Source organism: Microbacterium bovistercoris (assembly GCF_003387575.1).
GTDB classification, from domain to species: Bacteria; Actinomycetota; Actinomycetes; order Actinomycetales; family Microbacteriaceae; genus Microbacterium; species Microbacterium bovistercoris.
Window position 1 is genome coordinate 1 of sequence record NZ_QUAB01000038.1, and the last position, 54,707, is coordinate 54,707.

Annotated in this window: 58 protein-coding genes and 1 other RNA gene (1 of these 59 running past the window's edge); 17 read left to right on the plus strand and 42 right to left on the minus strand. The window is 69.4% G+C overall.

From position 1 onward, the window contains the following. Positions 1 to 37: 37 nt before the first annotated feature. A complete protein-coding gene (locus DY023_RS07125) occupies positions 38 to 232 on the minus strand; it encodes a hypothetical protein (protein WP_116241655.1) in 195 nt (64 codons plus the stop codon). Positions 233 to 335: 103 nt separating this feature from the next. Between DY023_RS07125 and DY023_RS07130 the strand changes: the two genes are divergently transcribed. Further along, positions 336 to 941, plus strand: a complete 606-nt coding sequence (locus tag DY023_RS07130; protein WP_116241656.1) for a TetR/AcrR family transcriptional regulator — start codon at positions 336 to 338, stop codon at positions 939 to 941. Here DY023_RS07130 and DY023_RS07135 read toward each other — a convergent pair. Genes DY023_RS07135 through paaA form a run of 10 tightly spaced genes read right to left on the minus strand, consistent with a single transcriptional unit; the run spans position 928 to position 8,657 of the window. Next, positions 928 to 1,710, minus strand: coding sequence for an enoyl-CoA hydratase/isomerase family protein (locus tag DY023_RS07135; protein ID WP_116241657.1), 783 nt, complete (start codon positions 1,708 to 1,710; stop codon positions 928 to 930). The two genes, DY023_RS07130 and DY023_RS07135, sit on opposite strands and share 14 nt — an antisense overlap. Beyond that, positions 1,707 to 2,144, minus strand: coding sequence for a hydroxyphenylacetyl-CoA thioesterase PaaI (paaI, locus tag DY023_RS07140; RefSeq protein ID WP_116241658.1), 438 nt, complete (start codon positions 2,142 to 2,144; stop codon positions 1,707 to 1,709). The genes DY023_RS07135 and paaI overlap by 4 nt, the downstream gene beginning before the upstream one ends. Positions 2,145 to 2,157: 13 nt before the next feature. After that, positions 2,158 to 2,982 (minus strand): 3-hydroxyacyl-CoA dehydrogenase family protein, encoded by an 825-nt coding sequence (locus DY023_RS07145; RefSeq protein ID WP_116241659.1) that lies wholly within the window; start codon positions 2,980 to 2,982, stop codon positions 2,158 to 2,160. Further along, complete coding sequence (locus tag DY023_RS07150) at positions 2,979 to 3,728, minus strand: enoyl-CoA hydratase/isomerase family protein (RefSeq protein WP_116241660.1); 750 nt, start codon at positions 3,726 to 3,728, stop codon at positions 2,979 to 2,981. The genes DY023_RS07145 and DY023_RS07150 overlap by 4 nt, the downstream gene beginning before the upstream one ends. Further along, complete coding sequence (locus tag DY023_RS07155; RefSeq protein ID WP_116241661.1) at positions 3,725 to 4,891, minus strand: thiolase family protein; 1,167 nt, start codon at positions 4,889 to 4,891, stop codon at positions 3,725 to 3,727. The genes DY023_RS07150 and DY023_RS07155 overlap by 4 nt, the downstream gene beginning before the upstream one ends. A gap of 9 nt (positions 4,892 to 4,900) precedes the next feature. Next, positions 4,901 to 5,974 (minus strand): 1,2-phenylacetyl-CoA epoxidase subunit PaaE, encoded by a 1,074-nt coding sequence (paaE, locus tag DY023_RS07160; RefSeq protein WP_116241662.1) that lies wholly within the window; start codon positions 5,972 to 5,974, stop codon positions 4,901 to 4,903. Between the two features lies 1 nt (position 5,975). Continuing rightward, the gene (gene paaD / locus DY023_RS07165) at positions 5,976 to 6,497 is read right to left on the minus strand and encodes a 1,2-phenylacetyl-CoA epoxidase subunit PaaD (protein WP_116241663.1); all 522 of its coding nucleotides are present in this window, start codon (positions 6,495 to 6,497) and stop codon (positions 5,976 to 5,978) included. 2 nt (positions 6,498 to 6,499) lie between these two features. Further along, positions 6,500 to 7,417 carry a 1,2-phenylacetyl-CoA epoxidase subunit PaaC gene (gene paaC / locus DY023_RS07170; RefSeq protein ID WP_116241730.1) on the minus strand — a complete coding sequence of 306 codons (918 nt, stop codon included), beginning with the start codon at positions 7,415 to 7,417 and terminating at the stop codon, positions 6,500 to 6,502. 11 nt (positions 7,418 to 7,428) lie between these two features. Then, positions 7,429 to 7,722: a 1,2-phenylacetyl-CoA epoxidase subunit PaaB gene (paaB, locus tag DY023_RS07175; protein ID WP_116241664.1), complete on the minus strand. Its 294-nt coding sequence runs from the start codon at positions 7,720 to 7,722 to the stop codon at positions 7,429 to 7,431. Beyond that, entirely contained in the window at positions 7,719 to 8,657 is a 939-nt protein-coding gene (paaA, locus tag DY023_RS07180; RefSeq protein ID WP_116241665.1) for a 1,2-phenylacetyl-CoA epoxidase subunit PaaA, read from the minus strand. The genes paaB and paaA overlap by 4 nt, the downstream gene beginning before the upstream one ends. A 123-nt stretch (positions 8,658 to 8,780) precedes the next feature. Here paaA and paaZ point away from each other — a divergent pair, with 123 nt between their 5' ends. Further along, positions 8,781 to 10,826, plus strand: a complete 2,046-nt coding sequence (paaZ, locus tag DY023_RS07185) for a phenylacetic acid degradation bifunctional protein PaaZ (RefSeq protein ID WP_116241666.1) — start codon at positions 8,781 to 8,783, stop codon at positions 10,824 to 10,826. A 55-nt stretch (positions 10,827 to 10,881) separates the two neighbouring features. Here the strand turns inward: paaZ and DY023_RS07190 are convergent, their stop codons facing one another. Continuing rightward, positions 10,882 to 12,339 (minus strand): DUF1254 domain-containing protein, encoded by a 1,458-nt coding sequence (locus tag DY023_RS07190; protein WP_116241667.1) that lies wholly within the window; start codon positions 12,337 to 12,339, stop codon positions 10,882 to 10,884. Positions 12,340 to 12,514: 175 nt separating this feature from the next. On the opposite strand from DY023_RS07190, the gene DY023_RS07195 reads away from it, so the two are divergent. After that, the gene (locus tag DY023_RS07195; protein ID WP_116241668.1) at positions 12,515 to 13,420 is read left to right on the plus strand and encodes a MerR family DNA-binding transcriptional regulator; all 906 of its coding nucleotides are present in this window, start codon (positions 12,515 to 12,517) and stop codon (positions 13,418 to 13,420) included. Positions 13,421 to 13,450: 30 nt separating this feature from the next. Here the strand turns inward: DY023_RS07195 and ssrA are convergent. Together ssrA and DY023_RS07205 are read right to left on the minus strand one after the other, a co-directional pair. Continuing rightward, positions 13,451 to 13,820, minus strand: a transfer-messenger RNA (tmRNA) gene (gene ssrA, locus DY023_RS07200). Positions 13,821 to 13,953: 133 nt separating this feature from the next. Next, a complete protein-coding gene (locus tag DY023_RS07205; protein WP_116241669.1) occupies positions 13,954 to 15,891 on the minus strand; it encodes an MSCRAMM family protein in 1,938 nt (645 codons plus the stop codon). Positions 15,892 to 15,984: 93 nt separating this feature from the next. On the opposite strand from DY023_RS07205, the gene DY023_RS07210 reads away from it, so the two are divergent. Then, positions 15,985 to 16,647, plus strand: a complete 663-nt coding sequence (locus tag DY023_RS07210) for an SIMPL domain-containing protein (protein ID WP_116241670.1) — start codon at positions 15,985 to 15,987, stop codon at positions 16,645 to 16,647. Here DY023_RS07210 and hflX read toward each other — a convergent pair. Next, positions 16,634 to 18,151, minus strand: coding sequence for a GTPase HflX (gene hflX / locus DY023_RS07215; protein ID WP_116241671.1), 1,518 nt, complete (start codon positions 18,149 to 18,151; stop codon positions 16,634 to 16,636). The two genes, DY023_RS07210 and hflX, sit on opposite strands and share 14 nt — an antisense overlap. Positions 18,152 to 18,221: 70 nt before the next feature. Here hflX and DY023_RS07220 point away from each other — a divergent pair, with 70 nt between their 5' ends. Next, positions 18,222 to 18,866, plus strand: coding sequence for a class I SAM-dependent methyltransferase (locus DY023_RS07220; protein WP_116241672.1), 645 nt, complete (start codon positions 18,222 to 18,224; stop codon positions 18,864 to 18,866). Positions 18,867 to 18,888: 22 nt separating this feature from the next. On the opposite strand, the gene dapF is transcribed toward DY023_RS07220, so the two are convergent. Genes dapF through DY023_RS07235 form a run of 3 tightly spaced genes read right to left on the minus strand, consistent with a single transcriptional unit; the run spans position 18,889 to position 20,785 of the window. Beyond that, a complete protein-coding gene (gene dapF, locus DY023_RS07225; RefSeq protein ID WP_116241673.1) occupies positions 18,889 to 19,767 on the minus strand; it encodes a diaminopimelate epimerase in 879 nt (292 codons plus the stop codon). A 29-nt stretch (positions 19,768 to 19,796) separates the two neighbouring features. Continuing rightward, the gene (locus tag DY023_RS07230; protein WP_116241674.1) at positions 19,797 to 20,240 is read right to left on the minus strand and encodes a GNAT family acetyltransferase; all 444 of its coding nucleotides are present in this window, start codon (positions 20,238 to 20,240) and stop codon (positions 19,797 to 19,799) included. Then, on the minus strand, positions 20,237 to 20,785 hold the full coding sequence (locus tag DY023_RS07235) for a dihydrofolate reductase family protein (protein WP_181905757.1): 549 nt from the start codon (positions 20,783 to 20,785) through the stop codon (positions 20,237 to 20,239). Before DY023_RS07235 ends, DY023_RS07230 begins: the two co-directional genes overlap by 4 nt. A gap of 74 nt (positions 20,786 to 20,859) precedes the next feature. Between DY023_RS07235 and DY023_RS07240 the strand changes: the two genes are divergently transcribed. Continuing rightward, complete coding sequence (locus DY023_RS07240) at positions 20,860 to 21,150, plus strand: PLDc N-terminal domain-containing protein (protein ID WP_116241676.1); 291 nt, start codon at positions 20,860 to 20,862, stop codon at positions 21,148 to 21,150. Here the strand turns inward: DY023_RS07240 and miaA are convergent. From miaA to DY023_RS07310, 14 genes are all read right to left on the minus strand, one after another. Continuing rightward, on the minus strand, positions 21,093 to 21,998 hold the full coding sequence (gene miaA, locus DY023_RS07245) for a tRNA (adenosine(37)-N6)-dimethylallyltransferase MiaA (RefSeq protein ID WP_116241677.1): 906 nt from the start codon (positions 21,996 to 21,998) through the stop codon (positions 21,093 to 21,095). The genes DY023_RS07240 and miaA overlap by 58 nt on opposite strands. A 31-nt stretch (positions 21,999 to 22,029) precedes the next feature. Continuing rightward, a complete protein-coding gene (miaB, locus tag DY023_RS07250) occupies positions 22,030 to 23,577 on the minus strand; it encodes a tRNA (N6-isopentenyl adenosine(37)-C2)-methylthiotransferase MiaB (protein ID WP_116241731.1) in 1,548 nt (515 codons plus the stop codon). Between the two features lie 54 nt (positions 23,578 to 23,631). Then, positions 23,632 to 24,483: a regulatory protein RecX gene (locus DY023_RS07255; RefSeq protein ID WP_245958626.1), complete on the minus strand. Its 852-nt coding sequence runs from the start codon at positions 24,481 to 24,483 to the stop codon at positions 23,632 to 23,634. A gap of 11 nt (positions 24,484 to 24,494) precedes the next feature. Beyond that, positions 24,495 to 25,547, minus strand: coding sequence for a recombinase RecA (recA, locus tag DY023_RS07260; RefSeq protein ID WP_116241679.1), 1,053 nt, complete (start codon positions 25,545 to 25,547; stop codon positions 24,495 to 24,497). A 256-nt stretch (positions 25,548 to 25,803) separates the two neighbouring features. Beyond that, positions 25,804 to 26,025 carry a DUF3046 domain-containing protein gene (locus DY023_RS07265; protein ID WP_116241680.1) on the minus strand — a complete coding sequence of 74 codons (222 nt, stop codon included), beginning with the start codon at positions 26,023 to 26,025 and terminating at the stop codon, positions 25,804 to 25,806. A gap of 6 nt (positions 26,026 to 26,031) precedes the next feature. Next, the gene (locus tag DY023_RS07270) at positions 26,032 to 26,340 is read right to left on the minus strand and encodes a helix-turn-helix domain-containing protein (RefSeq protein WP_116241681.1); all 309 of its coding nucleotides are present in this window, start codon (positions 26,338 to 26,340) and stop codon (positions 26,032 to 26,034) included. A gap of 159 nt (positions 26,341 to 26,499) precedes the next feature. Continuing rightward, entirely contained in the window at positions 26,500 to 26,982 is a 483-nt protein-coding gene (locus DY023_RS07275; RefSeq protein ID WP_116241682.1) for a CinA family protein, read from the minus strand. Further along, entirely contained in the window at positions 26,979 to 27,557 is a 579-nt protein-coding gene (gene pgsA / locus DY023_RS07280) for a CDP-diacylglycerol--glycerol-3-phosphate 3-phosphatidyltransferase (protein WP_116241683.1), read from the minus strand. The genes DY023_RS07275 and pgsA overlap by 4 nt, the downstream gene beginning before the upstream one ends. Beyond that, entirely contained in the window at positions 27,557 to 30,295 is a 2,739-nt protein-coding gene (locus DY023_RS07285) for an FtsK/SpoIIIE family DNA translocase (RefSeq protein WP_116241684.1), read from the minus strand. The genes pgsA and DY023_RS07285 overlap by 1 nt, the downstream gene beginning before the upstream one ends. A 105-nt stretch (positions 30,296 to 30,400) precedes the next feature. Next, positions 30,401 to 32,077, minus strand: coding sequence for a ribonuclease J (locus DY023_RS07290; RefSeq protein ID WP_116241685.1), 1,677 nt, complete (start codon positions 32,075 to 32,077; stop codon positions 30,401 to 30,403). Positions 32,078 to 32,157: 80 nt separating this feature from the next. Further along, entirely contained in the window at positions 32,158 to 33,135 is a 978-nt protein-coding gene (gene dapA / locus DY023_RS07295) for a 4-hydroxy-tetrahydrodipicolinate synthase (protein ID WP_116241686.1), read from the minus strand. Between the two features lie 47 nt (positions 33,136 to 33,182). Beyond that, positions 33,183 to 33,944, minus strand: a complete 762-nt coding sequence (locus DY023_RS07300) for an SDR family NAD(P)-dependent oxidoreductase (protein WP_116241687.1) — start codon at positions 33,942 to 33,944, stop codon at positions 33,183 to 33,185. Further along, a complete protein-coding gene (locus DY023_RS07305; protein WP_281271912.1) occupies positions 33,944 to 34,441 on the minus strand; it encodes a dihydrofolate reductase in 498 nt (165 codons plus the stop codon). The genes DY023_RS07300 and DY023_RS07305 overlap by 1 nt, the downstream gene beginning before the upstream one ends. Further along, positions 34,438 to 35,241: a thymidylate synthase gene (locus DY023_RS07310; protein WP_116241688.1), complete on the minus strand. Its 804-nt coding sequence runs from the start codon at positions 35,239 to 35,241 to the stop codon at positions 34,438 to 34,440. Before DY023_RS07310 ends, DY023_RS07305 begins: the two co-directional genes overlap by 4 nt. Positions 35,242 to 35,332: 91 nt before the next feature. Between DY023_RS07310 and DY023_RS07315 the strand changes: the two genes are divergently transcribed. The 3 genes from DY023_RS07315 (at position 35,333) to DY023_RS07325 (ending at position 36,828) form a co-directional block, all read left to right on the plus strand. After that, the gene (locus DY023_RS07315; RefSeq protein ID WP_116241733.1) at positions 35,333 to 35,758 is read left to right on the plus strand and encodes a TlpA family protein disulfide reductase; all 426 of its coding nucleotides are present in this window, start codon (positions 35,333 to 35,335) and stop codon (positions 35,756 to 35,758) included. Then, entirely contained in the window at positions 35,758 to 36,336 is a 579-nt protein-coding gene (locus DY023_RS07320; protein ID WP_116241689.1) for a DUF4395 domain-containing protein, read from the plus strand. Before DY023_RS07315 ends, DY023_RS07320 begins: the two co-directional genes overlap by 1 nt. 66 nt (positions 36,337 to 36,402) lie before the next feature. Beyond that, positions 36,403 to 36,828, plus strand: coding sequence for an OsmC family peroxiredoxin (locus tag DY023_RS07325; RefSeq protein WP_116241690.1), 426 nt, complete (start codon positions 36,403 to 36,405; stop codon positions 36,826 to 36,828). Between the two features lie 82 nt (positions 36,829 to 36,910). Here DY023_RS07325 and DY023_RS07330 read toward each other — a convergent pair whose 3' ends face one another. Then, the gene (locus tag DY023_RS07330; protein ID WP_116241691.1) at positions 36,911 to 37,354 is read right to left on the minus strand and encodes a hypothetical protein; all 444 of its coding nucleotides are present in this window, start codon (positions 37,352 to 37,354) and stop codon (positions 36,911 to 36,913) included. Positions 37,355 to 37,464: 110 nt separating this feature from the next. On the opposite strand from DY023_RS07330, the gene DY023_RS07335 reads away from it, so the two are divergent. After that, on the plus strand, positions 37,465 to 38,475 hold the full coding sequence (locus DY023_RS07335) for an ATP-binding cassette domain-containing protein (RefSeq protein ID WP_116241692.1): 1,011 nt from the start codon (positions 37,465 to 37,467) through the stop codon (positions 38,473 to 38,475). Beyond that, on the plus strand, positions 38,472 to 39,302 hold the full coding sequence (locus DY023_RS07340) for an ABC transporter permease (RefSeq protein WP_116241693.1): 831 nt from the start codon (positions 38,472 to 38,474) through the stop codon (positions 39,300 to 39,302). The genes DY023_RS07335 and DY023_RS07340 overlap by 4 nt, the downstream gene beginning before the upstream one ends. Before the next feature lie 58 nt (positions 39,303 to 39,360). Here the strand turns inward: DY023_RS07340 and DY023_RS07345 are convergent, their stop codons facing one another. Continuing rightward, positions 39,361 to 42,525, minus strand: coding sequence for an ATP-binding protein (locus DY023_RS07345; protein WP_116241694.1), 3,165 nt, complete (start codon positions 42,523 to 42,525; stop codon positions 39,361 to 39,363). Next, entirely contained in the window at positions 42,522 to 43,268 is a 747-nt protein-coding gene (gene dapB / locus DY023_RS07350; RefSeq protein ID WP_116241695.1) for a 4-hydroxy-tetrahydrodipicolinate reductase, read from the minus strand. Before dapB ends, DY023_RS07345 begins: the two co-directional genes overlap by 4 nt. A gap of 69 nt (positions 43,269 to 43,337) precedes the next feature. On the opposite strand from dapB, the gene DY023_RS07355 reads away from it, so the two are divergent. The 3 genes from DY023_RS07355 to DY023_RS07365 are packed head-to-tail and all read left to right on the plus strand — an operon-like array spanning position 43,338 to position 44,676. Then, positions 43,338 to 43,805: a GNAT family N-acetyltransferase gene (locus DY023_RS07355; protein ID WP_116241696.1), complete on the plus strand. Its 468-nt coding sequence runs from the start codon at positions 43,338 to 43,340 to the stop codon at positions 43,803 to 43,805. Further along, positions 43,805 to 44,167, plus strand: coding sequence for a hypothetical protein (locus DY023_RS07360; RefSeq protein WP_116241697.1), 363 nt, complete (start codon positions 43,805 to 43,807; stop codon positions 44,165 to 44,167). The genes DY023_RS07355 and DY023_RS07360 overlap by 1 nt, the downstream gene beginning before the upstream one ends. 44 nt (positions 44,168 to 44,211) lie before the next feature. Then, complete coding sequence (locus tag DY023_RS07365) at positions 44,212 to 44,676, plus strand: hypothetical protein (RefSeq protein WP_116241698.1); 465 nt, start codon at positions 44,212 to 44,214, stop codon at positions 44,674 to 44,676. Positions 44,677 to 44,716: 40 nt separating this feature from the next. Here DY023_RS07365 and DY023_RS07370 read toward each other — a convergent pair whose 3' ends face one another. After that, entirely contained in the window at positions 44,717 to 46,162 is a 1,446-nt protein-coding gene (locus DY023_RS07370; protein WP_116241699.1) for an HNH endonuclease signature motif containing protein, read from the minus strand. Between the two features lie 303 nt (positions 46,163 to 46,465). Here DY023_RS07370 and DY023_RS07375 point away from each other — a divergent pair, with 303 nt between their 5' ends. Further along, positions 46,466 to 46,939, plus strand: coding sequence for an NUDIX hydrolase (locus tag DY023_RS07375; protein ID WP_116241700.1), 474 nt, complete (start codon positions 46,466 to 46,468; stop codon positions 46,937 to 46,939). Here the strand turns inward: DY023_RS07375 and DY023_RS07380 are convergent. The 3 genes from DY023_RS07380 to DY023_RS07390 form a co-directional block, all read right to left on the minus strand. Beyond that, positions 46,936 to 47,538, minus strand: coding sequence for a histidine phosphatase family protein (locus DY023_RS07380; RefSeq protein ID WP_116241701.1), 603 nt, complete (start codon positions 47,536 to 47,538; stop codon positions 46,936 to 46,938). The two genes, DY023_RS07375 and DY023_RS07380, sit on opposite strands and share 4 nt — an antisense overlap. A gap of 70 nt (positions 47,539 to 47,608) precedes the next feature. Continuing rightward, a complete protein-coding gene (locus DY023_RS07385) occupies positions 47,609 to 48,634 on the minus strand; it encodes an aldo/keto reductase (RefSeq protein WP_116241702.1) in 1,026 nt (341 codons plus the stop codon). A gap of 202 nt (positions 48,635 to 48,836) precedes the next feature. After that, positions 48,837 to 51,107, minus strand: coding sequence for a polyribonucleotide nucleotidyltransferase (locus DY023_RS07390; protein ID WP_116241703.1), 2,271 nt, complete (start codon positions 51,105 to 51,107; stop codon positions 48,837 to 48,839). A gap of 296 nt (positions 51,108 to 51,403) precedes the next feature. Between DY023_RS07390 and DY023_RS17965 the strand changes: the two genes are divergently transcribed. Together DY023_RS17965 and DY023_RS17970 are read left to right on the plus strand one after the other, a co-directional pair. Then, entirely contained in the window at positions 51,404 to 51,580 is a 177-nt protein-coding gene (locus DY023_RS17965; protein WP_181905758.1) for a DUF5302 domain-containing protein, read from the plus strand. A 26-nt stretch (positions 51,581 to 51,606) separates the two neighbouring features. Then, complete coding sequence (locus DY023_RS17970; protein WP_181905759.1) at positions 51,607 to 51,759, plus strand: hypothetical protein; 153 nt, start codon at positions 51,607 to 51,609, stop codon at positions 51,757 to 51,759. Between the two features lie 27 nt (positions 51,760 to 51,786). Here DY023_RS17970 and DY023_RS07395 read toward each other — a convergent pair whose 3' ends face one another. The 3 genes in view from DY023_RS07395 to DY023_RS07405 are tightly spaced (at most 47 nt apart) and all read right to left on the minus strand, a layout consistent with a single transcriptional unit that may run on beyond the window. Then, a complete protein-coding gene (locus DY023_RS07395; RefSeq protein ID WP_116241704.1) occupies positions 51,787 to 53,037 on the minus strand; it encodes an MFS transporter in 1,251 nt (416 codons plus the stop codon). 47 nt (positions 53,038 to 53,084) lie between these two features. Further along, a complete protein-coding gene (locus tag DY023_RS07400; RefSeq protein ID WP_116241705.1) occupies positions 53,085 to 53,729 on the minus strand; it encodes an FMN reductase in 645 nt (214 codons plus the stop codon). Between the two features lies 1 nt (position 53,730). Continuing rightward, positions 53,731 to 54,707, minus strand: partial view of a CE1758 family FMN-dependent luciferase-like monooxygenase gene (locus tag DY023_RS07405; protein WP_181905762.1) — the 3' portion only. The gene runs 232 nt beyond the window's last position; 977 of the gene's 1,209 nt are visible here — the last part of the coding sequence; the start codon falls outside the window, past its right edge — the gene reads right to left on this strand; it ends in the stop codon at positions 53,731 to 53,733.

Here is a 54,707-nt window from a genome sequence, read left to right on the forward strand (position 1 = left end):
GACGGCCTGCGGCCGTCGCGCGTTCTTCGTATGCGGGTCAGCTGTCCTGCGACCAGTTGTTCGAACGTCGGGTCGCGGAACCGCCCTGACGCATGAGCAGGGCCAGCGCGATGCTGACGATCAGGATGCCGGCGACGAAGACCACACCCTGGAACGCCTCGAGACCGAACGACAGGCCGAGCAGGTAGATTCCGCCGACGAACATGATGATGAAGGCGATGAATGCGGCCATGACGGTCCTCTCGGATTCGAGCAGTTTCCCTCCAGCTTAGCGCCGACGGCCCGCTACGTTTGTTCCAGGATGCCGACGCGAGACGCGCAGGGAGGAGCCCGGGATGACCGCACCGCAGACCGCACGCCGCGGACGCCCAGGGTACAGCCGCGAGCAGGTGTTGCAGATCGCGGTGGCCCTGTTCAACGAACAGGGCTACGACGCGACCTCGGTCTCCGATCTCGCGACGCGGCTGGGGTTGACGAAGTCCGCGCTGTACCACCACTTCGACTCGAAGGAGCAGCTGCTCGAACTCGCATTGGACAGCGCACTCGGAGGCCTGGAGGGCGCGCTGGACGCGGCGATGGAGCATGATGCCGTCGCCGAGCAGCTCAATGAGGCCATCCGCGGCGCGGTGCGGGTGCTCACCGCTCAGCAGCCGCAGGTGACCCTGCTCCTTCGCCTGCGCGGGAACAGCCCCGTGGAGCTCGCCGCGCTGCAGCGTCGTCGCGCCTTCGACCAGCGGCTGTCGTCACTGGTGAGACGAGCGCAGCACGAGGGTCTGCTGCGCGACGACATCGGCGCCGGCACGATCACCCGACTGATCTTCGGCATGATCAACTCGATCGTCGAGTGGTATCGGGCCGACGGCGCGATCGATCCGCAGGGACTCGCCGACGACGTGCTCTCGGTGGCGATCGACGGGCTGCGACGGCCTACCGCCCGGTGAACATGGGCGGACGGCGGGCGAGGAACGCCTCCACCGCGTCGCGGTGGTCCTGCGTCGATCCGCTGCGCTCCTGCGACACCGCCTCCGCCTCCAGCGCGGCCTCCAGCGCCTCCACATCCACCAGGAGCCGCTTGCTCTCGCCGTAGGCCGTCGTCGGGCCCTGAGCGAGCAGTCCGGCGATCTCCCGCGCCCTGGCCCCCGGATCCTCGGCGATCTCGCCGGTGATCCCCCAGGCGATCGCCTCCTGCGGCCCGAACATGCGCGGCAGCAGGATCAGCTCGCGGGCACGCGCGTCGCCGATCGCTCGCGGCAGCGTGTACGACAGGCCGGTGTCGAAGGTCAGCCCGATCCCGGTGAAGGCCGTGCCGAGCTTCGCCCCGGCGCCGAACACACGCAGGTCGGCGGCGAGGGCCAGGCCCAGTCCCGCGCCGACGCCCGCGCCGTCCACGGCGGCGATCACCGGCTTGGGCATCGTCATCAGCCCGCGCACCAGCGGCGAGTAGTGATCGCGCACCGTGCTGATCGCCGCGGCGGCACCGCCGCCGCTCGCGAGCTGGGTCGCGTGCTCGGCGAGGTCTTGCCCCACGCAGAACGCCGGACCGTTCGCGGCGAGCACGACCGCGCGCACGCTCTCGTCCGCTCCGACCTCCCGCACCGCGGCGACCAGGGCCGTCTTGAGTGCGACGTTCAGCGCGTTGCGCCCCTCGGGACGGTTGAGTGTGATGACGGCGACGGCACCGTCGCGTTCGATCAGGACGGGGTCGGTCATGAATCCTCCACTACGGGACGGCCGAGAGAGCGGCTGCGCCCTCGGAACACGGCAACCACGGCCTCGTCGTTGCGCACCACCACATCGTAGATGCCCGATCTGCCCCGCAGCACGATCTCCCGCGCCTCGGCGACCAGCCTGTCGCCGAGCGCTGCCGGTGCGATGAAGTCCACCTCGAAACCGGCCGCGACGGTGACCGTCCCGCGGCTGTTGCATGCGAAGGCGAACGCGCTGTCCGCAAGCGACGAGATGAGTCCGCCGTGACAGATCCCGTGGCCGTTGACCATGTCGTCTCGCACCGTCATCGTGAGCGTCGCGCGGCCGGGGCCGATGCTCACGATGCTCATGCCGAGGGCCATGCTCGCGGCATCCTCCTGCCACATCCTCGCGGCGCACGCCTCGGCGAGCCGTTGGGGGTCCGATTCGCTCACCATTCGCAGCACCTCATCACCATTCGTAGAATCCGCGTCCCGACTTGCGACCGAGCTCCCCCGCGGCGACCTTGTCGCGCAGCACCTGCGGCGGCGCGAAGCGCGCGCCGAGCTCGCGCTCGAGGTGCTCGGCGATCGCAAGTCGCACGTCCAGACCGACGATGTCGGTCGTCCTCAGGGGACCTGTCGGATGCCGGTACCCGAGCGTCATCGCGGTGTCGATGTCGGCGGCGTCGGCGACCCCCTCCTCCAGCATCCGCATCGCCTCGAGGGCGAGCGCGACGCCCAGCCTGCTGCTCGCGAAGCCCGGTGCATCCCGCACCGTGATCGACGTCTTGCCGAGCCCGACGACCCAGCCGCGCGCCTCCTCGACCAGTGCCTCGGGCGTCCGCGCACCGACCACGATCTCGACGAGATCGCTGACCGGCACCGGATTGAAGAAGTGCAGTCCGATCAGACGGGACGGGTCGGGCAGTGCGTCGGCCAGCGCGTCGATCGAGAGCGAACTCGTGTTGGTGGCGATCGCTGCTCCCGGCGCGACGTGCGCGATGCGAGCGAGCACCTCGCCCTTCAGCTCGATGAGCTCGGGCACCGCCTCGATCACCAACACGCAGTCCCGCAGCGCCGCCGGATCGGTGACGACGGAGTGCGAACCCCGAAGCTCGGCGCCGTTCGCCTGCGCCTTCGCGAGGGTCGCCATGATCCGCTCGCGCGCCGCGGCTGCGGCATCCTCCCCGTTCTCGACGACCGTGACCGCGGAGCCCGCCAGCGCGAATGCGTGGGCGATGCCTGCGCCCATCCGGCCGCCGCCGTAGACACCGACATGTGCAGGCACTGTCATGGGTGCTCCTTCTTCGCGCGGCGCTCCAGGAACGCGGTCATCCGCTCGTCCTTCTCCTGCGTCTCGAACAGCACCGCCTGCGCGAGGTCGTCGATCAGCGGGTGCGCCTCCCGCGGGGCGTGGAACGCCGCCTTGGTGAGTCGCACCGCGAGGGGCGCCTGCGCGGCGATCCGGTCGGCGAGGCGGTGTCCGGCGTCCTCGAGCTGATCCGCCGGCACGACGTCACTGAGCAGGTGGGTGTCCCGTGCCTCGTCCGCGGTGAGGATGCGTCCCGCGAGCAGCACCTCCTTCGCGAGTGGCTCGCCGATCAGCTCCTTCAGACGCCATGACGCCCCGGCGGCGGCGAGGATGCCGAGGCCGGGCTCGGGATTGCCGATCCGGGCCTCCGGTGTGCCGATGCGGAAGTCGCAGGCGTAGGCCAGCTCTGCTCCCCCGCCGAGGGCGAATCCGTCGATGAGCGCGATCGTCGGCATCGGCAGGCGCTGGATGCGGCCGAACAGACCGGAGTTGATGCCGGCGAGCGCGTCGTCCCGGCGACGCTCGCGCAGTTCGCCGATGTCGGCGCCCGCGGCGAACGTGCCGCCCGCGCCGATGATCAGGGCGATGCGCGGCTCCTTCTCCAGCATCCGGCACGCCTCATGCAGCGCCTCGACCGTGGCGAGGTCGATCGCGTTGCGCACCTCGGGACGGTTCAGGCGCAGCACGACGCGGTCGGCGTGCTCCTCGACCAGCACCGGCGCGCTCACGCGCGCTCCAGCAGGAGTGCCGCGCCCTGGCCCACGCCGACGCACATCGTCGCGAGCCCGCGCTCGAGGTCGTCGTGTTCGAGCCTGTTCAACAGCGTCACGACGATGCGCGTGCCGGAGCAGCCGAGCGGATGCCCGAGGGCGATCGCTCCGCCCCAGGCGTTGACCTTCGCCTCGTCGAGTTCCAGTCCGCGCATGCACGCGAGCGACTGCGACGCGAACGCCTCGTTCAACTCGACGGCGTCGAGATCGGTGCCGTCCCAGCCCGCGCGATCCAGCGCCTTGCGCGTCGCCGGAATGGGTCCGATTCCCATGATCTCCGGGGGAACACCTGCGGCTGCACCGGCAGCGATTCGCGCCCGCGGCTGCAGGCCATGACGGTCGACGTAGCGCTCGCTGACGACGACCACCGCCGCCGCGCCGTCGTTCAGCGCGCTGGAGTTGCCCGCGGTGATCACCCCGCCCTCGCCGTGGATCGATGGCAGCGCTGCGAGTCGCTCCGCGCTGGTGTCGCGCCGCGGCCCCTCGTCGGCCGAGACCTCGCCGACCGGGACGATCTCGGTGTCGAAGAGACCGGCGTCCTGGGCGGCGAGCGCGCGCCGGTGCGAGCCGAGCGCGAAGTCGTCGAGCTCCGCCCTGGTCAGGGCGTACCGCTCGGCGACGCGCTCTGCCGTCTGCGGCATCGTGAGGGTGGTCTCGTCGTCGAACCGCGGGTTCGTGAACCGCCAGCCGATCGAGGTGTCCCAGCTGCGCCCGGGTCGCCCCCACGCCTTCGCGGGCTTCTCTGTCACCCAGGGTGCCCTGGTCATGGACTCCACTCCCCCGGCGATCACGACGTCGGCGTCACCGGCGGCGATCATCTGCCGCGCGGTCTGGATCGCGGTCATACCCGATGCGCAGAGCCGGTTCACGGTGTATCCCGGCACCGTGACGGGGAGACCTGCCAGAAGGGCCGCCATCCTGGCGACGTTGCGGTTGTCCTCCCCTGCCTGATTGGCGGCGCCGAGGGCCACCTCGTCGACATCTGCGGGGTCGATCCCCGTGCGCTCCACAAGCGTGCGGATCACCAGCGCGGCCAGATCGTCGGGTCGCTCTGCGGCGAGCGCGCCGCCGTACCGCCCGATCGGAGTGCGGATCGCGTCGAGGATGAAGGCGTCTGTCATGTCCGTTCCTCAGCTGTCGTAGTCGACCGTGACCTCGTCGCTCACCGGGAACGACTGGCAGGTGAGGATGAAACCGGCCTCGACCTCGGCGGGTTCGAGGGCGTAGTTGCGCACCATGTCGACCTCTCCTGCGCACAGCTTGGCACGGCAGGTGCCGCACACGCCGCCCTTGCAGGCGAACGGCAGATCGGTGCGGGTCTGCTGTGCGGAGTCCAGGATGCTGGTGCCGCGCGACATCGCCGCGGTCGTCCGGCGCCCGTCCAGCACGACGGTGACGTCGCTGGTGAGGCCTTCGACGACCGCATCCGGATGCCGCAGCTCGGGTGGCGGCTCGTCGACGTAGAACAGCTCGACGTGCACGCGGTCTGCCGGCACGCCCAGTTCGGCGAGCACGGTGCGCGCGTCGGTGAGCATGCCGAACGGCCCGCACAGCCAGACATGATCCATGTCGGCGATCGGCACGAGGGTCGTGAGCAGCGTGCGCAGTCGCTCGGCGTCGAGGCGCCCGGAGAACAGCTCCACATCGCGTGGCTCCCGCGAGAGCACGTGCACCAGGTCGAACTGACCGGCGTGCGTGTTCTTCAGGTCTGCGAGCTCCTCGGCGAACATCACCGAGGTCGTGGTGCGGTTGCCGTAGACAAGGGTCACGTCGGATGCCGGGTTCGTGAGCACTGTCGCGGCGATCGACAGCATCGGGGTGATGCCGGATCCGGCGGCGATGCACAGGTGGCGTCCGCCCAGCGACGCCTCGGCGCGGAAGCTTCCGCTCGGCGTCTGCACCTCGACCGTGTCGCCGGGGCGCACCTCATGGGCGAGCCAGGGCGAGAACAGCCCGTCGGGGATGACCCGCACGCCGATGCGCGGCGCGCTGCCCGCCGGCGAGCAGATCGAGTAGGTTCGACGCCCCTCCACCCCGTCGATGAACCGGCGCAGGGTCAGCGACTGTCCGGCGATGAAGTCGTACTCGTCGCGCAGCTCCTCGGGCACGGCGAAGGTCACGGCGACCGCGTCGTCGGTGAGGACGTCGATCGCGGTGACGGTGAGCGGGTGGAACGCTCCCCGGGTCGCAGTGGCTGCCGTCACGTCAGATCTCCTTCACGTGGTCGAACGGCTCCAGGCAGGAGCGGCACCGGTACATGGCCTTGCACGCCGTCGAGCCGAACTCGCTGGCGAGCACGACGTCGGCGCTGCCGCACTGCGGGCAGTGCACCGCGCGCTGAGTGGGGCCGAGCCGGATCGGGATGGGCCCGGAATGCGCGGGAACCACCCCGGGCGGCGAGATGCCCGCTGCGGCGAGCGCCTCCCTGCCGTGCGGGGTGATCCAGTCCGTCGTCCAGGCCGGATCGAGGGCGATTCTGATCCGGACGTCGGAGAAGCCGGTCTCCTGCAGCTCGCGCTGCAGGTCGTCGCGCATCGTCGCCATCGCGGGGCATCCGGAGTAGGTCGGCGTGAGCGCGGCGACCACCGTCCCGTCGTCGTCCACGGTGATGTACCGCAGCACGCCCAGATCGACGAGGGTGAGCATCGGCAACTCCGGGTCTACGACACGGGATGCCGCTTCCCACGCGCGGGCGAGGAGGTCGGTGCCGTTCAAGACGGCTGACATGCTCACCACCGCCCTTCCGGGTGGGCGCGGGCGACGACCTGCATCTCGCCGAGCAGGCGGCTGAGTGCCTCGGTATGGCTGCCGTCGCGGCCGCGGCGCCCCTGCACGCCGGCGAGCGGCGCCCGGTCCGGGCGTTCCATGTCTGCGGCCGCGAGCACCTGATCGAACACGGCTTCCGCCTCGTCCTGCACCTGGGCGGGGTCGACCCCGACACCGGCATCCGCAACCGCCCGTTCGATCGGATGCGTGTCGAACAGCTCGGCACGAAGCGGCCACAGCCCGTCGAGGGCCGCGAGGAGCCGGCGTCGCGACTCCTCGGTGCCCTGGGCGAGCGTGACGAACCAGCGGCCGGCGAAGTCGCGGTGATAGGCGAGCTCCTTCGCCCCCTTGGCTGCGACGGCGGCGAGCACGGCGTCACGGCTGCCGGACAGCCGCTGGAACAGCGCGTAGCGCCAGGTCGAGAAGAGCAGGATGCGGGCGATCGTCTCCGCGAAGTCGCCGTTCGGCACCTCGGCGAGACGGACGCTGAGGAATTCCCGGTCGTCACGGAAGTACGCGAGCCTGTCCTCGTCGGGTACCGGCGACCCGTCCGGCAGCTGTGGCACGATCCCGGGATCGGCAGCCGCCGCGCGTGCCAGCAGCAGCCTGGCCTGGCCGAGCAGGTCGAGCGCGATGTTCGCCAGCGCGATGTCCTCCTCGAGGTCGGGCGCGCGGCTGCACCACTCCGAGAGCCGCTGCGAGAGCACCAGGGCGTCGTCGCCCAGCATCAGGCAGTACGCGGCGAGCGCGTTCGGGTCGACACCGTCGGGGACGGCGGTGTCGACACCCGCGAGTGGATCCTCGAAGTCGGTGCCGAACGCCCAGTGCGCATCGTTCACCAGCAGGCCGGCGTACGCGTTGTCGTGGAACTCGTCTGTCATGTCGTCACCGCTCACATGTGGGGCACGTCGTCGGGGATCACGTAGAACGTCGGATGCCGGTACACCTTGTCGCCCGCGGGGGCGAACATCGGGTCCTTCTCGTCGGGGCTCGACGCGGTGATCTCGCTGGAGCGCACCACCCAGATGCTCACGCCCTCGTTGCGCCGGGTGTACACGTCGCGGGCGTGCCGCAGCGCCATCTGGTCGTCGGCGGCGTGCAGCGATCCGACGTGCACGTGGTTCAGTCCGCGCTTGCCGCGCACGAACACCTCGTAGAGCGGCCACTCCGCTTTGACGTCGGTCATGCCGTCTGCTCCTTCTCTGCGTACGCCATGGCCGCCTCGCGTACCCAGGCGCCGTCCTCCCACGCCCTGCGTCTGTGCTCGATGCGCTGGGTGTTGCACGGCCCGTTCCCTCCGACCACAGACCAGAACTCGTCCCAGTCCGGCGTGCCGAGGTCGTAGTGCCCTCGCTCCTCGTTCCAGACGAGATCCGGGTCGGGCAGGGTGACACCGAGTGCGTCGGCCTGCGGCACCGTCATGTCGACGAACTTCTGCCGCAGCTCGTCGTTGGTGTGCGTCTTGATGCCCCAGGCCATCGACTGCGCCGTGTTGGGCGAGGAGTCGTCGGGCGGGCCGAACATCATCAGTGCGGGCCACCAGAACCTGTTCACCGACTCCTGCACCATCTCGCGCTGGGCGTCGGTGCCGCGCATCATCGTCATGAGCAGTTCGTAGCCCTGCCGCTGGTGGAACGACTCCTCCTTGCAGATGCGGATCATCGCCCGCCCGTAGGGGCCGAAGGACGTGCGGCACAGCGGCACCTGGTTGCAGATCGCGGCGCCGTCGACCAACCACCCGATCGTTCCGACGTCCGTGTACGACAGCGTCGGGTAGTTGAAGATCGACGAGTACTTCTGCCGCCCCGAGATGAGGTTCTCGGTGAGCTCGTCGCGGGAGACACCGAGGGTCTCGGTCGCGGAGTACAGGTACAGCCCGTGCCCGGCCTCGTCCTGCACCTTGGCGAGCAGGATCGCCTTGCGCCGCAGCGAAGGCGCACGGCCGATCCAGTTGCCCTCGGGCTGCATGCCGATGATCTCGGAGTGCGCGTGCTGCGCCACCTGGCGGATCACCGTCTTGCGGTACGCCTCCGGCATCCAGTCGCGCGGCTCGATGCGATCGCGGCGCGCGACGATCCGCTCGAAGCGTTCTTCGAGACCCAGGTCGTCCTCGACCTTCATGCTGCACCTCCGTCGGAGCATCCGGCCTATTTACTGACCGACCGTTCTGTACTACTCTGACACACGGATGCGGACGGCGCAACGCTGTCTCGCGCCCTCGATGACGAGCGAAGGGATGCTCCCGTGACCACCCCACTTCTGGAGAGCTACGCCGCCGGCGCCTGGTTCCGCGCGGACGACGAGGGCACGCCCCTTCTCGACGCCGCCACCGGCGAGGAGATCGCCCGCATCTCGAGCGCAGGCCTCGACACCGCGGCGATGGTCGACTACGCACGGCGCGTCGGCGGTCCGGCGATCCGCCCGCTCACCTTCCACGAGCGCGCCACCACGCTCAAGGAACTGGCGCTCATGCTCGGACAGCACAAGGACGAGTTCTACGCGCTGTCCGCACGCACCGGCGCGACCAGGCGCGACTCGATGGTCGACATCGACGGCGGCATCGGCACGATGTTCTCGTACGCGAGCAAGGGCAAACGCGAGTTGCCGAACGACGTCGTGTACCTGGACGGCGCCGTGGAGCGACTCGGCAAGGGCGGCACGTTCCTGGGACAGCACGTCTACATGTCGAGGCCCGGGGTCGCGGTGCAGATCAACGCCTTCAACTTCCCGGTGTGGGGCATGCTCGAAAAGCTCGCGCCCGCGTTCCTCGCCGGACTGCCGACGATCGTGAAGCCGGCCAGCCAGACCGCGTACCTCACCGAGGCCGTCGTGCGCCGGATTGTCGGCTCCGGCATCCTGCCCGAAGGCGCGCTGCAGCTGATCTCCGGCGGCGTCGGCGACCTGCTCGCGATGCTCGACGCGCAGGATTCGGTGTCGTTCACCGGCTCCGCCGCAACCGCCGATCTGCTGCGCCGCGACCCGGCCGTGCAGGAGCGCGGCGTGCGGCTGCAGGTCGAGGCCGACTCGCTGAACGCCTCGGTGCTGGGCACGGACGTCACCGCCTCCGACCCCGAGTTCGACCTGTTCGTGAAGGGCGTCGTCGCCGAGATGACGGTCAAAGCCGGCCAGAAGTGCACGGCGATCCGCCGGGCGATCGTGCCGGAGGCGATGGCGGATGCCGTGATCGCGGCGATCTCGGATCGGCTCTCACGCATGGTGGTCGGCGATCCGACCGATGAGCAGGTGCGCATGGGCGCGCTCGCCAGCCTCGGCCAGCGCGAGGAGGTGCGGCGGGCCGTCGCGACTCTGCGCCGCAGCTCCGATCTGGTGTTCGGCGACCCGGACAGCGTCGAGGTCGTCGGGGCGGATGCCACGGCCGGAGCCTTCCTGTCACCGATCCTGCTCCGCGCCCATGACGGCGCCGAGGAGCCGCACGACGTGGAGCCGTTCGGCCCGGTCAGCACCGTCATCACCTACCGGACGGTGGACGAGGCGATCGCGCTGACCGCGCGCGGTCGGGGCAGCCTGGTGGCATCCGTCGTCACCCACGATCCGACGTTCGCCCGCGACATCGTACTGGGCCTCGCACCATGGCACGGCCGGGTGCTGGTACTCGATCGCGACGACGCGGCCGAGTCGACCGGGCATGGCAGCCCGCTGCCGATGCTCGTGCACGGCGGTCCGGGCCGCGCCGGCGGCGGCGAGGAGCTCGGCGGCATCCGCGGTGTGCTGCACCACATGCAGCGCACCGCTGTGCAGGCCTCCCCCGACATGATGACCGCGATCACCGGCCGGTGGACTGCCGGGTCGGTGCGCCGCGTGGAGGACGTGCACCCGTTCCGCAAGAGCCTGCGCGACCTGCGCATCGGCGACAGCATCGTCTCGGCGCCGCGCACCGTGACGCTCGCCGACATCGACCACTTCGCCGACTTCACCGGCGACCGGTTCTACGCGCACACCGACCCGGAGGCGGCCGCGAGGAACCCGCTGTTCGGCGGCATCGTCGCACACGGCTACCTCGTCGTCTCGCTCGCCGCCGGCCTGTTCGTAGACCCGGATCCGGGCCCCGTACTCGCGAACTTCGGCGTGGACGGACTGCGCTTCCTCACCCCGGTCAAGGCCGACGACACCATCCGGGTGACGCTGACGGTGAAGCAGATCACGCCGCGTTCATCGGCGGATTACGGCGAGGTGCGCTGGGACGCCCTCGTCGTGAACCAGGACGACGAGCCGGTCGCGACCTACGACGTGCTCACACTGGTGGCGAAGGAGTGGCCACCAGCGGAGTGACGCCCTGGCGGGGCGCCACTGCGCCCGCCAGGCGATCGAAGCGGTCGCCGCCCGGTCACAGCGGTTCGACGTCGCCCGGCTTCCAACTGCCGTCGAACCATGTCTCCAGCGGCCCGTACAGGCGCAGCAGCGCGAACCAGCCCTTGCCCGGCACCGTCTGGATCCAGTTGGTGGCCAGCGCGGCCGGCTCCTCGGGGCCGAACACGATGTCGGTCGATCCGTCGGCGTTCCGCGCGAGCGAGTCCCGTTTGTCGTTGCGGCTGGGCAGCGGCTGCCCTGTCTGCAGCTCGGAGCGGGTCTGCGGGTCGTACACGACGATCGACCAGAAGTCGGCCGCCGGCACCTCCGCCGGCAGCCGCAGCCGATAGGTCCGCGCGCCGTCGAGCGGGGCGCCGTCGGCGTCGACCATCGCCGCGGCGTACTGCGAGCCCTTGCCGACCATCTTCAGCGCCATGGCCGGAGTGTTCACGGTGGCCAGGTAGAAGAACGTCGTGCGGGCGTCCAGGAAACGGCCGCCCGCACCGCCGTCTCGCAGGAAGCGGTAGTCGCCACCCGGGAACGGATTGACCCACTGCCGGTCCTCGTAGAGGAAGAAGCTGCTCTCCCGCGACCGGAAGGACATCGACCGCGCGGTGCCGTTGCCGACCGCAGCCGCATCGACGAGGATCCCTCGCATGCGCTCATCCGGATCGAACGGGTGCCCCTTGGCGATGCCGATCGAGGCGAGCAGACCTCGCGTCTCGGCGTCGATGAGCCCGACCGGCTCCTTGGCGATGACCTGGGCCACCTCCTCGTAGAAGGTCACGTCGTTCGCGTGGACGGTGTTCATGACCTCTCCGGACAGCGAGGTCCACTCCATCGCCGGCGGATCGTTCCGCGACGAGAACGGGTAGATCCGCACGCCGGACTCGAACAGCTTCACCGCCGCGTCCGGCTTGCCGTCCACGAGGAAGCCCCGCAGGATCACGAGGTGGACGAAGCCGGGGCTCTCGGCGACGAACCAGCCGTCCGGGCGCTCGCCGTCGTACCCCGGTGGCACGATCAGGTAGGTGCCGCCCTGACCGCGGTCCGGCCCCGGTGCGCCGAGGTCGATGACGAAGCGGAACCAGGCGTCGTCCACCGTTCCGGGGCCGCATCCCGGCGGGACCTCGATCACGGTGGCACCATCGCGCTCGAGATCCAGCATCGCGATCGCATAGACGGTGTCGGTGTTGCCCGTGAGGAAGAGCGGGTTCGAATCCATCAGACGATCTGCGATCACTCCGCGATGACAGGAATCGCCGGCGAGCGCCGACACTCCGCGCCGGATCCCCTCCAGCGATGCCGCGGGTATGCAGTTCAGAAAGGCCTCGACGCCGCGGATGAAGTCGAGGTGGTCGAACAGCATCTGCGCCGTCTGCGGGGTCGGCACACCGTCGGCGAAACGCAGCTCGCCGAGACGGGAGGCGACCACGTCCGGTGTCGTCACCTGTGCCGGGATCGGCGTGTTGTATCCGGGTGCCTGCCGTTCCATGTGTTCCTCCACCTCCGACCTTCACGAGCACGCGACCGCGTGCCGCTGAGGCCAGTCGAGCATCGCTGTGCGAAGTGCACATCATGCTTTCTGGATGAACACCTCGGGCACCGCCCGCATCAGCGCAGCGCACATGACCTTGACACCGTGACAATCTCAGGGGTGGAATGTGGAGATGCTCATCGGCGAAGTCGCGGCGCAGACCGGCATCAGCACACGGATGCTGCGCCACTACGACAGCATCGGGCTGGTGTCCCCGAGCGAGCGCACCGCGGGCGGCTACCGCCGGTACACCGACAGCGACCTTCAGACGCTGCTGCATGTCGAGGCGCTCCGCGCTCTCGGCCTGGGGCTGCCCGAGGTCGCCGAAACGCTTGGCTCGCCCGACTTCTCCCCCGCAACCGTCGTCGATCGTCTCCTGGTGCACACCGCCGAGCTCATCGCGCGCGAGCAACAGCTGCTCCGCCGGCTGGAACGGATCCGGAGCAGCGAACAAGGAGCGGGCTCAGAGGCGCTGCACCTCATCGGTCTGATGCACGGCGTGGAACCGCACGAGCCGCCTCGACGACCAGGCGGCGCCGACGGCCCCGTCGGTGACGCTGCTGCAGCGACCGCAGAGGATGCGCCGGCCTCCGAAGCCGACCCGAACGCGGCCGGGGCGCTGGACTGGGCGCTCGCCCGGATCGGCGATCGCGCCGTCCCACTGCTGAAGGCGTCTCTGGCGTCCCCGGACGTGACGCAGCGCCGGAAAGCCGCAGTGACCCTGGAGAAGATCGGCAGCGCTCGGGCTCTGGCGGCCCTCGCCGGAGCACTCGAGGACTCCGATACCGTCGTGCGCGCCAGGGCGGCACTGATCCGCGGTCGCCGCGGCGATCTGGACGCCGTACCCGCCCTCGTCGACCTGATCGTGCAGGGCGTCGACGACGTCGAGGCGATCGAACTGCTCGCGGGCCTCGCTGTCTCGCCGCAGGCGGCATCGGAGATCATCGGCATGATCTCCGAGCGCATCCCGGCAGCGGATGCCGAGGCGCGCGCACGGCTGACCGGCGCGCTGGCGGAAATGGAGAAGCCCGCCTCCTGAGAGGCGGGCTTCTCCCGTACGACAGCGGTTCTGTGGAGCTGGGGGGAATCGAACCCCCGTCCGACGCTGAGTCTCCACGCCTTCTCCGGGCGCAGTCTGTGCAGACGTTCTGCTCGGCTCCGACCTTTGTCACAGACACCTAAGTCGACAAGCCCAGCCTGGGAAGAGTCCCGTGCGACGTCCAGACGCCGTCGCACAGCAAGATTCCTAGATGACGCCAGGATCCGTATCGGAATCACATACGGTCTGACGGACTATCGGGCTCGCTTACGCAGCGAGGGCGAAGTCAGTGCGCTTTGCATCGGCACTTATTGTTTTGCAGGGAGCGTTCACGAGATAACCCTGCATCCTCGGCCCGCTTCTCGTGGGTTCACAGGCGCCGTCGAAACCGATCAGCCCCGTGGACCTTCTTGCGAAGGAGCCGCTGTCGCACTGTTGATTTACCATCCCGCCCGCAATGCGGCCGAGCACTACAGACTACAACGGATGCGGCACCCGCGCCATTCCCGCGTCGGGATGACGCCTCACCGGTCTCAGGCCCGGCGACGACGCCCGACGATCAGAGTGATCGCGCCGAGCGCGAGCAATGCGGCCCCGGTGCCGACAGCCGGCCAGGGGTCCACTCCCGTCGTCGCCAGCCCGCCACCGGAACCGTCGGACGGCGCCTGCGGGGTGGGCTCCTGCGACTCGCTCGGATCCGGGGACGGGGTCGGCGTGACCACCACCGGGGAGAGGACGAAGTCCTGACCCTCGATCAGTTCACCGGCATCCGTGATCGTGATCGTGCGCGACGTCGGGGATGCCGAAGCGAAGCCGTCCGGCAGCACGATCTCGATCTCGTACACGCCCGGCGGGAGATCGCCGAGACCATAGCCGCCATCGGCATCCGTGGTCGCGGTCACCGTGCCCTGCGGGCCTGTGATCCGCAGCGTCGCGCCGGGCTGCGGATCACCGGCCGTGGTGGTCACCATGCCGGCGACAGAACCCAGGCGAGCCAGTGCGAAGTCGACGCCGGTGACATCGTCCGCATCCACGGCCTCCTCGCGGGCGGCGGGCCCCGACACGACATATCCGTCCGGCGTCTGGACCCGCACCGTGTAGTCGCCGGCCGCGAGCTCCGGGAACGAGTAGCTCCCGTCAGCGGCGGTGACGGTGCGCACCGTCCCGTCGGGACCCTCGGCCGTGATCACGACGCCTCCGACGCCTGCGCCCGCTGCGGTCACGATCCCGGACAGGGCCGGAAGCTCCCGGAGCACGAAGTCCTGATCCGTGATCGGGGTCTCGGAGTTCTCGGGCACCGTGAACGGCGGCGGCGATGAGATGACCGTGTATCCGTCGGGTGCCGTCACGGTGAGCGAGTGCTCGCCGACCGGGACCGTGTCGATGAGGTACGTGCCGTCCGGCTTCGTCCGCACCGTGGTCCCGTCGTCGAGAGCGACGACGGCTCCCGCGACCGGGTCTCCGTTCGCATCCCGGACCGTACCGGACACCGCGACGGGGACGATGTCGCGCACCGAGAAGTCGGCCACGCCGTCCTGCTCGGTCAGATCGACCGGGCGGCTGGGCTCATCACTCGTCTTCCCCGCCGGAGGCACGATCTCGACGGTGTAGCCGTCGGTCGCCACCGCGCTCGGGAACGAGTAGGTGCCGTCCGCGGCGGTGACGGTTTCCCCGATGACGGTGCCGTTCGCGTCGGTGATGCGCACAGGCACGCCGCTGATCGGCGCCCCGGCGGTCGTGTCCTGCACGACTCCGGTCACGCTGCGGGTGATCGCGGAGAACCAGGTCTGGTACACGGGGAAGCCCGCGCGGCGGGTGAACGTGAAGGTCAGTGACGAGATCGGAGCGGTCGGCTGGAACCAGGCGGCGGCACCCTGCGTGTCCAGGGCACCCGCGTTGCCGGTGAGCGTGCTGCTTCCCGCATCCCAGGTCGGGACATCGGCCGCATCGCCCGTGCAGGACGGCTTGCCCGCGACGCCGGGGGCGCAGTAATTGAATCCGCCCTCGAAGCCGAGCTGTGCCGCGGTGAGCTCGGTGCCGTCCGGCCCGATCGCGAGGATCTGCACAGCGTCGGCGTCGATGTCCCCGAGCGTGAACGCCCAGCCGGACGTCGGAGTCGCCCGCTCGAACGCATAGGTCGTGATCGACGGCGAGGACGCGTTGTCCGCCTTGGGACGGAGGTTCAGATACTGCTGGTTCCGGCTCGAGCCGTAGATCGCGCCGACCGGTGTGCCTTCGGAGAGCCAGGTGCTGGCCCCCGAGATCACTCCGACCGAACCGGAGCGCGAGGTGCTCGAGTAGGTGGCGTCGAGCTGGGGCGTCGCGGCGATCGACACCTCCCCGCTGTACGCCCCCGAGGCTCCGGTCATGGGCGCCCACAGCCCCCACGACCGTTCGGTCGCAGCGCTCGCGGTCATGGTCGTCGTCAGCACGGCGGCAACGGCCAGCAGGCCGATGACGCTCCCCCTCATCAGTCGCACACGCCATATCCTGGCATACCAGATCCCTGCTGCCCAGGATCGCGGCCGTTTCCGCCGATCGACGGTTGCCGTAGAGTCCCCGTTATGAGCGACGTCATCATCACCGTCCGCGGCGAGAACGAGGCCCGCATCGCACCCGAGCGCGCGGTCGTCCATCTCACGATCCGCGCCGAGGGCCCCGAGCGCGCCTCCGCGGTCGACCATGCCACGCGCCTCGCAGAGCCGATCCGGCAGAGCATCGTCGACCGCAAGGAGGCCGACGCGGTCGTGGAGTGGTCCAGCACCCGCATGACCGTGCATGCGGAACGGCCCTGGAACAACGAGGGCAAGAGGCTGGCGCCCGTGTATCACGCGGCGATCTCCTTCACAGCGACCTTCGCCGAGGCGTCCGAGCTCTCGCTCTGGGTCTCGGACGTGGCGGTGCGCGACGGTGTCGAGATCGGCGCAGTCGACTGGCAGCTCACACCACCGACCCGCGCGCGCACCGAACGGGATGTCGCGGCCGAGGCCGTATCCGTCGCGGTCGCCCGCGCCGAGGCCTACGCAGCGGCTCTCGGCCTGCACACCGTGCAGCCCGTGGAGATCGCCGACCTCGGCCTGATCTCCCGCCAGGAGTCGGCCGCCCCACCGCAGGGCAAGATGCGGATGAGAGCTGCCGCCTTCGACTCCGCCGCGCCGGGGATGGTCTACGAGGCCGAGGACATCGTGGTGTCCGCCACCGTGGAGGCCCGGTTCAGCGCGAGCTGACCGTGAACGGCGCGAGCTCGGCCGCCAGTCGCTCGGAGACGTGCGCGTGGATGGCGGTGCCGTTCTCCTCGTGCTCTGCGGAGATCAGCACGCCGCTCTCGTGCACGGCCGAGACCAGGTCGCCGCGGTCGTAGGGCACGAGCGCCCGCACCTCGACGGCCGGCATCGGCAGGGTAGCCTCGATCGCCGCGCGCAGCTCCTCGATGCCCTCTCCCGTGCGAGAGGACGCGAAGTGCGCTCCCGGCACGAGACCGCGCAGCACCAGCCGCTCATCGTCGGAGAGAAGGTCCGCCTTGTTGAAGACGACGATCTCGGGGATGTCGCGCGCGCCCAGGTCGCCCATCACGTCACGGACGGTCTGCAACTGCGCCGACGGATCCGGGTGCGAGCCGTCGACGACGTGCACGATGACGTCCGACTCGGCGACCTCCTCCAGCGTGGAGCGGAACGCCTCCACGAGCTGGTGTGGCAGGTTGCGCACGAAGCCGACCGTGTCGGTGAGCGTGTAGATGCGGCCGTCGGCGGTCTCAGCGCGCCGCACCGTCGCATCCAGAGTCGCGAACAGCGCGTTCTCCACCAGCACGCCCGCGCTGGTGAGGGCGTTGAGCAGACTGGACTTGCCGGCGTTCGTGTACCCGGCGATCGCGACCGAAGGGATCGCGTTGCGGTGCCGCTCGGCCCGCTTGGCCTCGCGCGCCGGCGCGAAGTCGCGGATCTGCTTGCGCAGGAGCGCCATCTTGGTGCGGATGCGGCGGCGGTCCAGCTCGATCTTGGTCTCACCGGGTCCACGCGAGCCCATGCCCGCTCCACCGGCGCCGACCTGGCCGCCGGCCTGACGGCTCATCGACTCGCCCCAGCCGCGCAGACGAGGCAGCAGGTACTCGAGCTGCGCCAGTTCGACCTGTGCCTTGCCCTCTCGGCTCTTGGCGTGCTGGCTGAAGATGTCGAGGATGACGGTGGTGCGGTCGATCACCTTGACCTTGACCACATCCTCCAGGGCGCGCCGCTGGCTGGCCGCGAGCTCGGTGTCGGCGATGACCGTGTCCGCGCCGACGGCGCGCACGATGTCACGCAGTTCCTCGGCCTTGCCGCGGCCGAGGTAGGTGGCGGGATCCGGATGCGGGCGACGCTGGAGCAGCCCGTCGAGCACGACGGCACCCGCCGTCTCGGAGAGGGCGGCCAGCTCCCGCAGCGAGTTCTCCGCATCGTCCTGCGCACCCTGCGGGTACACGCCGACGAGAACGACGTTCTCGAGCCGCAGCTGGCGGTACTCGACCTCGGTGACGTCCTCGAGCTCGGTCGACAGCCCGCCCACGCGCCGCAGCGCATGCCTGTCCTCGAGGTCCCACTGGTCGCCGTCGGCGGAGCCGTACCCCGCGGTCGCGGCATCCTGCAGCGCCTGCGCGCCGCCGAAGACGATCGGCTCGATGCGCGGCTCGGCGTTCGCGAGCACCCGGTCCAGGGCGTCCTGCGTGTTGTCGTCTTTGTTGTTGGAGTTCGTCATCCGGTCCGGATTCCTGCTTTCTCAATAGAGCGTCTTAACCCTAGCCCGCCGTGTCCGCTACGCTCGCGGTATGGGGTCCGACCATTACTTCACCGCGACCCCGGCCAGTGCGGAGAACCTGCGAAGCATTCGCGTCACCCTCGCCGGTCGTGACCTCGAGGTCACGACCGCGGGCGGTGTCTTCAGTCCCGACCGCCTTGATGCCGGAACCGCTGTGCTGTTCGCCAACATGCCGCCGCTGCCGCCGAGCGGGGATTTCCTCGACCTCGGATGCGGGTGGGGGCCGATCAGCCTGACCATGGCGCTTTCCGCCCCTCACGCCACCGTGTGGGCGGTCGACGTCAACGAGCGCGCCCTCGATCTGACGCGCCGCAACGCCAAGGCTCTCGGCCTCGCCAATGTCAACGCTGTGCTGCCCGACGATGTTCCCGACGACGTCATGTTCCGCACCATCCGTTCGAATCCGCCGATCCGCGTGGGCAAGAACGAACTGCACGGCATGCTCGAGCGCTGGATCCCCCGGCTCGACGAACGCAGCGACGCCTGGCTGGTCGTGCAGCGCAACCTCGGCGCCGATTCGCTGCAGCGCTGGATCGACGCGACGTTCGACCCGGGGTACAGCGTGTTCCGCGCCGCCACGGGCAAGGGCTATCGGGTGCTGAAGGTGCGCAGGCACGGCACTCCGCCGACCGAGCCGGTGGCGATCCCGACCTGAGCGGTCCCGCCCCTCCCTGAACTCAGGCCAGGTCGATCTCGCCGGTGTAGACGAGCTGTGCAGGTCCCGACAGCGCCACGTGCTCGCCGTCCTCGGCCGGGAACATGCGCACCCCGAGCTTCCCGCCGGGCACCTCGACGCGCCAGTCGCTCGGAGCCTTCTCCCCCGCCCAGTACCGCACCGCGAGCGCCGTCGCCGCAACACCGGTGCCGCAGCTGAGCGTCTCGCCGACACCGCGCTCGTGCACGCGCATACGGACGTGGCCGATGCCGTCGCGCACGAGCGGCTCACCGGGGACGACGAACTCGACGTTCGCGCCATGCGCGGGCGCGGGGTCGAGGACGGGCCCGACGTGCAGGTCGAGCTCGTCGAGCTCCTGCTCGGATGCGAGCGCCACCACGACGTGGGGGTTGCCGACGTCGATGCCGGTGCCGGGTCGCGGCACCGCCAGCCCGCGGGCCTTCACGAGAGGATCTCCGTCGAGCAGCTTCCAGAGTCCGAGATCGACCTGATAGCCGGTCTCGCTGCGCATCACGTCGCGCACGCCGGCTCGGGTGCCGATCGGCAGGGTCGAGCCGGGGTCGAGAGTCGCGAGTCCCGAGCGCACCAGATAGTGCGCGAAGACCCTGATGCCGTTGCCGCACATCTCGGCGATCGAGCCGTCGGCGTTGCGGTAGTCCATGAACCACTCCGCATTCGGCTCCTCCGCGAGAGCGGCCGCGCCGTCGGCGATGGCAGCTGACCGCACGACGCGCAGCACCCCGTCGGCGCCGATGCCGAAGTTGCGGTCGCACAGGACGGCGACCTGCTCAGCACTCAGGTCCAGTTCGCCGTCGGGGTCGGCGATGATGACGAAGTCGTTGCCGGTGCCGTGTCCCTTGGTGAATGCGACCATGCCCACAGTCTATTCGGCGGCCGGCGGACGCCCGTTCAGACGACGGTCTCCGCCGGGGCATCGACGATGAGCCGCTTCCCCGTCATCCCGATGTCGAAGCGCTCGTAGCCGACCTGGTCGTAGAAAGCGAAGACGATCTCGTTGCCGGGGCGCACCATGAGCTGCACCTTCGGGCACCCCAGGGCGATCAGGCGGCGCTCCGACTCCTCCACCAGCATCCGGCCGATGCCCTCACCACGGCGGTCGGCCGCACTGGCGAGGTAGTAGATCCATCCGCGGTGGCCGTCATATCCCGCCATGACTGTGCCGACGATCCGTCCGTCATCTTCGGCGACGATGATCAGATCCGGCCAGACCGCGAGCATGCGCTCGATGTCGGCGCGGGGGTCGTTCCACGGGCGCGTCAGCCCGGCCTCCTCCCACAGCGCGACGACGGCGTCCTCGTCGGAGGGGACAAAGGTCCGGATCTGCACGCTCATGCGTTCCCTTCGGCCTGTGCACTCTTCAGCACACGATAGCGCGTGCATGCGAACGCCCTGTTGCGCGCGACGTCGATGAGTTCCAGATCGAGCCTGCGAGGAAGCAGCGGCGCGCCGGATCCCAGAGTCACCGGGGCGAACTGCACCCAGACCTCGTCGAGCAGGCCGGCATCCGCGAACTGCCCGGCGAGGTCTCCCCCGCCGACGATCCACAGGTCCTTTCCCTCTGCCGCCCTGACCATCTCGTCGTGCACCGCCCGCACATCCCCCTGCACCAGGCGCACGTCTCCCACCTCCGGCGGCGCCAGCCTGCGATGGCTGAAGACCCAGGTCGGCTGAGCGTACGTCCACCGTCCCTGCTCGTGCCGCATCACCCACTCATAGGTGGATGCCCCCATCGCCAGCGCGCCGACGTCGGCGATGAACGCACCGTACGACATGGCGCCGTCGGGATCGATGTCCTGGCTGAGCAGCCAGTCCAGCGAGTGTTCGGTGGTCGCGATGAAGCCGTCCAGCGAGGAGGCAGTGTAGAAGTGGGTGGCCATGATCCCATGGTGCCCGCGGCCACGGACACTCGATACCCCTCGCTCCTCGTGTCGAAGTGCGCCAGACTCGAGGCATGGGATGCGACGAGAAGTCCGAGAAGAAGCAGCTCAGCGCCGGCGGAAAGGTGCTCCTCACAGTCCTGGGCATCGTGCAGATCGCGTTCGCGGCGCTGGCGTTCTGGGATCTCGCATCTCGCGACGCCCGGCAGGTGCGCGGTCCGAAGCCCGCTTGGATCCCCGTGATCCTGGTGAACTGGATCGGGCCGGCTAGTTACTTCGCGTTTTCGGCGTCAAGCCCGACGAACTCTCAGTCAAGGACTGATCCGGCTCCCGCGCCCGGCTCGGACCATCGGATCCCGGGGTAACGCTTGAACCACGACACCTGGCGGCGCGCGTAGCGCCTGGTCAGCGCCTGGGTCTCGGCGATCGCCTCCGCCTGCGACATCCGCCCGTCGAGCTCGGCGAGTGCCTGTGCGTAGCCGATCGCCCGGCGTGCCGTCACCCCGTCTTCGAGACCGTGCTCGCGCAGCCCTCGCACCTCGTCGACGAGGCCGTCCGCCCACATCCGCTCCACGCGGCGATCCAGCCGCTCCACCAGCTCGGGACGCTCGACGTGCAGGCCGATGATGCGGGTGTCCGGGTGCCAGAGCAACGGTGCATCCGGCAAGGCGGCACCATGCGTCGCAGCCCCCTGCGCGAGCACTTCGAGTGCGCGCACGATGCGGCGTCCGTTCTTGGGGTCGACCTTCGCGGCGGTGACCGGATCGAGCGACTGCAGGCGCGCGAAGAGCGCCCCCGCGCCGCGCTCCTCGAGCTCCGCCTCGAGTTCCGCGCGCAACGCGGCATCCCGTGGCGGGAACCGGAAGTCGAAGATCACGCTCGATACGTACAGCCCGGAACCGCCGACGAGGATCGCATCGCCGCCACGGGCGTGGACACCGGCGATCGCCGCACGGGCGAGCGGCTGGTACCAGGCGACCGCGGCCTCCTCCGTGACCTCGCGCACGTCGAACAGATGGTGTGGGATGCCGCGGCGCTCGCCCTCACTCAGCTTCGCCGTACCGATGTCCATACCGCGGTACAGCTGCATGGCGTCGGCGTTGACGATCTCGGCAGGATTGCCCTGCGCGCGCAGCGACTCAGCGAGATCCAGCGCGAGGTCGCTCTTCCCCGTGCCGGTCGCGCCGACGATCGCCCAGAGGCGCCGGGTCATGGCATCCGTCCGTTCAGGCGTCGGATGCCGGTCACACGCCCACGCGCAGCGTGGGCAGCCCGAGGCGAACCGTACCCGCCGAACCGGAGGCGCCGGGCTCGGGCAGGGCGCAGCTCTCGGCCTGCGCGCGATCCCAGGCGTCGCCGCCGCGGGTGCGGCGGATGCGCAGCGGGGCACCGGTCGGGTCGTCGGCGAGCAGGTGGAACGGCGCACCGTGAGTCACCGTCACGGTCACGACATCGCCGGGACGGGGCAGGTCGGAACCGGGCGTGACCTCGAAGTGCACCAGGCGGTTGTCCTCGGCGCGTCCGGTGAGGCGGTGCGTCTCGGCATCCTTCTTGCCCTCGCCCACCGAGACCAGCACCTCGACCTCGCGGCCGACCTGCTTCTGGTTCTCCTCGAGCGAGATGCGCTCCTGCAGGGCGATCAGGCGGTCGTAGCGCTCCTGCACGACCTCCTTCGGCACCTGGTGCTCCATCGTCGCGGCGGGCGTGCCCTCGCGGATGGAGTACTGGAAGGTGAAGGCGCCGGAGAATCGGGCCTGCTCGACGACGCGCATGGTGTCTTCGAAGTCCTCATCGGTCTCACCGGGGAACCCGACGATGATGTCCGTGGTGATCGCCGCGTTCGGGATCTTCGCACGCACGCGATCGAGAATGCCGAGGAACTTCTCGCTGCGGTACGAGCGGCGCATGGCGCGCAGGATGCGATCGCTGCCGGACTGCAGCGGCATGTGCAGCTGCGGCATGACGGCGGGGGTCTCGGCCATCGCATCGATGACGTCGTCGGTGAACGCCGCCGGATGCGGGCTGGTGAACCGGATGCGCTCGATGCCCGGGATCTCGCCGGCCGCGCGCAGCAATTTGCCGAAGGCCTGGCGGTCGCCGAACTCGACGCCGTAGGAGTTCACGTTCTGGCCGAGCAGCGTGACCTCGATCGCGCCGTCGTCGGCGAGCAGGCGGATCTCGTTCAGGATGTCGCCGGGGCGCCGGTCCTTCTCCTTACCGCGCAAGCTCGGGACGATGCAGAACGTGCAGGTGTTGTTGCAGCCGACCGAGATCGACACCCAGCCGCTGTGCGCGGAGTCGCGCTTGGTGGGCAGGGTCGAGGGGAACACCTCCAGCGCCTCCAGGATCTCGAGTTCCGCCTCGCCGTTGTGACGGGCGCGCTCGAGCAGGCTGGGCAGCGAACCCATGTTGTGCGTGCCGAACACGACGTCGACCCAGGGCGCCTTGTCGAGAACGGCATCCTTGTCCATCTGCGCGAGGCACCCGCCGACGGCGATCTGCATGCCCTCGTGCTTGTCCTTCTTGGACTTCAGGTGCCCGAGCGTGCCGTACAGCTTGCCGGCGGCGTTGTCGCGCACCGCGCAGGTGTTGATGATGACGACGTCGGCGTCCTCGCCGTCGGCGGCCCGGACGTAGCCGGCGCTCTCCAGCGAGCCGGAGAGTCGCTCGGAGTCGTGCACGTTCATCTGGCACCCGAAGGTGCGCACCTCGTAGGAACGGTGATGTCCGTCGACATCGATCGCCGCCGACGACGGCGCGATGATCGTCGGTTCGCTGCGCGGAGTAGTCATGATGCCGTCCATTCTACGAGCGGACTCTGCGCGTGGGCTCCGCCGCAGTCGCCCTCAGTCGGATTCCACGAACCGCACACCCCGCGAGGAACCGCCCGCTGCCTCGCGCAGGGCGGTCTTCGCGGCGTTCATCGCCACCGATCCGCCGTAACCGCGGCGGGACAGCTGGCCGATCAGTCGCCGCAGCGCGGCATCCGGATCGAGCCGCGCCATGCTGCGCGCCTTCGTCCTCGCGTACTCGAGCGCACGTTCGGCATCGTCGTCGGGAAGCTCGGAGAGCGCTTCGTCGATGATCTCCCGTGGGATGCCGCGCTGTGCGAGCGCGCGGGAGAGCGCGACGCGCCCCTGTCCCTTGCGCTCGACACCCGAGGTGACCAGGTGGCCTGCGAGCGTGCGGTCGTCCAGGTACTTCCGCCGCTCGAAGTCATCGATCACGTCGTCGACCTGGGAGCCGTCGAGCCCGGCCGCCCTCAGCGCAGTGCGCGCCTCGGACACCGACATCGCCCTACCGCGCAGCTTGCGCACCAGGCTCTCCTCGGCGGCACTCCGGAGCTCGTCCGGATCGGGCATCTCCGCGACGTCTTCCGCATCCGCCGCGTGCGCAGGCCGGAGCGCGCGCAACCGCGGAGCCGTCGCGGGCTGCTCGCTCGTGCCCTTCGTACGGCCATGCGCACCATGGGCAGGATGCCGCGCACCCGGGTCTGCGGGAGGCTCGGCATCGCGCTCGTCCCAGGTGGAGCGCCACAGTCCGGCCTCACCGGTGCGTCGCGGAACGATGTCGCCGCCCGCAGTCGGGTCGGCATCCGCGTCCACCCCCACACCGTGCCGAGAGCGGGGCGCAGTGGACGCGCCGAACAAGGGGATGACGGGGGCGAGACGATCGTCGTCGCGTTCGCCCCCGCTCATGTCCGTCATGATCAGGCCGGACGACGCTGCGCCAGCTCGTCGGCCGCAGGCTCCGCCGGGGCCGCAGCCCCGCCGATGCCGAGCTTCTGCTTGATCTGCGTCTCGATCGCCAGGGCGATGTCGTCGTTGTTGATCAGGAAGTTACGGGCGTTCTCCTTGCCCTGGCCGAGCTGGTCACCGTCGTAGGTGTACCAGGAGCCGGACTTCTTGACGATGCCGTGCTCGACGCCGAAGTCGATCAGGCTGCCCTCGCGGGAGATGCCGACGCCGTACAGGATGTCGAACTCGGCCTGCTTGAACGGCGGTGCCATCTTGTTCTTGACGACCTTGACGCGGGTGCGGTTTCCGACCGCGTCGGACCCGTCCTTCAGCGTCTCGATGCGGCGGATGTCGAGGCGCACAGACGCGTAGAACTTCAGCGCCTTACCACCGGCGGTGGTCTCGGGAGATCCGAAGAACACGCCGATCTTCTCGCGCAGCTGGTTGATGAAGATCGCGGTGGTCTTGGTCTGGTTCAGTCCACCGGTCAGCTTGCGGAGCGCCTGCGACATGAGGCGGGCCTGAAGACCGACGTGCGAGTCGCCCATCTCGCCCTCGATCTCGGCGCGCGGCACCAGTGCCGCGACGGAGTCGATGACGACCAGGTCGATCGCCCCGGAGCGGATGAGCATGTCGGCGATCTCGAGCGCCTGCTCACCGGTGTCGGGCTGCGACACAAGAAGCTGGTCGATGTCGACGCCGAGCTTCTTCGCGTACTCGGGGTCGAGGGCGTGCTCCGCGTCGATGAATGCAGCGATACCGCCGGCGCGCTGGGCGTTCGCGATCGCGTGCAGCGTCAGCGTGGTCTTACCCGACGACTCCGGGCCGTAGATCTCGATGATGCGGCCGCGCGGCAGTCCTCCGATGCCGAGGGCGACGTCCAGCGCGATCGATCCGGTGGGGATGACCTCGACCGGCGCGCGCTCGTCGCTGCCCAGTCGCATGACCGAGCCCTTTCCGAACTGGCGGTCGATCTGGGAGAGGGCGGATTCCAGGGCCTTCTCGCGGTCTGCGGGTGAGGGCATGACGTGCTCCTTGGTGCTCGAGTTCTGCCGCCTGTAGGCTGTCGCGCCCGACCCCGGGCGGGGTCGGATCTGCGACAAGGCGTATGGCTTCAGGCCATGTCTTCACCGTAGGAGGGGCCACCGACATCGCGTCGGCGATACCCCTCGCTGTGGGAAGATCCCGGCCGGAATCCATCTGTGCAGAACGATACGCGCCTATCGAACACTTCTTCGACGACACGCCGTCTCGGCATCGATCAGAAGTACGGAGGCACCGTCAGTGCCTACGCGGCTCCAGTCGCCCGACACCGTATCTGCGGTTCGGCGGCACGTCGGCCGCCTCGCACAGCGCGAGCCAGATGTCGCGAGGCGGCACTCCGGCGTCCAGCGCCTCGACGGCCGTGCACCCGATGCCGCTCAACACCAGATCCTGGGTCAGGGCCGTTGCGCGCGCGCCGAATTCGTCCTCAACGGCGCGCAGGAACTCGCTGCGGCGCATTCGCGGTCAGCGCAGCGAGAGCTCGGGCTCGACCGAAGCGACCAGGTCGTCGGGCACCACGTCGGGGAAGACCTGCAGGCCCTCCAGCACCGAGATGCGGTCACCGACCTCGCGCATGATGGTCGAGATGGGCACGTCGAGAGCTTCGGCGACCGATGCGAGAATCTCGCTGGACGCCTCTTTCTGCCCGCGCTCGACCTCGCTGAGGTAGCCGAGGGCGACGGACGCCTTGCTCGCTACCTGCCGGAGCGTGCGCCCCTTCTGCAGGCGGAAGTCCCTGAGCACATCGCCGATCTCCTGTCGTACAAGGATCATCGGAACCTCCCCTCCATCGTCTGGTTCGACGGACTCGCCGAACGGATCGCCAGTCTAACCCCACCTGGCATCTTCAAATCTACTGTTTCTCGCTGTGGTTCGGATGTGAGCGTTCGCTGTGTCATCAGCACATCTGGAAGAACCGGGAAGAGGCCTCTGCTATTCCCGCACCAGTTCTAGGGCCGCGGTGATCGCGGCATCCACGCTGCTGCGGCGCACCTGCGCGCGGTCGCCCTCGAACAGGTACGACCGGATCACGTGCGTCTCAGGTGTCACCACTCCGATGTGCACGGTGCCGACCGGCTGCCCGTCAGGCGAGTCCGGGCCGGCGATTCCCGTGGTGCTGATGCCGACATCGGCCGGACGCCCGTCGAGCCGAACCGCCTCGCGCACCCCGTCTGCCATCTGGAGGGCGACATCCGGATGCACCGGGCCCTGGGCATCCAGCAGGCCGGGATCGACGCCCAGCAGGCTGTGCTTCACGGGAGTCGCGTAGGCGACGACGGCGCCGAGCAGCGCGTTCGACGCACCGGGAACCGAGATCAGCTCCGCCGACACCGCTCCCCCGGTCAACGACTCCGCGACTCCGAGTGTCCAGCCGCGACGGCGCAGCGCGTCGATGAGGTCGGCGGCGGCGCTCATCCGCGTGCCGCGCGCGAACCGCGCACCTGGGCGACGATGTAGTCCACACCGCTCGCGACCGTGAGCACGAGCGCGACGATCATGAGCGTCTGGGTGACGACGATCCAGACCGGCATCCCTACCAGCACGTGCAGCGGCAGCAACGCCCAGCTGAGCGCCACCCCCTGCACGACGGTCTTGATCTTGCCCATCCAGGCCGCCGCGACCACGTGCTCGTTCACGATCATCAGCCGATGCACGGTGATGCCCCACTCGCGGATGAGGATGATGATGACGATCCACCAGGGCACCTCGCCGAGGATCGCCAGCCCGATGAAGCCCGAGCCCGTCAGCAGCTTGTCGGCGATCGGGTCCCACAGCTTGCCGAAGTCGCTGACGATGTCGTACTTGCGCGCCAGGTAGCCGTCGACCCAGTCGGTCGAGATCGCGACGATGAACAGCACCGCGGCGACCCAGCGGAGCACGGGCTGCACCTCGCCGTACGTGCCGCCCATGAGCAGGAGCACGAAGAACACCACCGCCAGCGGGATGCGGGCGACGGTGATCGCATTGGGGAGCTGCCGGGGAATCGCCATCAGTCGCGCCCCGTGAGGCCCCAGGCGTCCTCATCGCCGTCGCTCTCGACGACGGGCAGGCCGTCGTACTGCGCCTCGATGGGATCGGTCGGGTACGGGTCTGCGGCATCCGCCACGGGAGCCTGGGGTGTGGCGGCCGGCGCTGCGGCGGCGGGCGTCGGCGCAGGAGCGCCGCGCAGGCGCGCGATCACCTCCGGCAGCTGCTCGCCGGTGACGAGCACGTCACGGGCCTTCGATCCCTCGGAGGGACCGACGATCTCACGCGACTCCAGCAGGTCCATCAGTCGGCCTGCCTTGGCGAACCCGACGCGCAGCTTGCGCTGCAGCATCGAGGTGGAGCCGAACTGCGAGGTGACGATGAGCTCGGCGGCCGCCAGCAGCAGCTCGAGGTCGTCGCCGATGTCCTCGTCGACCTCCTTCTTCGCGGTCGCGGCCCCCTCCTGCACGTCCGGACGGTACTCCGGGCGGGCCTGGCCGGTGACATGCTTGACGACCGCGTCGATCTCGCTCTCCTGCACCCATGCGCCCTGCAGCCGGAACGGCTTGGACGAGCCCATGGGAGAGAACAGGGCATCACCCTGGCCGATCAGCTTGTCGGCGCCGGGGCTGTCCAGGATGACGCGGCTGTCGGTGACGCTGGTCACCGCGAACGCGAGACGCGAGGGCACGTTGGCCTTGATCAGACCGGTCACGACGTCGACGCTGGGTCGCTGCGTGGCGAGCACCAAGTGAATGCCCGAGGCGCGGGCGAGCTGGGTGATGCGGACGATCGAGTCCTCGACATCGCGCGGGGCGACCATCATCAGGTCGGCGAGCTCGTCCACCACGACCAGCAGGTACGGGTACGGCTTGAGCACGCGCTCGCTGCCCGGAGGCACCTCGACCTCGCCGGCGCGGACGGCGCGGTTGAAGTCGTCGATGTGGCGGAAGCCGAACGATGCGAGATCGTCGTACCGCATGTCCATCTCCTTCACGACCCACTGCAGCGCCTCGGCAGCCTTCTTGGGATTCGTGATGATGGGCGTGATCAGGTGCGGCACGCCGGTGTAGCTGGTGAGCTCCACGCGCTTCGGGTCGATGAGCACCATCCGCACGTCGGCGGGCCGGGCCCGCATCAGCAGGCTGGTGATCATCGAGTTCACGAAGCTGGATTTACCGGATCCGGTGGAACCGGCGACCAGCAGGTGCGGCATCTTGGCGAGGTTCGCGACGACGAAATTGCCGCCGACGTCCTTTCCGACGCCGATCGTCAGCGGATGCGTGCTCTTCTGCGCCGCCGGCGAGCGCAGCACGTCACCGAGAGACACCGTCTCGCGGTCGGTGTTCGGGATCTCGATGCCGATCGCGCTCTTGCCGGGGATCGGCGACAGGATCCGCACGTCGTTGGAGGCCACCGCATAGGCGAAGTTGTTGCTCAGCTGCAGGATCTTCTCGACCTTGACGCCGTGACCGACCTCGACCTCGTACTGCGTGACCGTCGGGCCGCGGGAGAAGCCGGTGACCTTCGCGTCGACGTTGAACTGCGTGAGCACGTTCGTGATCTGCTGCACGATGCGGTCGTTCGCCTCGGAGCGCGCCACGGACGGCGGCCCCTCGGCGAGCACGGAGGGCGCCGGCAGCACATACGGCGCAGCCGGCGGCTGCGGCCCGTTCTGTCCCGGTCCTGCCGTGCCGAATCCGTCGAAGCCGGGCAGTTCGCCGGTCGTGCCGGAGTCGTCCATCAGTGCTGTCGCGCTGTTCTGCTCGTCGAGCAGTTCGGTCAGCGCGCTGACATCCGTGAGCACCTCGGTGGCGGCATCCGCCGGGTCGTCGACGATGACCGCCTGGTCGTAGGCCGCCTTCGCCGTCGGCTCGTCGAGCAGCTTGGTGATGGCCTTCGAGTCGACCCCGTCGTCAGGATCCTCTTCGCGACCGGTCTTGTTGCGCCGCCACCAGGGCAGTACGCCGTCGTCCTCATCGAGCGTCTCGTCCGCGGCATCCGCCGGCTTCTCGGCCTTCTCGCGGCGCTCCGCGCCGAACATCCACGCGTACAGGTCGCCGAGACGCTGGCCGATGCGGTTCGGCGGGGTCTTGGTGATGATCAGGACGCTGAGTCCGATGAGCAGGCTGAGCACGACGTAGGCGAAGATCGGGTTCAGCAGCGCGAGCGGCTCGCCGACGAGCCAGCCGAACAGTCCACCGGCCTGGCTGAGCTCGGGCATGCCGTCGCGTGGCTGCGGGCGCGTGCTGTCGGCAGCTCCTGCCGCGACATGGCAGATTCCTGCGATCGAGAGGATGAGCATGCCGAAGCCGATGCCGATCCGGCCGTTGTCGTGCACCGACGACGGATGCCGGAACAGCCATCCGGCGAGGAACAGCAGCAGGATCGGCATGAAGAAGGCCGTGCGGCCGACCAGACCGCCGAACGTGTACGCCGAGATCTGCGCGGCCACGTCGTTGCCGATGAAGAACCACTCCACAACCGCGCCCATGCACGCCAGCAGGACGAGCAGGAACGGGAAGCCGTCGCGGCGCTGATCCTTCTCGAGGGTCTCCGGACCGAAGGCGCGGAACAGCCCGCCGACACCGTGCGCGACGCCCATCCACATACGCAGACCGATGGACGGCTTGTCCAGTTCGTCGACGTACTTCTTGGGCGGAGGCGCGGTCTTCGCCGGCTTCGCCGCGGACGATCGGGACGATGCAGGCCGCTTCGAGCCCGCGGACGCGCGCTCGGACTTCGTGGTGCTCCTGGCCATGGTCTCCACAGTATTCCCGGGCACCGACAAATCCCCGCAATGACGCGGGCGGAGCCGGGATTCGATGCGCGATCGCGACCGAATCCCGGCTTGTGAACCGGACCGTTACGCCTCGATGACGAGCGGGACGATCATCGGGCGACGACGCAGCTTCTGATTCACCCAGCGGCCGATCGTGCGGCGCACGACCTGTGAGAGCGCGTGCGTGTCGCGCACGCCGTTCCCCGAGGCCTCCTTGAGCGCCGCGACGATCTTCGGCGCGACGTCATCGAACACCGCGTCGTCCTCAGCGATGCCGCGTGCATGGATCTCCGGACCCGAGATGATGCGGCCGGTCGCGGCGTCCACCACGACGATGACGGAGACGAAGCCCTCCTCGCCGAGGATGCGACGGTCCTTGAGGTCGGCGTCGGTGATCTCGCCCACCGTGGAGCCGTCCACGTAGACGAAGCCGAGGTCGAGCTGACCCGCGACGCGGGCGACGCCGTCCTTGAGGTCGATCACCGTGCCGTTCGACGCGATGAGCGTGCGCTCCTCGGCGATGCCGGTGTCCTGCGCGAGCTTGGCGTTCGCCATCAGGTGGCGGTACTCGCCGTGCACGGGCAGCACGTTGCGCGGCTTCAGGATGTTGTAGCAGTACAGCAGTTCGCCTGCCGCGGCGTGACCGGAGACGTGCACGCGCGCGTTGGCCTTGTGCACGACGTTCGCGCCGAGCTTGGTCAGTCCGTCGATCACGCGGTAGACCGCGTTCTCGTTGCCCGGGATGAGGCTGGACGCGAGGATCACGGTGTCGCCGTCGCCGGGCTCGATGGCGTGGTCGAGGTTCGCCATGCGGCTCAGCACCGCCATAGGCTCGCCCTGCGACCCGGTCGACATGTAGACGATCTTGTCGTCCGGCAGGTCGCGCGCCTTCTTGTAGTCGATGAGCACGCCCTCGGGCACCTTCAGATATCCGAGCTGCTCAGCGATGGTCATGTTGCGCACCATGCTTCGACCGAGGAACGCCACCCGGCGCCCGTGCGCGTGCGCGGCGTCGATGACCTGCTGCACGCGGTGCACATGGCTGGAGAAGCTCGCCACGATGACGCGGCGCGGTGCCTTGCCGATCACCTGGTCGAGCACCGGACCGATCGAGCGCTCGGTGGGCGTGAAGCCCGGCACATCGGCGTTGGTGGAGTCGACGAGGAACAGGTCGACGCCCTCCTCCCCCAGGCGCGAGAACGCGCGCAGGTCGGTGATGCGGCCGTCCAGCGGCAGCTGGTCCATCTTGAAGTCACCGGTGGCCAGCACCAGACCGGCATCCGTGCGGATCGCGACGGCCAGGGCGTCGGGGATCGAGTGATTGACCGCGACGAACTCGAGATCGAACGGGCCGACCTGCTCACGATCGCCCTCCTTCACCGTCAGGGTGAAGGCCTTGATGCGGTGCTCCTTGAGCTTCGCCTCGACCAGCGCGAGGGTGAGCCCCGAGCCGATCAGCGGGATGTCCTGCTTGAGACGCAGCAGGTACGGCACGGCGCCGATGTGGTCCTCGTGGCCGTGCGTGAGCACCACGCCGACGATGTCGTCGAGGCGATCCTTGATCGGCTCGAAGTCGGGCAGGATCAGGTCGACGCCGGGCTGGTGCTCCTCGGGGAACAGCACGCCGCAGTCGACGATGAGGATCTTGCCGTCGTACTCGAAGATCGTCATGTTGCGGCCGACCTCGCCGAGACCTCCGAGAGGCGTCACGCGCAGGGTGCCGTCGGCGATGGGTTCCGCGTCGGCGATGGGGATGGACATGGGTGCCTCCTAGGCGGGGCGCGCTGCGCGCCCGGTGATCTGCTCCCTGCGCCCGTCTGCGGGCCGCCGACGAACGACCGTCATCTGGTCGTGCCGTGCACCTTGGGGAGTGCGCCGCCTGCGGCGGCATTGCGGTCGGGACGGAAGTCGGAGAAGTCCGCACCCGGGATGTCCTTGACGAGGGCGAGCTCGTCTTCGATGGCTGCAGCCTCCCACTCCTCCGGCCCGACGAGGGGCAGGCGCACGCGGGGGCTGTCGATGCGGCCGAGGCCGTGCAGGATGTACTTCGCCGAGACGGTACCCGGCACGTGGGTCATCGCTGCGCGCACCAGCGGCTCGAGGCGCTTGTGCTCGGCGGTGGCCGTGGCCAGATCGCCGCGGTTCACCGCGTCGACGATGGTGCGGTACGGCGCGGAGGTGATGTTCGCGGTGACGCCGATCAGACCGGTGGCGCCGATCGAGAGGTGCGGCAGCACATTCGAGTCGTCGCCGGAGAAGTACATCAGGTCGGTCTGGTTGAGCACCCGGCTGACCTCGGAGAAGTCGCCCTTGGCGTCCTTCACAGCGAGGATGTTGGGGTGCTTGGCGAGCCGCAGGATGGTCTCGTACTTGATCGGCACGCCGGTGCGGCCGGGGATGTCGTACAGGATCACCGGCAGGTCGGTCGCGTCGGCGACCAGACGGAAGTGGGTGAGGATGCCGGACTGCGTGGGCTTGTTGTAGTACGGCGTGACGATCATGATGCCGTCGGCGCCGGCCTTCTCGCTGGCCTTGTACAGCTCGATGGCGTGCGCGGTCTCGTTCGATCCGCCGCCGGTGATGATCTTCGCGCGGCCCGCGGCGACGTCCTTGCCGACCTCGACCAGGCGGAGCTTCTCCGCGTCGGTCAGCGTCGAGGTCTCGCCGGTGGTGCCGGTGACGACGATGCCGTCGGCACCGTCCGAGATCACACGGTCCATGTGCTTCTCGACGGAGGGCCAGTCGACCTCACCGTCGGCCGTCATCGGAGTGATGAGGGCGACGAGCACCTGTCCGAAGGGATTGCCCGTATGCGTCATGCCTCCCAGCGTATCGGTTCGGGATGCCGCGGCGCGCGACGGATGCGTCAGACGCGGCCTCGGCGCGCGACGCCCGAGGTCAGCGAGCGCGGCAGGATGCCGGTCAGTGCGACGACCACCTTGTACCTGAGTGAGGGGACCGACACGGCCCTGCCCCGGGCGGCGTCGCGCAGGCCCTCCCGCACGACGTCCTCGGCATTCAGCCACAGGATGCCGGGGATGCCCTCCTCGCCGCGGGCGAGGCCCATCCGCTCATGGAAGGTCGTGTGCGTGAACCCGGGGCACACCGCGGTGACGGTGACGTTGTCGCGGGCGTACTCCGCATTCGCCCACCGGCTGAAGCCGATCAGCCAGGACTTGCACGCCGAGTAGGTCGATCGCGAGATGAACCCGGCCACGGATGCCACGTTGATGATGCGTCCGCCGCGGCCGCGCATCGTCTGCAGCGCGGCGTGCATGAGCCGCATCGAGGCCTCGACGTGCACACGCAGATGGCGCACCTCGGCGTCGATGTCGTTGTCGGCGAACTGCAGCGGCAGCCCGAAGCCGGCGTTGTTCACCAGCAGGTCGACGGGGTTCCGAACGTCGCGCAGTCGTGCGGCCACGATCTCGACGTCGGCCTCGACCGACAGATCAGCGGCGATCACGTCCGCCGACACACCGTAGGTGCCGCGCAGTTCCGCGGCGAGCGCCTCCAGTGCATCCACGCCGCGCGCGACGAGGATGAGATCCGCACCGCGAGCGGCGAGCTGGTGGGCGAACTCGGCGCCGAGTCCGGCACTGGCTCCGGTGATGAGCGCGATCGGCATCAGCGCTCGTAACGCAGGAAGCGGTACCGGATGCCGGTGCGCGAGGTGTGCCGCTCCCCCTCGGACACCAGACGCCAGCCGGCCTTCGACGGCGCGTAGGCGTCACCGGCGACTTCGAGGTCGAGTTCCGTCACCTCCAGGCGGTCGGCGTCTGCGATGACCTGCGCGAAGATCTCGGCACCGCCGATCACCCAGACCTTCTCGAGTCCGCGGGCGGCGTCCTGAACGTTCGCGGCGCGACGGGCGCCCTCAGCAGTCCAGTCCTGCTGCCTGGTGATCACGATGTTCTCACGCCCCGGCAGCGGGCGGAACCGCTCCGGCAGGGAGTCCCAGGTCTTGCGCCCCATGATCACCGGGGCACCGAGCGTGATCTCCTTGAAGTGCGCCATGTCCTCGGGCACGTGCCAGGGCATGCCACCGGAGGCGCCGATGACTCCGCCGTGGGCCTCGGCCCAGATGAGTCCGACCATCATCGGTCCGACCGGCTCCGCGCTCATACCGCCACCGCCGCCTTGATCGAGGGGTGGTGCTGGTAGCCCTCGACGACGAAGTCGTCATAGGCGTAGTCGAGGATCGACTCGGGCTTCCGCGCGAAGCTCACGGTCGGGTACGGGTACGGCTCGCGGGTGAGCTGCTCGCGCACCTGCGCGACGTGGTTGTCGTAGATGTGGCAGTCGCCGCCGGTCCAGACGAAGTCGCCGGGCTCGAGCCCGGTCTGCTGCGCAACCATCATGGTCAGCAGCGCGTACGACGCGATGTTGAACGGGACGCCGAGGAACAGGTCGGCGCTGCGCTGGTAGAGCTGGCACGACAGCTTCCCGTCGGCGACGTAGAACTGGAACATCGCGTGGCACGGCGCGAGCGCCATCTCGGGGATGTCGGCGGGGTTCCAGGCCGACACGATGAGCCTGCGGGAATCGGGCGTGGCCCTGATCTGCTCGATCACCTGGGCGAGCTGGTCGATGTGCCCGCCGTCGGGGGTGGGCCAGGAGCGCCACTGCACGCCGTACACCGGTCCGAGGTCGCCCTCGGCGTCGGCCCACTCGTCCCAGATCGTGACGCCGTTGTCCTGCAGCCAGCGCACGTTCGAGTCTCCCCGCAGGAACCAGAGCAGCTCGTAGGCGATGGACTTGAAGTGCACGCGCTTGGTCGTGATGAGGGGGAAGCCCTCGGCGAGATCGAACCTGATCTGGCGGCCGAACACGCTGGTCGTGCCGGTGCCCGTGCGATCGTCCTTGTGGGTTCCGTTCGCGAGGACGTCGCGGAGCAGATCTTCGTACGGCGTGGGAACGGTCATGACACACACGATACCTTCGGCCGCTGACGTCGGATCCGTCATCCTGTGTCACATCGGCCCCACCCGCCCGCGCCGGACGTACTCTCTGAACATGGATCCGATCGTCGCGCTCGCCGTCGCCGGGGCGCTGCTCGTCGGCACCTTGGTGGTCGGCTTCGTCTGGCAGGCGCGCGACGGCCGCCGACGATCCGGGCACGGCCGGCGAGTGGATGCCGAGGACACCGGCGCTCTCGCGCCTCGCGCGACGCTCGTGCAGTTCAGCACCGAACTGTGCGCGCGCTGCCCGCAGGTGCGCAGGATGCTGGGGCAGGTGGCCGATGCGCACGACGGTGTCGTCCACACCGAGGTGGACCTGACGCACCGCACCGATCTGGCGTCGAAGTACCACGTGCTGCAGACTCCGACGACGTTCCTCGTGGACGCCGCAGGAGTGGTGCGGGCCCGTTTCAACGGCGTGCCACGTCGAGCCGACGTCGAAGAGGCGCTGGGCGCTTTTCCCCGACTGCAGGAGGCATGATGAGCACCCCGACCGGCATCGATCCCCGGGGGCCGCGGTTCGCGGCATCCATCACCGCCGTCCTGCTGCTGATCGCCGTACTGCTGGGATTGACCGGACTGTCGACGGCGCAGGTCTCGGCATCGTTCGGGTGGTTCGCCTATCAGCCGCTCTCCACCGCGAGGGACTTCGGGTTCGTCGCGGGGAACGGCCCCTGGGCGGTGCAACTCGCCGGGCCGTTCGCGCGCATCCTCGACCCTGCCTTCCTCCTCCTCCTGTTCATCGCGCTGCTGTTCCTGTGGGGCGTGCTCTCGCCGCGGACCCAGCCGTGGAGCGTGCTGTTCCGCAGGCTCGTACAGCCGCGCCTCGCTCCCCCGGCTGAGCTCGAGGATCCCCGTCCGCCGCGCTTCGCGCAGGGCGTCGGCCTCTTCGTCGTCGGCATCGGCCTGCTGCTGCACCTGCTCGGCGTGCCGTGGGCACTGCCGATCGCGGCCGCCGCCGCGTTCATCGCCGCCTTCCTCAACGCGGTCTTCGGTTATTGCCTCGGGTGCCAGCTGTACCTGCTGCTGCGACGCGCCGGCATCCTGCGCGCGGCCTGAACCGTTCCCTCCGGCGTGTGCGCTGGATAGGCTTGCCGGACAGCCCGCCCCAACACAGGAGGAACCATGCCCGTCACCAGCGAAGCCGCCAGCACCTGGACCGGATCCCTGATCGAGGGGTCGGGCACCGTCGCCTTCTCCTCGTCGAACCTCGGCACCTTCCCGATCGACTGGAAGGCCCGCAGCGAGGGGTCCGACACGACCACCACGCCCGAGGAGCTGATCGCCGCCGCGCACGCGTCGTGCTTCAGCATGGCGCTCTCGAACGCGCTCGCCGAGAACGGCACCCCGCCGGAGCGCGTGAACACGACGGCCTCCGTCACCTTCAAGCCCGGCACCGGCATCACCGGCAGCCACCTGAACGTGAACGCGACCGTCCCGGGACTCACGCCCGAGCAGTTCCAGCAGTTCGCCGAGGGCGCCAAGGCCGGATGCCCGGTCTCGCAGGCCCTCGCCGGCATCGAGATCACCCTCGAGGCCGCGCTCGCCTGAGCATAATCCCGCAGAAATCCCGGATGTCGCAGAGTTCCGAACGGTTCCCTGCGACATCCGGGATTTCTGCGTTCTGCCCGGGTCAGGGCGTGGTCTTCGCGATCCTGATCGCCTCGCGGATGCTGGAGCGGGCGTCCTTGCGGCGCCCTGCGGCGTCCTGCACCACCCCGAGGCGGTAACGGGCGCGCCAGTCCTGCGGCGCGGCATCCGCAGCGTCCGTGTACCGGGTGACGAGCGGTTCGATGTCGTCCTTCATCAGCCGGCCACTCGGCGTGAGCTGCTCCGGCGCCTCCGGCATCCCGCCCTCGCCGTCGAGCTGCCGGCCTAGCCGGTCCGCGGCGAGGCCGAAGGCGAGCTCGCGGTACATCGCCCAGGCGCCGATCGGCGCGATGACGATCAGGGCGATGCCCATCGCGATCCCGGCGCCGGTGCCGCTGCGCAGGAAGAGCACGGCGAGCCAGACGACGGCCACGATGTACAGCAGCAGCGCGGCGGACATGACGGCGACGCCGATGCGAGAGGTCATGCCTCAATCCTAGGAGCGCGTGCGGCCCGTCCCCACGCGCTGACAGCCGGTGACAGTCGCAGACAGCGTCGTGACAGTGCGCCGACAGCGGCGGGACGGATGCTCGTCGCATGACGAACTCCACTTCAGAATGGGCCATCGCGGCCGACGGACTCGTGAAGGTGTTCGGTGCGAACCGCGCAGTCGACGGCGTCGACCTGCGCGTGCCCACCGGCACCGTCTACGGAGTCCTCGGCCCGAACGGCGCCGGCAAGACCACCACCATCAACATGCTCGCGACGCTGATGCGTCCGGACAGCGGGAGCGCCCGCATCTTCGGCCACGACGTCGTGCGCGAGGCGCACGTCGTCCGCCAGCTCATCGGCGTGACCGGGCAGTTCGCGTCGGTGGACGAGACCCTGTCCGCGAACGAGAACCTCATGATCTTCGCCAGGCTGCTCGGCCTGACGCGGGCGGAGGCGCGCGCCAAGTCCGCGGACCTGCTCGAGCGGTTCGGGCTCACCGAGGCGGCGCGCCGCCCACTCGCCCAGTTCTCCGGCGGCATGCGCCGTCGTCTCGACCTGGCGGCGTCGCTGATCGCCCAGCCGCCGCTGATCTTCCTCGACGAGCCGACCACGGGTCTCGACCCGCGCACCCGCGGGCAGATGTGGGACACCATCCGCGAGCTCGTGCACACCGGCTCCACCGTGATGCTCACCACGCAGTACCTCGACGAGGCCGACCAGCTGGCCGACCGCATCGCGGTGATCGACCGCGGTCGCGTCGTGGCCGAGGGCTCCCCCGATGACCTCAAGGCCTCCGTCGGAGCATCCTCGCTGCAGCTGCGGCTCACCGAACCGGCGGATGCCGGGGACGCGCTGCGCGCGATCGAGCGGGTGCTCGGCGTGCAGGGGGTGCTCTCCCCCGAGGCCGCTCGGATCACCGCCCCCATGACCGATGCCGATCGGGTCGCGGACCTGCTCATCGTGCTCCGCGAGGCCGGCATCGGCCTCAGCGAGATGAGCGTGCAGAAGCCGACCCTGGACGAGGTCTTCCTCACCATCACAGGTCACTCCGCCGAGGACGAGACCGAAGACAGCGCGGCTGCGGCCGCCTCACAGAAGCAGGAGGTGCGCGCATGAGCGCTCTCGCCCCCGCGGCCACCCGCATCATCCCCGCATCCGAACGGGATCTGAAGAACCACGCGGGTCTCCGGCTCGCCCTGCGCAACACCCTCACGATGGCCGGGCGCGGCGTCATCAAGATCCGTCGCACGCCCGAGCAGCTGATGGACGTCACGCTGCAGCCGATCCTGTTCACACTGATGTTCACCTACATCTTCGGCGGCGCGATCTCGGGCGACGTGCAGTCGTACCTGCCTGTGATCATCCCCGGCATCCTGGTGCAGACGGTGATCACCACCTCGGTCGTCACCGGCGTGCAGCTGCGCGAGGACATGGACAAGGGCGTGTTCGACCGGTTCCGCTCGTTGCCGATCGCGCGCATCGCCCCGCTGTCCGGCGCGCTGCTGGCGGACACCGTCCGCTACGCGATCGCCACCGTGCTCACCTTCACGATGGGCGCCCTGATGGGCTTCCGTCCCGGTGGCGGTCTCTGGTCCGTGGTCGCCGCCGGCCTGCTGGTCGTCGTGTGCTCGTGGGCGGTGAGCTGGATCTTCGCATTCTTCGGCGTGATCGCCCGCACCGCCTCGAGCGTGCAGGGGATCTCGATGATCATCCTGTTCCCGCTGACGTTCCTCTCGAACGCCTTCGTGCCGGTCGACACCATGCCCGACTGGATGCAGTGGTTCGTGAACATCAATCCGGTCTCGCACCTCGTGACGGCCGTCCGCGAGCTCACCGCGACCGGTGCGTTCGGAGCGGACGCCTGGATCTCGCTGCTCGGCGCGGCCGTGATCGTCGCTGTCTTCGCACCGCTCACGGTGCGGGCCTACATGCGAAAGGCCTGATCCTCCCGATGCTCAGGGGCGTCCGCCGACGGCGGGCGCCCCTTCCGCGCGCCCGGGCTCAGCGGCTGGTGAGCACGGCCAGCCCGCGCTCGAGTCGTCGCTCGGGGCTGAGTGCGGCGACCTCGGCGCGAACCCGCTGCACGACATCCGCGCCGGCGATCCGCTCGGCATCCGCCAGATGCGCGTCGAGGTGGAGCGTCGGCATGTTCTGCCGGCCGCCGAGGACCTCGGAGAGCGCGACGGCCTCGACGCCGCGCGCGACCTGTCCCGGGCTGCGGAGCGCCCAGGCCGACCAGCCCATGAGGGCGGTGCCCAGCACCGGGCGGTCCACTCCCTCTCGGCGCTGCCGGCAGGCGGCGATCGTCCTGGTGCGCAGCCTGCGCTCCCAGATCGCGACCTCGTCCGCCGCCAATCCCAGCGAGCGCACGGCTGCCGCGAGATAGCCGGACATCGCCATCAGGTACCACGGCGAACGCCGTGGCGACGGTTCGGCGAACGCCCGCATGGCGGCGGCGAAGTGCTCGGATGCGGAGACGAGATCGCCGTCCACCAGGTCGGCCTCGGCCAGACCGTAGACACCGATGGAGGTGAGTTCCAGGCCGTCCTGACTGAGTCCGCCCTCGTCGACGAGCCGCTGGAACAGCGGCCGGGCGTCCGCGGTGCGTCCCAGGCACAGCAAGGCACCACCGCGCACCCACTCCTGCTGACTGAGCTGATCCTGCGCGTCGTACTCGCGGAACACCTCGGCGGCGCGGTCCAGCCAGACGAGCGCGTCCTCGGCGTCACCGGTCTGCGCGGCCAGCTGCGCAGCGAGATCGGCGGCCAGTCCCTCCGCCCACCGCTCGCCGATCCGCCTGGCACGCTCCCAGGCGCTGCGCGCGGCGCGCATCGCGGCGTCCGGCTCGCCATCGTTCTCCGAGGCCTGCGACATGAGGATGTCGGCGGCCAGCTGTGCACGGGGGTCCGTCTCGCCCGCGACGATGTCGCCTGCGCCGGCGGTTCCTCCGCGGGCCGCCGCGTCCAGCGCCTCGGCCAGCAGCCGCCAGGCCGGGGCCAGGCTGTCACCGGCCGCCTCCCTGCGCAGCCGCAGCAGCGCGAGACCCCGCGCCGCACCCGGGTCGCCGCTGATCATGCAGCCCAGCACGCCCATCGCCAGGGCGATGACAACGAGATCGGTGCCGATCCCGTCGCGATCGGTCCCCGCGGCGGCTCCGATCATCCGCGGGGCGTAGCCGATGAACTCCGTGAACGAGCCGCGGATGAACCAGGACTGGCCGAGCACGGCGAACAGCACCACCGCATCGGCGTCGCAGTCCGCGGCGAGGAGATGGCGCAAGACATGGACCAGGTTGTCGTGCTCCCGGCTGACCGCCAGATGCTCCGCCGCGCTCAGCCCCGCCGGGAATCGTCTGCTGCCCTCGCCCTGTGCGGTGGCGAACTCCGTCGCCCAGGTGATCACGGCTTCCCAGGCCTCCCCCTCGCCGTCGGCGTCCTGCAACCGCTCCTGGCCGAACTCGCGCACGGTCTCGAGCATCCGGAAGCGCACCTCCACCCCGGCATCGTTCTCGATCACGCCGAGGAGCGAGTGCGAGACCAGCAGGTCGAGCACGTCGTCAGCCGGCCCGCCACCCAGCACCGCCTCGGCGATCGAGGCGGAGAAACCGCCCGGCAGCACCGAGAGCAAGGACAGCGCTCGCTGCGCCTCTGGTGCCAGCAGGTCCCAGCTCCACTCGATCACCGCCTGCAGGGTGCGATGCCGTTCCGGCGCCGATCTGTCACCGGTCGTCAGCAGCGCGAATCGGTTCTCGAGTCGCAGCTCGATCTGCTCGGGCGTCATCGTGCGCACGCGCGCGGCGGCGAGCTCGATCGCCAGCGGCAGTCCGTCGAGATGGCGGCACAGGCGCGCGATCGTCTCGAGGTCGAGCGTCGCTCCGGGGCGGGCTGCATGCGCCCTCTCGATGAAGAGCCGCACGGCGGGAGCCGCCGGATCGGCGTCGATCGTCAGAGGTTCCAGCGGCAGCACCTGCTCGGCGGCGATCGCCAGCGGAGTGCGGCTCGTCGTGACGATCCGCAGCGTCGGCACGGCGGCCAGCAGCTCCGCCGCGCACTGCGCGGCGCCGTCGATCACCTGCTCGCAGTTGTCCAGCACGAGGAGCGTGCGCCGCTCGCCCAGCATCGCGATGACACGCGCCATCAGGTCGGGTCGCGGCACCGCGTCGTTCAGGCGACGACCGGGGGTGATCTCGCTGATGCCGAGGGCTGCGGCGACGGCGATCGGCACACCCGCGTCCTCGCGAACGCCGGCGAGGGGGACGACGACGACCGCGGAAGCATCGGCGTCGAGCGCGATCGCCTGAGCCAGCCGCGTCTTGCCCAGGCCCCCGGCACCGAGGATCGTCAGCAGTCGCGTGCGTGCAAGCAGAGCCTTCGCCTCGCGGAGCGCCTCGTCCCGGCCGATCAGCTCGTTCGGTGCGGCTTGGACTCCGATGCGCACCCTCGGCCCGGCCTGATCCGAGGTCTGCAGCAGCCGCGCGTTGAGCTCGACGGCCGCCGGCGACGGCGACGTGCCGAGCTCGTCCCGCAGCCGCATGCGCAGACTCGCGAAGAGCGCGAGCGCCTCGGAGGTGCGACCGGCGTGCGCCAGCGCTTCCATCAGCGCCACATGGACGCCGTCGTCGAGAGGGCGCTCTTCGGCCAGCGCGGTCAGCACTGCGATGGCCTCGGGGTCTCGGCCGGCGTCGGCGTAGGCGGTGGCGAGGCCGGAGCGGATCGTGTCGAGCAGGGCTGTCGCGGTGCGGGTCAGTTCGCCGGCCACCGGCGCGTCGCCGAGATCGAGCCCCGGCTCGCCACGCCACAGCGCGGCCGCGGACTCGAGCAGGTCGATCCGCTGCGGGTCCCGCCCCGCCCGGTTCGTCGCCTCCAGGACGAGCTGCTTGGCACGGTGCAGGTCGGTCTCATCGGTGCCGAGGGCGTAGCCGCCCGGAGCGCTGCGCACGAGGTCGGCGCCGCCGCCCGCGCGTGCCCGGGACACCAGCGTCTGCAGGGCCGCTTTCGGGTTCTGCGGCTGTTCCTCGCCCCAGACATCATCGGCGAGCGCGGTGACGGAGCGGACCGAGCCGCTGCCGCTCAGGGTCAGCGCCGCCAGCAGCGCGCGCATGGCTGCGCCACCCGCATCGCGATCGGCGAGCTGGACGGGGCCGAGCACGCCGACCCGGAAGGTCATGCGTTCGGGCGCAGGCCGAGGTCGATGATGTTCTCCAGTCCGACGACGACGCCTCGCGCGTCACGCGCGAAGGGCAGCGCGAGACGGATGCCAGGGGTGTAGGCCGCAGCGGAGTCCACGGTGTCGTGGGTGATGGTCAGTGATTCCCCTGCACCCGACAGGATGACCTCCTGCTTGGCGACCACGCCGGGACGGCGCAGGGAGTGGATCGGCACCCCCGCGACCCGCTGACCACGGGCGCGCTGATCGGCGTGGGGAGCCGAGACGGGCCCCTGCCCCTCCCGCGCATCCGCCATCAGCTCGGCCGTGCGCACCGCCGTGCCGCTCGGCGAATCGATCTTGGTGTCGCGGTGCGCCTCGATGATCTCAGCGGAGGCGAAGAACGGCGCGGCGGCCGCAGCCAGCGCAGAGCCGAGCGCCGACCCCAGCGAGAAGTTCGGGATGAACACGACGCCCGTGCCCGCGGCGTCCGCCAGGGGACGCACCAGGGCGATCCGCTCCTGGGACCAGCCGGAGGTGCCGACGAGCACGTTGATGCCGCGCTCGATCGCGGCGCGCACGACCTCGACACTGACGGAGGGCGTCGACGCGTCGACGACGAGGTCGGCGCCGTCGAGCTCGGAGAGGTCGCTGGACGAGCCGAGCACCCGAGTCACCTCGAAGCCGTCGAGCTCGTCGATCACCGCCCGGATGATGCCGCCGAGCTTGCCGGATCCGCCGACGAGAGCAACCTGTGTGGTCATGATTCCAGTTTAGGTATATGGCAGTCAGGACGGCTCTGGACCTGCCGTGACGCGCGATACCGTTGCTCCATGGTGACATTCCGCGCCGTCCCGGCCACAGATCCTTCGGCAGTCGCCGTCCTCACCGATTACTTCGCGATGAGGGCCGCCGCATTCCCGGGCGAGTACCGCCCGGCGTTCCCCGGACCTGACGCGTTCCGCGAGCCCGACGGCGTGTTCCTGCTCGCGCTGGGCGACGACGGCGAGGTGCTCGGATGCGGCGCCGTGCGGCGCCTGGCCGACGGCGGCTCCGGTCCGCGTTTCGAGATCAAGCACCTGTTCGTGCAGCCCGCGGGTCGCGGCGCAGGAACCGGACGCGCGATCCTCGAGGAGCTCGAGCGCCGCGCCACGGGCTGGGGTGCGACCGAGCTGGTCCTCGACACGCACCACACTCTCGAGGCCGCCGGCGGCCTGTACGCCCGCAGCGGCTACGAGCAGATCGAGCCCTACAACGAGAACCCGAATGCGACGAGGTGGTACGGCAAAGCGGTCTCCTGATGTCGCGCTCACCGCCCGACCCGGACGCGTCATTGGATCCGTTCGTGAACGGGCTCGGTGTGCTGTCTCGGAACGGCGACGTCGTCGGTCACGTGGCCACCGTCCGCTGGGAGTTCCACACACTGTTCAGCCGCAAGCAGCAGTGGTGGATCTGGACCGTCGTCATCTGGAACGACGGCAGGCGCGAACGCCCCGAAGAGGATTATCCGCCCCGGTCGAGCGTTGCCGAGATGAAGGACGGTTACCTCGAGGTTTACAGCAGAGACGAAGCTCGGGCGGGCCGATACGATTTCGCCTGGCTTCAACCGGAAGCCGCGCGAGAAGGCTGGTCACGGTTGGGAATCACTCACGCCGATTTCTGAGACGTGGTGAGAACGTCGCCGCCGGCGAAGTGTCGAGGAGCAAGATGCACGTTGACCTGATTGAGTCCATCGCCTGGTGGCGCATCGGCCTTACGGACGGCCGACGCGCCGTGGCCGACGCAGCGACCGATGCGCTCGTGCATGGGTCGGAGAGCGCTGCGGTGGCGGAACTCGCCGGAATCCGGGACGACGAGAATCCGTTCGTCGTCGATGCCCTCGTCGCACGCGTGGTCGCCGATCTCGGACTCGAGAGCGCCATGAGTGAGGATCCCGAACTGCCTGCTGCACGCCGACTCTGTCGAGCCACGTTGACCGGTGAGACAAGTGAGCGGGAGCTGACACGATGGATCCACTCGTACTTTCATCACGAGAGCACGTCCGATCTTGTCAATCAGTTGGCCGACCTCGATGACGAGTTCGATCTCGCCGAGGACGGTGTGCAGGGAACGACAGCCGACGTACGTGCACGAGTACGCGCGGTTGCGACGCTGATCGTGGACGGGGCATGATCCGACAGGTCTGAACCGGGCCGCGGAGCCGGCCGTAGCCTCAGGGGCTCGCTCGACTCGCGAGTGTGCGGACTCTGGCCTTGCCGGTGGGGTGCCAGTCGCGGCGGCTGTCCCACCAGGCGGGTCCGCGGATCTCGGGGACCCCATGTCTCATCCGGATCTGCCAGTGCGACAGGTGCAGGGTGCGGTGATGATGCCAGCACAGCAGCACCCCGTTGTCGGTATGAGTCGGCCCGCCCTGCGCGTGCTCCTGGACATGGTGGATCTCGCACCAGGTCGCCGGGATCGTGCACCCCGGCACCACGCACCCACCGTCGCGGGCGACGATCGCCCGCCGCTGCAGCGCGTTGAAGACCCGGCCGGACGTGCCCAGTGAGGCGATACGCCCCCGGTCATCGAACAGCACCCGCTGGATGCCGCCCGCACAGCCGGTCTGCGCAGCCACCCGGATCGGAACCGGCCCGTCATCGGCACCGTCGACATGCGCGAACCCCGTACCGGCGGCATAGTCCGCCGCTGTCACGGTGACCACAAGAGTCGGCGACGCACCACCCAGATCCGGCAGCTCCCCGCCCCGGGCAGCGACGGTCAGGATCGTCGCGAGCGCATCATGCAGCCTCTGCGCCCTCGTGCGATCATCACCCTGATCGATCCCGCCATTCGGGTTCGTTTCAGGATCGGCGGCGTCGTCGAAGCAGACTCCGGCCCCGGCGCGCGGGCTGAGCAGCGCGTCGTTCAGCCGCTGCCACTGCGCATACACCTCCGGCAACAGCCCACCGCTGACGGGGTACACGCCATCACGGAGCGCACCGAACCGGAGCCCCCTGTTCCGCGACGCGATCTCATCATCCGGCTCCGCACCATCCGGATCCAGCACCGCCACCACCGCCCGGGAGAACTCCGCAACCTCACCCGGTGACGGCACAGGCACGCGTCCGATCTCGACACCGGTGTCCGGGTGCAGCACGACCCCGGTCGCATACGCGGCCACCAACCGATCCGCCGCCGCCCGCTGCTCGTCGCTGATCCGAGCACGGGCATGCTCGACCGGATCCGCCCCGGCCAGCAGACCGCCCAGTCCGACATCCCCCACCAACAGCGCGTCACGCAACCGGTCGTACTTCGCAGGCAAGAACACCCCGTCCGTGATCCCCCGCGCGCGAGCCGCATACCCGGCCGCGCGCACCAGCCGCCCCGCGTGGGCCTTGTCGATCCGGCACACCATGGACAGCAGATCGACAGGCCGCTGGCACCCGTGCCGGGTCGTCAGCCGCTCATCCCGCAACCCCTCCGACCGATCCCGCACCTGCACCGCCGCCTCCACCAGCACGCCGTCCACACGCCGCTGCAACCGCGCGGCGACATCCAACAGCCGCATCAGTTCAGCATCCGGCAGGTCGGGGATCTGCTCCCCCTCGAACACGTCAGCGAGCACCCCGGCCAGCTCTGCCTCCAGAGCCTCCACCCGGTCCACGACGCTGTTCATACCCCCTATTCAACCGAGAGCCACCGACATTCGAACACCCATTCGACCCAAACCTTAAACCCCAGGTCGAACCGACTTTCGCCGACCTCAGGAAAGCCGTTTCATCTCGCTCCGCTCGCCGGCGACGGGGCGCTCGAGCGAACGCCCTCGCCGGCATCATCAGCGCGCGAGCGCGTTTGCGCGGCAGAATTCGGCTTGCGCGGCGCATATACGCGCCGCGCAAGCCGAGGTGAGCAGCGCGACCGCGCGAACCGCGCTCACCACCGAAGCGCTCCAGCCGCCCGATCCCGCTAGCATCGTCCGGTGAGCAGATTCTCGGTCATCCCGGCGTCCTACGTCTTCCTGCGCAGCGACGAAGGCGTGCTGCTGCAGCTGCGGCAGAACACCGGCTACATGGACGGGATGTGGAGCGCCGGAGCCGCCGGGCACGTCGAGCCAGGTGAGACCGCGACCCGCGCCGCTGTGCGCGAGGTCTCCGAGGAACTCGGCATCGCCATCGCCCACGACGACTTCGACCCGATCTGCGTGCTGCAGCGCACCGACGGCACCGACGACCCGATCGAGCAGCGCGTCGAGTGGTTCTTCACCTGCACGACCTGGTCCGGTGAGCCCACGGTCCGGGAACCCGAGAAATGCGCCGAACTGCGCTGGTTCCCCCTCGACGCCCTGCCGCCGAACATGCCGCCGCACGAGCGGCACGCCCTCGACTGGCTGCGAGAGCACGCCGGGGTCGGCATCCTCTCCCTCGGCTTCGCGGAAGAGGTCGTGGGCGCCTAGACCGCCGCGTAGTCCGGAAGGCCGGTGCGCAGCTCCATCGGCAGATGCCCCAGGTCGTTGTGCGCGAGCAGCGACCACGGGCGGCCCTGCTTCTGCGCGATCACCGTCAGCCCGCAGTGCGCCTGGTTCAGCGTCATCCAGCGCCACTCCGGCGCACCGAGCACCTCGCGCACGAACCACGAGATCACGAAGTTGTGCGTGATCAGCACCTCGTGCACCTCGCCGTTCTTGCGCATCAGGAACTCGTTCACCGCGTCGGACATCTGCGCCTTGCCCGCTTCGATCTCGGCTTCGGTCACCGAGCCGAAGAACGGCTCGAACGCGGCCGGCGTGTCGTCGGTCATGCCGGTGGGCACGCAGTCGAACAGGAGCGCGGAGGGCTCGGGGTCGACAGAGGGCAGGCGTGCCGCCACCGCCCGCGCGGTCTCGGTCGCACGCAGCAGCGGCGAGTGCCAGACGGCATCGAGCGGCAGTCCGGAAAGGCGATCCGCGATCAGCTCGGCCTGCCGCTGCCCCCGTGGCGAGAGGGGTCCGTCATCGACACCGTGCTCGGCATCCTGATGTTCGCCGTGCCTGACCAGATAGATGTAATGCGTCACAACCCGCTCGCTTCATGCCCCATCATCGGGGCACCTCCAGCCTATGCCACCCGTCGACGTAGGGTGCTGCTCAGCTCGCCGCCCGGGTGAGATCGGCGACCTGCGCGCGCGAGAGCGTGACGCCGGCGCCCTGCATCAGTTCATCGACCTGCTCGGGCGCGAAGGTGTTCACGATCGGCGCCGCGATCGTGCGCTGTGCGAGAAGCCAGGCGATCGACACGGCTGCGACCGGCACCGCCAGTTCCTGCGCCACCAGATCCAGCGCCCGCAGGATCTTGATCCCGCGGCGGTTCAGATGCGAGCGCAGCTGCTCACCGCGCACGCCGGTGGCCGACTGCTTGCTGCGGTGCCGCCCGGAGAGGAACCCGTGCTCGAGCGCGTGCGAGGGCGTGACCGCCAGGTTCTGCGCGCCGGCCACCAGCCGCAGGTCGCCCTCGAAAGGCTCCCTGCGTGCGAGGTTGTACGGCTCGTCGATCACGTCGATCCGCGGATACCCGGCGGATGCCAGAATGCGGGCCTCGACAAGGCGCTCGGCTGCGAAGCGGAACGCGCCCACCGCGCCGATCTTGCCGCTCTCGCGCAGCCACTCGACCGTCGCCATGGTGTCTTCGAGGTTGGTGCCCTGATCGAGCGTGGCATCCAGGTAGAGCACGTCGATGTGCTCGGTGCCGAGCCGGCCCAGTGAGGCCTCCACGGCGCGGACGAGGTTGACCGACCCGAGTCCGGGGTTGTCGGGATGCGCGCCCACTCGTGCCCCGAGCACGATGCGATCCCGAACGCCTCGGGAGGCCAGCCATTGGCCGACGATGTGCTCGCTGCGTCCACCCGAGTAGCCGTCGGCGGTGTGCACGGCGTTGCCGCCGAACTCGAGGTACCGGTCCAGAATGGCGTGACTGGTGTCGCGGTCGACGTTCCAGCCGAACTCGGCGGCACCGAGCATGAGCGGGAAGGTGCGCAGACCGGTCTCGCCCAGATCCGCGCGGATGCTCTCACCCACACCCGGTCCGACGACGGGAATCGGGGCGGAAGGATGCTCGTCGGCCTGCTGCGGGGCGCGCTCCGCTTCGGCTGATGTGCCGACGCTGAAAAGACGCATTCTCTAAAACCCCCGCGGATCTTCCGATCCGTTCGACTTTCAGCACCCCCCGGTGCGTACTTCGAGGGTAAGCGACGATTTCCGCGGCTCCTGCTGATTCCCTGGGAACGGGGGAAAGTCAGCGTAACGTTTTGGTCACATCGGATACGACAGAGGTCCGGTCCCGCGAACGGGACCGGACCTCGTGATCGGATGCCGGAGCTCAGCCCTCGACGACCTCTTCGACCTTCTCCTCCGCGGCGGCCTCCTCGAGCACGGGCTCGAGGGACAGCTTGCCGCGGTCGTCGATCTTGGTGATGCGGACCAGCAGCTTCTGGCCGACCGACAGCACGTCGTCGACGTTCTCGACGCGCTTGCCACCGGCGAGCTTGCGCACCTCGGTGACGTGCAGCAGGCCGTCCTTGCCGGGCAGCAGCGAGATGAAGGCGCCGAAGGTGGCGATCTTCACGACGGTGCCGAGGAACTGCTCGCCGACCTCCGGGTTGGTCGGGTTGGCGATCGCGTTCACCTGAGCGCGAGCGGCCTCGGCCGACGGGCCGTCGACGGCGCCGATGTAGACGGTGCCGTCCTCCTCGATGGAGATCTGGGCGCCGGTCTCGTCCTGGATCGCGTTGATCGTCTTGCCCTTGGGGCCGATCAGCTCACCGATCTTGTCGACGGGGATCTGCACGCTGATGACGCGCGGCGCGGTCGGCGCCATCTCGTCCGGAGCGTCGATCGCGGCGTTCAGAACACCCAGGATCGTGAGGCGGGCCTCCTTGGCCTGGGTCAGCGCGCCGGCCAGGACCTCGGAGGGGATGCCGTCGAGCTTGGTGTCGAGCTGGATCGCCGTGACGAACTCGCTCGTACCGGCGACCTTGAAGTCCATGTCGCCCAGCGCGTCCTCAGCGCCCAGGATGTCGGTCAGCGCCGCGTAGCGGGTCTGACCGTCGACCTCGTCGGACACCAGGCCCATGGCGATGCCGGCGACGGGTGCGCGCAGCGGCACACCGGCGTTCAGCAGCGACAGGGTCGAGGCGCAGACGGAGCCCATCGAGGTGGAGCCGTTCGAGCCGAGGGCCTCGGAGACCTGACGGATCGCGTAGGGGAACTCCTCGCGGGTGGGCAGCACCGGCACGAGGGCGCGCTCGGCCAGGAAGCCGTGCCCGATCTCGCGACGCTTCGGCGACCCGACGCGGCCGGTCTCACCGGTCGAGTAGGGCGGGAAGTTGTAGTGGTGCATGTAGCGCTTGCTCGTCGTGGGCGACAGCGAGTCGATCTGCTGCTCCATCTTCAGCATGTTCAGCGTGGTGACGCCCATGATCTGGGTCTCACCGCGCTGGAAGATCGCCGAGCCGTGCACGCGCGGGATGACCTGCACCTCGGCGTCGAGCGGGCGGATGTCCGCGAGGCCGCGGCCGTCGATGCGGATGTTCTCGCTGAGGATGCGTCCGCGGACGATCTTCTTGGTGACCGACTTGTACGCGGCCGCGAACTCGAGGGTCGCGACGGCCTGCAGCTCGCCCGCCTCGACGGCGGCGATCAGCTCGGCGTGGACGCGCTCCTTGATCGCATCATCGGCGTTCTGACGCTCCTGCTTGTCGGCGATCTGGTACACGCCGACGAGCTCGTCGTACGCGCGCTGTGCGACGAAGTCGTAGGTCTCCTGCGAGTAGGGCAGGAACACCGGGTAGACGCCAGGCTCCTTGGACGACTGCGCGGCCAGCTCGGCCTGAGCCTTCACCAGCTGGGCGATGAAGGGCTTCGAGGCCTCGAGGCCCTGGGCCACGATCTCCTCGTTCGGCTTGGTGGCGCCGGCCTTGATCAGGTTCCAGCTGCCCTCGGTCGCCTCGGCCTCGACCATCATGATCGCGACGTCCTCGGAGCCGTCGGCCTTGGTGACGACGCGACCGGCGACGATGAGGTCGAACACGGCCTCGCCGACCTGCTCGGCCGTCGGGAACGCGACCCACTGGTCGGCGTGCTCGCCGTGACCCGGGATGAACGCGAGACGCACGCCGGCGACGGGGCCGGAGAACGGCAGACCCGAGATCTGGGTCGATGCGGATGCCGCGTTGATCGCGAGCGCGTCGTAGAACTCGCCCGGTGCGATCGAGAGCACGGTGATGACGATCTGGACCTCGTTGCGCAGGCCGTCGACGAACGACGGGCGCAGCGGACGGTCGATGAGGCGGCAGACCAGGATCGCCTCGGTGGAGGGGCGACCCTCACGCCGGAAGAACGAGCCGGGGATCTTGCCTGCTGCGTAGGAGCGCTCCTCGACGTCGACCGTCAGCGGGAAGAAGTCGAAGCCCTCGCGCGGGTGCTTGCCCGCGCTGGTGGCCGAGAGGAGCATGGTCTCGCCGTCGAGATAGGCGGCGACTGCGCCCTGAGCCTGCTGCGCGAGGCGGCCGGTCTCGAAGCGGATCGTACGGGTGCCGAAGCGGCCGTTGTCGAGAACGGCCTCGGTGGCGGTGATTTCAGGACCTTCCAAGAGGTCTCTCCTTCTTTGTTTAGACTCGCGCGCCCGTCTGGCGTGCGAGGACTCACGAAGGAGCGGATGCGGAAAGTCTCGGCGCGCGGGAGAACCCGCGGTTCTCGCCTGCGCTGGTCACCAGTAGAAGACCACCCGACGCCTCGCCGGGGAACCCACCACAGGAGACCAGCTTCTCAGCCGACCGCTCCGTGCCTGTGTGCAATTTGTATGGATGCCACAGGCAACCGCGTCGAGTCTAGCAGTGCGACTCGCGGATCACGCCGTGGCCGTCGGCAGCGGGCTAGGCTGGCGCCATGAGTACCGAAGGCAAAGACGCCGCGTCCGACGAGATGAAGCGCAAGTTCAGAGAGGCGCTCGACAAGAAGAACGCGCGAGGCCGCAGCGGGGAGGCGCACCTGGACGGCGATTCGGCCGTGCACGCCACCAACGCCCCGCAGATGAAGCGCGAGTTCCGCCGCAAGAGCGGCTGAACAAGGATCAGCACAGGAGCACGCTCATGACAGACAAGAACCCGCAAGGCCCCGATGCGGAAGAGGAGGCCCGCCGCGAGGAGGAGGCCTTCGAGACCGCGCAGAGCGAGGCCGAGATCGCACTCGAGGTGCGCAGAGGTCTCGGCGCCGAGGCATTCGAAGGCGGCATCGAGGGCTGAGCCCCTCGCGTCGCCCGGTGCTGCGGGTCAGCGGATCCGCAGCACCGAAGGCGTCCTCACCGCGACGATCCCCACCGAGAGCACCAGCAGCACCGCTGCCCAGAACGTCACCACCGCGACACCGAACGTCTGGGCGAGGACGCCCAGCAGCAGGGAGCCGATCGGGATCATCCCGATCGCGAGCTCCTGCAGGCCGAGCACCCGGCCGTGCAACGGCTTGGCGGTGACGATCAGGAGCAGCGTCGTCTGCAGGACGCCGAACGCCGCGCTGGCGAATCCGGCGATCGCAAGCACCAGGAAGCCCGCCGGCGGCGAGGTCAGCATCGCGAAGACCGCCCACAGCGCACCCCACACCATCGTGCCGAAGACGAAGAGGGCGCCCTTGTTGCGGAAGTCCCCGAGCGACGCGATGACCACCGAGCCGATCAGTCCGCCGATGCCCGAGCACGAGAGCATGACGCCCAGTCCGTCGGCGTCCAGTCCGAAGCGCTGATCGGCGAACACGGGCATGAACGACTGATACACCGGCCACAGGAACGTGTTCGCGACCACGGTCACCATCAGCACGCACACGGCGAGCCTGTTGCCCCCGATCAGACGGAACCCGCTCACCAGCATCCGGAGTACGGATTCCGGCTCGGCATGTGCGACATGCGGGATGCTGCGCAGCGGCAGCAGCAGCAGGGCGAAGGAGATCGCGTACCAGGCGGTGGACACCCACAGCGCCGCGGGCGCACCCAGCCCGGCGATCATCGCGCCGCCGATCGCCGGCCCGACCACCTGCGTCATGTTCATCGCGAGCGAGTTCAGCGCGTTCGCGTTCGAGAGGTTCGCTGTCCCCACCAGCTCGAGCGCCAGGGAGGCTCGTGCCGTCTGCGACGGCGACTGCGCCAGGCCGATCGCCAGTCCCCCGGCGACCAGCACCCAGTACGACAGCATCCCGAACGAGGCGAGGAACGAGACGACGGCGATCGCCGTGGTCGCCCAGCCGCAGGCCACGAGCAGCAGACGCACCTTGTCGAAGCGGTCGGTGAGTGCGCCGGCGATCGGGCCGAGCAGCAGCGGGGCGAGCCGCACGGCGGTGAAGAGCGCCACCAGGAACTCCGAGCCCGTCATCTCGAAGGCCATCCAGCCGAGGACCAGAGTCTGCGTCCAGACTCCGCCGAAGAAGAACAGGTTCGAGGTCCACAGCAGCTGGAAGTTCCGGTTGCCCCGAAGCGAGGAGACCGCCGTGCCGATGCCGATCCGCTGAGTGGGGCGGGTGTCGGCTTCGGTCACGACGGTCTCCTTCAGTCAGTCCAGACTGAATGGTATACCATTTCGGTTCACTCCCCGGAGAGGCCTCCGAGCAGGTGACCGAACGACCGCCCCTTGCCGAGATAGGTCTCGGGGTCGAACGGGTCGGCGTCGGACGCCGGCTCGCGCCGCGCGATCGCCTCGGCCAGTTCGCGCGCTCCGCGCTCCACGCGGGCGCTCAGGGGCGCCACATCATCGGCGTTCGCGCCCCAGTCGCTCGACGCTGCGAACACGCCCGTCGAGACCGGTTCGGCATGCAGGTAGGTGAACAGCGGCCGGATGGCGTAGTCCACCGCGAGCGAGTGCCGAGCCGTGCCGGCGTTCGCGCCGATCAGCACCGGCTTACCGGTGAGCGCGTCGGGGTCGAGCACGTCGATGAACGACTTGAAGAGCCCCGAGTAGCTCGTCGAGAAGATCGGCGTCACGGCGATCAGCGCATCGGCCGAGACGACGGTGTTGATCGCCGTCTCGAGCGCGGGCGGCGCGAAACCGGTCAGCAGGTTGTTCGTGATGTCGTGCGCGAGGTCGCGCAGCTCGATCACGTCGACGGTCACCGGGATGTCCTGCTCGCGCAGGGTCTTCACCGTCTCCGCGGCCAGCCGGTCGGCCAGCATCCTCGTCGAGGACGGGTTGGACAGGCCCGCCGAGATCACGGCGATGCGACGCTCGGTCATCTCAGGCACCCGCCTTCGTGGCGGCCGCACCGAACGCCGATCCGGCGGGGGCGGCCCCGCCGTCCTGGTACGGGGATCCGGCAGTCAGGTTGTCGCCGCGGTTCGCGCCGGGGCGCGCCTCGCGGGCCGGGCCGTCACCGTAGACCGCCTTGACGCGGGTCGCGTGGGTCGGGGCATCCGGCACGTTGTCAGGACGGTCCTTCGCAAGCTCCTTGCGGAGTACGGGGACGACCTCGCCGGCGAGCAGGTCGATCTGCTCGAGCACCGTCTTCAGGGGCAGTCCGGCGTGGTCCATGAGGAAGAGCTGGCGCTGGTAGTCGCCGTAGTGCTCACGCATCGCCGCGTAGCGATCGATGACCTGCTGCGGCGAACCGACCGTCAGCGGGGTCATCTCGGTGAAGTCCTCCATCGACGGCCCGTGGCCGTAGACCGGGGCGTTGTCGAAGTAGGGGCGGAACTGCTTCACCGCGTCCTGCGAGTTCTTCGCCAGGAACGCCTGACCGCCCAGGCCGACGATCGCCGTCTCCGGAGCACCGTGGCCGTAGTGCGCCCAGCGCTGGCGGTACAGCTCGATGAGGCGCTGGTAGTGCTCCTTGGGCCAGAAGATGTTGTTCGCGAAGAAGCCGTCGCCGTAGTAGGCGGCCTGCTCGGCGATCTCGGGCGTGCGGATCGATCCGTGCCAGACGAACGGCGCGATGCCGTCCAGCGGACGCGGCGTGGCGGTGAAGCCCTGCAGCGGCGTGCGGAACTTGCCCTCCCAGTCCACCACGTCCTTGGTCCACAGCTCGTGCAGCAGCGCGTAGTTCTCGATCGCCAGCGGCAGCCCCTGGCGGATGTCCTGGCCGAACCACGGGTACACGGGGCCGGTGTTGCCACGCCCCATCATCAGGTCCATGCGGCCGCCGGAGAGGTGCTGCAGCATCGCGTACTCCTCGGCGATGCGCACCGGGTCGTTCGTGGTGATCAGCGTCGTCGAGG

Bases quoted from the DNA above. Each gene is read 5' to 3' on its own strand.
- DY023_RS07125 (WP_116241655.1), bottom strand. From the start codon at position 232: ATGGCCGCATTCATCGCCTTCATCATCATGTTCGTCGGCGGAATCTAC.
- DY023_RS07130 (WP_116241656.1), top strand. From the start codon at position 336: ATGACCGCACCGCAGACCGCACGCCGCGGACGCCCAGGGTACAGCCGC.
- DY023_RS07135 (WP_116241657.1), bottom strand. From the start codon at position 1,710: ATGACCGACCCCGTCCTGATCGAACGCGACGGTGCCGTCGCCGTCATC.
- paaI (WP_116241658.1), bottom strand. From the start codon at position 2,144: ATGGTGAGCGAATCGGACCCCCAACGGCTCGCCGAGGCGTGCGCCGCG.
- DY023_RS07145 (WP_116241659.1), bottom strand. From the start codon at position 2,982: ATGACAGTGCCTGCACATGTCGGTGTCTACGGCGGCGGCCGGATGGGC.
- DY023_RS07155 (WP_116241661.1), bottom strand. From the start codon at position 4,891: ATGACAGACGCCTTCATCCTCGACGCGATCCGCACTCCGATCGGGCGG.
- paaD (WP_116241663.1), bottom strand. From the start codon at position 6,497: ATGTCAGCCGTCTTGAACGGCACCGACCTCCTCGCCCGCGCGTGGGAA.
- paaC (WP_116241730.1), bottom strand. From the start codon at position 7,417: ATGACAGACGAGTTCCACGACAACGCGTACGCCGGCCTGCTGGTGAAC.
- paaB (WP_116241664.1), bottom strand. From the start codon at position 7,722: ATGACCGACGTCAAAGCGGAGTGGCCGCTCTACGAGGTGTTCGTGCGC.
- paaA (WP_116241665.1), bottom strand. From the start codon at position 8,657: ATGAAGGTCGAGGACGACCTGGGTCTCGAAGAACGCTTCGAGCGGATC.
- DY023_RS07190 (WP_116241667.1), bottom strand. From the start codon at position 12,339: ATGGAACGGCAGGCACCCGGATACAACACGCCGATCCCGGCACAGGTG.
- DY023_RS07195 (WP_116241668.1), top strand. From the start codon at position 12,515: ATGCTCATCGGCGAAGTCGCGGCGCAGACCGGCATCAGCACACGGATG.
- DY023_RS07205 (WP_116241669.1), bottom strand. From the start codon at position 15,891: ATGAGGGGGAGCGTCATCGGCCTGCTGGCCGTTGCCGCCGTGCTGACG.
- DY023_RS07210 (WP_116241670.1), top strand. From the start codon at position 15,985: ATGAGCGACGTCATCATCACCGTCCGCGGCGAGAACGAGGCCCGCATC.
- hflX (WP_116241671.1), bottom strand. From the start codon at position 18,151: ATGACGAACTCCAACAACAAAGACGACAACACGCAGGACGCCCTGGAC.
- DY023_RS07220 (WP_116241672.1), top strand. From the start codon at position 18,222: ATGGGGTCCGACCATTACTTCACCGCGACCCCGGCCAGTGCGGAGAAC.
- DY023_RS07230 (WP_116241674.1), bottom strand. From the start codon at position 20,240: ATGAGCGTGCAGATCCGGACCTTTGTCCCCTCCGACGAGGACGCCGTC.
- DY023_RS07235 (WP_181905757.1), bottom strand. From the start codon at position 20,785: ATGGCCACCCACTTCTACACTGCCTCCTCGCTGGACGGCTTCATCGCG.
- DY023_RS07240 (WP_116241676.1), top strand. From the start codon at position 20,860: ATGGGATGCGACGAGAAGTCCGAGAAGAAGCAGCTCAGCGCCGGCGGA.
- miaA (WP_116241677.1), bottom strand. From the start codon at position 21,998: ATGACCCGGCGCCTCTGGGCGATCGTCGGCGCGACCGGCACGGGGAAG.
- miaB (WP_116241731.1), bottom strand. From the start codon at position 23,577: ATGACTACTCCGCGCAGCGAACCGACGATCATCGCGCCGTCGTCGGCG.
- DY023_RS07255 (WP_245958626.1), bottom strand. From the start codon at position 24,483: ATGAGCGGGGGCGAACGCGACGACGATCGTCTCGCCCCCGTCATCCCC.
- recA (WP_116241679.1), bottom strand. From the start codon at position 25,547: ATGCCCTCACCCGCAGACCGCGAGAAGGCCCTGGAATCCGCCCTCTCC.
- DY023_RS07265 (WP_116241680.1), bottom strand. From the start codon at position 26,025: ATGCGCCGCAGCGAGTTCCTGCGCGCCGTTGAGGACGAATTCGGCGCG.
- DY023_RS07270 (WP_116241681.1), bottom strand. From the start codon at position 26,340: ATGATCCTTGTACGACAGGAGATCGGCGATGTGCTCAGGGACTTCCGC.
- DY023_RS07275 (WP_116241682.1), bottom strand. From the start codon at position 26,982: ATGAGCGCCGCCGCCGACCTCATCGACGCGCTGCGCCGTCGCGGCTGG.
- pgsA (WP_116241683.1), bottom strand. From the start codon at position 27,557: ATGGCGATTCCCCGGCAGCTCCCCAATGCGATCACCGTCGCCCGCATC.
- DY023_RS07285 (WP_116241684.1), bottom strand. From the start codon at position 30,295: ATGGCCAGGAGCACCACGAAGTCCGAGCGCGCGTCCGCGGGCTCGAAG.
- DY023_RS07290 (WP_116241685.1), bottom strand. From the start codon at position 32,077: ATGTCCATCCCCATCGCCGACGCGGAACCCATCGCCGACGGCACCCTG.
- dapA (WP_116241686.1), bottom strand. From the start codon at position 33,135: ATGACGCATACGGGCAATCCCTTCGGACAGGTGCTCGTCGCCCTCATC.
- DY023_RS07300 (WP_116241687.1), bottom strand. From the start codon at position 33,944: ATGCCGATCGCGCTCATCACCGGAGCCAGTGCCGGACTCGGCGCCGAG.
- DY023_RS07305 (WP_281271912.1), bottom strand. From the start codon at position 34,441: ATGAGCGCGGAGCCGGTCGGACCGATGATGGTCGGACTCATCTGGGCC.
- DY023_RS07310 (WP_116241688.1), bottom strand. From the start codon at position 35,241: ATGACCGTTCCCACGCCGTACGAAGATCTGCTCCGCGACGTCCTCGCG.
- DY023_RS07315 (WP_116241733.1), top strand. From the start codon at position 35,333: ATGGATCCGATCGTCGCGCTCGCCGTCGCCGGGGCGCTGCTCGTCGGC.
- DY023_RS07320 (WP_116241689.1), top strand. From the start codon at position 35,758: ATGAGCACCCCGACCGGCATCGATCCCCGGGGGCCGCGGTTCGCGGCA.
- DY023_RS07325 (WP_116241690.1), top strand. From the start codon at position 36,403: ATGCCCGTCACCAGCGAAGCCGCCAGCACCTGGACCGGATCCCTGATC.
- DY023_RS07330 (WP_116241691.1), bottom strand. From the start codon at position 37,354: ATGACCTCTCGCATCGGCGTCGCCGTCATGTCCGCCGCGCTGCTGCTG.
- DY023_RS07335 (WP_116241692.1), top strand. From the start codon at position 37,465: ATGACGAACTCCACTTCAGAATGGGCCATCGCGGCCGACGGACTCGTG.
- DY023_RS07340 (WP_116241693.1), top strand. From the start codon at position 38,472: ATGAGCGCTCTCGCCCCCGCGGCCACCCGCATCATCCCCGCATCCGAA.
- DY023_RS07345 (WP_116241694.1), bottom strand. From the start codon at position 42,525: ATGACCTTCCGGGTCGGCGTGCTCGGCCCCGTCCAGCTCGCCGATCGC.
- dapB (WP_116241695.1), bottom strand. From the start codon at position 43,268: ATGACCACACAGGTTGCTCTCGTCGGCGGATCCGGCAAGCTCGGCGGC.
- DY023_RS07355 (WP_116241696.1), top strand. From the start codon at position 43,338: ATGGTGACATTCCGCGCCGTCCCGGCCACAGATCCTTCGGCAGTCGCC.
- DY023_RS07360 (WP_116241697.1), top strand. From the start codon at position 43,805: ATGTCGCGCTCACCGCCCGACCCGGACGCGTCATTGGATCCGTTCGTG.
- DY023_RS07365 (WP_116241698.1), top strand. From the start codon at position 44,212: ATGCACGTTGACCTGATTGAGTCCATCGCCTGGTGGCGCATCGGCCTT.
- DY023_RS07370 (WP_116241699.1), bottom strand. From the start codon at position 46,162: ATGAACAGCGTCGTGGACCGGGTGGAGGCTCTGGAGGCAGAGCTGGCC.
- DY023_RS07385 (WP_116241702.1), bottom strand. From the start codon at position 48,634: ATGCGTCTTTTCAGCGTCGGCACATCAGCCGAAGCGGAGCGCGCCCCG.
- DY023_RS17965 (WP_181905758.1), top strand. From the start codon at position 51,404: ATGAGTACCGAAGGCAAAGACGCCGCGTCCGACGAGATGAAGCGCAAG.
- DY023_RS17970 (WP_181905759.1), top strand. From the start codon at position 51,607: ATGACAGACAAGAACCCGCAAGGCCCCGATGCGGAAGAGGAGGCCCGC.
- DY023_RS07400 (WP_116241705.1), bottom strand. From the start codon at position 53,729: ATGACCGAGCGTCGCATCGCCGTGATCTCGGCGGGCCTGTCCAACCCG.